The organism is Pseudomonas sp. Pseusp97, assembly GCF_047304025.1.
GTDB lineage: Bacteria > Pseudomonadota > Gammaproteobacteria > Pseudomonadales > Pseudomonadaceae > Pseudomonas.
Map to the genome: position 1 here is coordinate 1 of NZ_JBGLYK010000023.1, position 44,752 is coordinate 44,752.

General features: G+C 66.5%; 41 protein-coding genes and 1 riboswitch. Of the genes, 20 read left to right on the forward strand and 21 right to left on the reverse strand.

From position 1 onward, the window contains the following. Positions 1 to 63: 63 nt before the first annotated feature. The 8 genes from cmoB to ACCC94_RS07140 form a co-directional block, all read right to left on the reverse strand. Positions 64 to 1,032 carry a tRNA 5-methoxyuridine(34)/uridine 5-oxyacetic acid(34) synthase CmoB gene (gene cmoB / locus ACCC94_RS07105; RefSeq protein ID WP_413348604.1) on the reverse strand — a complete coding sequence of 323 codons (969 nt, stop codon included), beginning with the start codon at positions 1,030 to 1,032 and terminating at the stop codon, positions 64 to 66. Further along, positions 1,029 to 1,769: a carboxy-S-adenosyl-L-methionine synthase CmoA gene (gene cmoA, locus ACCC94_RS07110; RefSeq protein ID WP_413348605.1), complete on the reverse strand. Its 741-nt coding sequence runs from the start codon at positions 1,767 to 1,769 to the stop codon at positions 1,029 to 1,031. Before cmoA ends, cmoB begins: the two co-directional genes overlap by 4 nt. 113 nt (positions 1,770 to 1,882) lie before the next feature. Then, positions 1,883 to 2,455 carry a hypothetical protein gene (locus ACCC94_RS07115; protein WP_413348606.1) on the reverse strand — a complete coding sequence of 191 codons (573 nt, stop codon included), beginning with the start codon at positions 2,453 to 2,455 and terminating at the stop codon, positions 1,883 to 1,885. A gap of 86 nt (positions 2,456 to 2,541) precedes the next feature. Further along, on the reverse strand, positions 2,542 to 3,288 hold the full coding sequence (locus ACCC94_RS07120) for a substrate-binding periplasmic protein (protein ID WP_413348607.1): 747 nt from the start codon (positions 3,286 to 3,288) through the stop codon (positions 2,542 to 2,544). A gap of 1 nt (position 3,289) precedes the next feature. Then, positions 3,290 to 3,964, reverse strand: coding sequence for a lysoplasmalogenase (locus ACCC94_RS07125; protein WP_413348608.1), 675 nt, complete (start codon positions 3,962 to 3,964; stop codon positions 3,290 to 3,292). Between the two features lie 107 nt (positions 3,965 to 4,071). Beyond that, positions 4,072 to 4,467 (reverse strand): protease inhibitor I42 family protein, encoded by a 396-nt coding sequence (locus ACCC94_RS07130; RefSeq protein ID WP_413348609.1) that lies wholly within the window; start codon positions 4,465 to 4,467, stop codon positions 4,072 to 4,074. A 1,013-nt stretch (positions 4,468 to 5,480) separates the two neighbouring features. Then, on the reverse strand, positions 5,481 to 7,880 hold the full coding sequence (gene lon, locus ACCC94_RS07135) for an endopeptidase La (RefSeq protein WP_413348610.1): 2,400 nt from the start codon (positions 7,878 to 7,880) through the stop codon (positions 5,481 to 5,483). Positions 7,881 to 7,999: 119 nt separating this feature from the next. Then, positions 8,000 to 8,806 carry an AraC family transcriptional regulator gene (locus tag ACCC94_RS07140; RefSeq protein ID WP_413348611.1) on the reverse strand — a complete coding sequence of 269 codons (807 nt, stop codon included), beginning with the start codon at positions 8,804 to 8,806 and terminating at the stop codon, positions 8,000 to 8,002. Between the two features lie 84 nt (positions 8,807 to 8,890). Here ACCC94_RS07140 and ACCC94_RS07145 point away from each other — a divergent pair, with 84 nt between their 5' ends. Beyond that, complete coding sequence (locus ACCC94_RS07145) at positions 8,891 to 9,754, forward strand: ATP-binding protein (RefSeq protein WP_413348612.1); 864 nt, start codon at positions 8,891 to 8,893, stop codon at positions 9,752 to 9,754. A 4-nt stretch (positions 9,755 to 9,758) separates the two neighbouring features. On the opposite strand, the gene ACCC94_RS07150 is transcribed toward ACCC94_RS07145, so the two are convergent. Next, complete coding sequence (locus ACCC94_RS07150; RefSeq protein WP_413348613.1) at positions 9,759 to 11,807, reverse strand: TonB-dependent receptor; 2,049 nt, start codon at positions 11,805 to 11,807, stop codon at positions 9,759 to 9,761. Between the two features lie 250 nt (positions 11,808 to 12,057). On the opposite strand from ACCC94_RS07150, the gene ACCC94_RS07155 reads away from it, so the two are divergent. Further along, a complete protein-coding gene (locus ACCC94_RS07155) occupies positions 12,058 to 12,807 on the forward strand; it encodes an AraC family transcriptional regulator (RefSeq protein ID WP_413348614.1) in 750 nt (249 codons plus the stop codon). 775 nt (positions 12,808 to 13,582) lie between these two features. Beyond that, the gene (putP, locus tag ACCC94_RS07160; protein ID WP_413348615.1) at positions 13,583 to 15,100 is read left to right on the forward strand and encodes a sodium/proline symporter PutP; all 1,518 of its coding nucleotides are present in this window, start codon (positions 13,583 to 13,585) and stop codon (positions 15,098 to 15,100) included. A 383-nt stretch (positions 15,101 to 15,483) separates the two neighbouring features. Here the strand turns inward: putP and ACCC94_RS07165 are convergent, their stop codons facing one another. After that, a complete protein-coding gene (locus ACCC94_RS07165) occupies positions 15,484 to 16,680 on the reverse strand; it encodes a sugar transporter (protein ID WP_413348616.1) in 1,197 nt (398 codons plus the stop codon). Between the two features lie 158 nt (positions 16,681 to 16,838). Continuing rightward, on the reverse strand, positions 16,839 to 17,753 hold the full coding sequence (locus ACCC94_RS07170) for a LysR substrate-binding domain-containing protein (RefSeq protein WP_413348617.1): 915 nt from the start codon (positions 17,751 to 17,753) through the stop codon (positions 16,839 to 16,841). 139 nt (positions 17,754 to 17,892) lie between these two features. Here ACCC94_RS07170 and ACCC94_RS07175 point away from each other — a divergent pair, with 139 nt between their 5' ends. From ACCC94_RS07175 to ACCC94_RS07185, 3 genes are read left to right on the forward strand one after another with little or no spacing between them, the layout of a single operon-like run. Then, positions 17,893 to 18,531, forward strand: a complete 639-nt coding sequence (locus tag ACCC94_RS07175; RefSeq protein WP_413348618.1) for an FMN-dependent NADH-azoreductase — start codon at positions 17,893 to 17,895, stop codon at positions 18,529 to 18,531. Beyond that, complete coding sequence (locus ACCC94_RS07180) at positions 18,531 to 18,839, forward strand: DMT family transporter (RefSeq protein ID WP_413348641.1); 309 nt, start codon at positions 18,531 to 18,533, stop codon at positions 18,837 to 18,839. The genes ACCC94_RS07175 and ACCC94_RS07180 overlap by 1 nt, the downstream gene beginning before the upstream one ends. A gap of 38 nt (positions 18,840 to 18,877) precedes the next feature. Continuing rightward, entirely contained in the window at positions 18,878 to 19,099 is a 222-nt protein-coding gene (locus tag ACCC94_RS07185; RefSeq protein WP_024765559.1) for a VF530 family DNA-binding protein, read from the forward strand. Between the two features lie 204 nt (positions 19,100 to 19,303). On the opposite strand, the gene ACCC94_RS07190 is transcribed toward ACCC94_RS07185, so the two are convergent. Beyond that, on the reverse strand, positions 19,304 to 22,420 hold the full coding sequence (locus tag ACCC94_RS07190) for a transglycosylase domain-containing protein (RefSeq protein WP_413348619.1): 3,117 nt from the start codon (positions 22,418 to 22,420) through the stop codon (positions 19,304 to 19,306). A gap of 230 nt (positions 22,421 to 22,650) precedes the next feature. Here ACCC94_RS07190 and ACCC94_RS07195 point away from each other — a divergent pair, with 230 nt between their 5' ends. The 3 genes from ACCC94_RS07195 (at position 22,651) to ACCC94_RS07205 (ending at position 25,452) form a co-directional block, all read left to right on the forward strand. After that, positions 22,651 to 22,920, forward strand: coding sequence for a hypothetical protein (locus ACCC94_RS07195; RefSeq protein ID WP_413348620.1), 270 nt, complete (start codon positions 22,651 to 22,653; stop codon positions 22,918 to 22,920). A 149-nt stretch (positions 22,921 to 23,069) separates the two neighbouring features. Further along, positions 23,070 to 23,747: a class I SAM-dependent methyltransferase gene (locus ACCC94_RS07200; RefSeq protein ID WP_413348621.1), complete on the forward strand. Its 678-nt coding sequence runs from the start codon at positions 23,070 to 23,072 to the stop codon at positions 23,745 to 23,747. A gap of 325 nt (positions 23,748 to 24,072) precedes the next feature. Next, the gene (locus tag ACCC94_RS07205) at positions 24,073 to 25,452 is read left to right on the forward strand and encodes an amino acid permease (protein WP_413348622.1); all 1,380 of its coding nucleotides are present in this window, start codon (positions 24,073 to 24,075) and stop codon (positions 25,450 to 25,452) included. A gap of 59 nt (positions 25,453 to 25,511) precedes the next feature. On the opposite strand, the gene ACCC94_RS07210 is transcribed toward ACCC94_RS07205, so the two are convergent. From ACCC94_RS07210 to ACCC94_RS07225, 4 genes are all read right to left on the reverse strand, one after another. Further along, complete coding sequence (locus ACCC94_RS07210; RefSeq protein WP_413348623.1) at positions 25,512 to 25,886, reverse strand: 5-carboxymethyl-2-hydroxymuconate Delta-isomerase; 375 nt, start codon at positions 25,884 to 25,886, stop codon at positions 25,512 to 25,514. Between the two features lie 693 nt (positions 25,887 to 26,579). Beyond that, positions 26,580 to 28,487 carry a M48 family metallopeptidase gene (locus ACCC94_RS07215; RefSeq protein WP_413348624.1) on the reverse strand — a complete coding sequence of 636 codons (1,908 nt, stop codon included), beginning with the start codon at positions 28,485 to 28,487 and terminating at the stop codon, positions 26,580 to 26,582. A gap of 21 nt (positions 28,488 to 28,508) precedes the next feature. After that, a complete protein-coding gene (locus ACCC94_RS07220) occupies positions 28,509 to 29,105 on the reverse strand; it encodes a LemA family protein (RefSeq protein WP_413348625.1) in 597 nt (198 codons plus the stop codon). A gap of 230 nt (positions 29,106 to 29,335) precedes the next feature. Next, the gene (locus ACCC94_RS07225; protein WP_413348626.1) at positions 29,336 to 29,884 is read right to left on the reverse strand and encodes a cysteine hydrolase family protein; all 549 of its coding nucleotides are present in this window, start codon (positions 29,882 to 29,884) and stop codon (positions 29,336 to 29,338) included. A gap of 102 nt (positions 29,885 to 29,986) precedes the next feature. Here ACCC94_RS07225 and ACCC94_RS07230 point away from each other — a divergent pair, with 102 nt between their 5' ends. Further along, positions 29,987 to 30,985: a GlxA family transcriptional regulator gene (locus ACCC94_RS07230; protein ID WP_413348627.1), complete on the forward strand. Its 999-nt coding sequence runs from the start codon at positions 29,987 to 29,989 to the stop codon at positions 30,983 to 30,985. On the opposite strand, the gene ACCC94_RS07235 is transcribed toward ACCC94_RS07230, so the two are convergent. Continuing rightward, complete coding sequence (locus tag ACCC94_RS07235; protein WP_413348628.1) at positions 30,986 to 31,354, reverse strand: cupin domain-containing protein; 369 nt, start codon at positions 31,352 to 31,354, stop codon at positions 30,986 to 30,988. 171 nt (positions 31,355 to 31,525) lie between these two features. On the opposite strand from ACCC94_RS07235, the gene ACCC94_RS07240 reads away from it, so the two are divergent. The 9 genes from ACCC94_RS07240 to ACCC94_RS07280 all read left to right on the forward strand — a co-directional run bounded on the left by ACCC94_RS07240 (position 31,526) and on the right by ACCC94_RS07280 (position 39,883). After that, positions 31,526 to 31,945, forward strand: a complete 420-nt coding sequence (locus ACCC94_RS07240; protein WP_413348629.1) for a VOC family protein — start codon at positions 31,526 to 31,528, stop codon at positions 31,943 to 31,945. A gap of 71 nt (positions 31,946 to 32,016) precedes the next feature. Next, positions 32,017 to 32,224: riboswitch (cobalamin riboswitch) on the forward strand. 93 nt (positions 32,225 to 32,317) lie between these two features. Then, positions 32,318 to 34,273 (forward strand): TonB-dependent receptor plug domain-containing protein, encoded by a 1,956-nt coding sequence (locus ACCC94_RS07245; protein WP_413348630.1) that lies wholly within the window; start codon positions 32,318 to 32,320, stop codon positions 34,271 to 34,273. Continuing rightward, positions 34,273 to 34,974, forward strand: coding sequence for a (2Fe-2S) ferredoxin domain-containing protein (locus ACCC94_RS07250; protein ID WP_413348631.1), 702 nt, complete (start codon positions 34,273 to 34,275; stop codon positions 34,972 to 34,974). Before ACCC94_RS07245 ends, ACCC94_RS07250 begins: the two co-directional genes overlap by 1 nt. Before the next feature lie 119 nt (positions 34,975 to 35,093). Then, positions 35,094 to 36,089 (forward strand): ABC transporter substrate-binding protein, encoded by a 996-nt coding sequence (locus ACCC94_RS07255; protein ID WP_413348642.1) that lies wholly within the window; start codon positions 35,094 to 35,096, stop codon positions 36,087 to 36,089. Then, the gene (gene ddlA / locus ACCC94_RS07260; RefSeq protein ID WP_413348632.1) at positions 36,065 to 37,159 is read left to right on the forward strand and encodes a D-alanine--D-alanine ligase; all 1,095 of its coding nucleotides are present in this window, start codon (positions 36,065 to 36,067) and stop codon (positions 37,157 to 37,159) included. The genes ACCC94_RS07255 and ddlA overlap by 25 nt, the downstream gene beginning before the upstream one ends. Before the next feature lie 100 nt (positions 37,160 to 37,259). Next, entirely contained in the window at positions 37,260 to 38,084 is an 825-nt protein-coding gene (locus ACCC94_RS07265; RefSeq protein ID WP_413348633.1) for an aldo/keto reductase, read from the forward strand. A 90-nt stretch (positions 38,085 to 38,174) separates the two neighbouring features. Continuing rightward, positions 38,175 to 38,546 (forward strand): nuclear transport factor 2 family protein, encoded by a 372-nt coding sequence (locus tag ACCC94_RS07270; RefSeq protein ID WP_413348634.1) that lies wholly within the window; start codon positions 38,175 to 38,177, stop codon positions 38,544 to 38,546. 1 nt (position 38,547) lies between these two features. Next, complete coding sequence (locus ACCC94_RS07275) at positions 38,548 to 39,360, forward strand: class I SAM-dependent methyltransferase (protein ID WP_413348635.1); 813 nt, start codon at positions 38,548 to 38,550, stop codon at positions 39,358 to 39,360. Positions 39,361 to 39,427: 67 nt separating this feature from the next. After that, positions 39,428 to 39,883, forward strand: coding sequence for a DUF3237 domain-containing protein (locus ACCC94_RS07280; protein WP_413348637.1), 456 nt, complete (start codon positions 39,428 to 39,430; stop codon positions 39,881 to 39,883). Positions 39,884 to 40,284: 401 nt separating this feature from the next. Here the strand turns inward: ACCC94_RS07280 and ACCC94_RS07285 are convergent, their stop codons facing one another. Beyond that, on the reverse strand, positions 40,285 to 41,028 hold the full coding sequence (locus ACCC94_RS07285; RefSeq protein ID WP_413348638.1) for a TorF family putative porin: 744 nt from the start codon (positions 41,026 to 41,028) through the stop codon (positions 40,285 to 40,287). 152 nt (positions 41,029 to 41,180) lie between these two features. Continuing rightward, positions 41,181 to 42,938, reverse strand: a complete 1,758-nt coding sequence (locus ACCC94_RS07290; protein ID WP_413348639.1) for an amidohydrolase — start codon at positions 42,936 to 42,938, stop codon at positions 41,181 to 41,183. Between the two features lie 117 nt (positions 42,939 to 43,055). Here ACCC94_RS07290 and ACCC94_RS07295 point away from each other — a divergent pair, with 117 nt between their 5' ends. Further along, complete coding sequence (locus tag ACCC94_RS07295; RefSeq protein ID WP_413348644.1) at positions 43,056 to 43,964, forward strand: LysR substrate-binding domain-containing protein; 909 nt, start codon at positions 43,056 to 43,058, stop codon at positions 43,962 to 43,964. Here ACCC94_RS07295 and ACCC94_RS07300 read toward each other — a convergent pair. Both ACCC94_RS07300 and ACCC94_RS07305 read right to left on the reverse strand, forming a co-directional pair. Continuing rightward, complete coding sequence (locus ACCC94_RS07300; RefSeq protein WP_413348640.1) at positions 43,961 to 44,569, reverse strand: LysE family translocator; 609 nt, start codon at positions 44,567 to 44,569, stop codon at positions 43,961 to 43,963. The genes ACCC94_RS07295 and ACCC94_RS07300 overlap by 4 nt on opposite strands. 52 nt (positions 44,570 to 44,621) lie before the next feature. Beyond that, positions 44,622 to 44,752 (reverse strand): helix-turn-helix domain-containing protein (locus tag ACCC94_RS07305; RefSeq protein ID WP_413348645.1); only part of this gene is annotated, 131 nt, incomplete at its 5' end.

The following is a 44,752-nucleotide window of genomic DNA, read 5'->3' on the forward strand; positions in this document are numbered from 1 at the left end:
GCTCGCTCCTACAGGGAACCGTGCTTTTCGTAGGAGCGAGCTTGCTCGCGAACCCGGCACAAGCTAAGGCTTGCGCGCCACCAGCGTGGCGCGCAGCGGCGCCGGCAGGCCTTCGATGGTGCGGCTGTGGTCGTCCGGATCGAGGAAGTCCGGCAGCGACTGGTAGCGCATCCACTCCGTCGCCCGCTGTTCTTCCACCGAGGTACGGCTGATATCGACGCTGCGCACGTCGGTAAAGCCCGCGCGGCGCAGCCACAGTTCCAGCGCCGGCACGGACGGCAGGAACCACACGTTGCGCATCTGCGCGTAACGGTCCTCGGGCACCAACACGGTGTTCACGTCGCCTTCCACCACCAGGGTTTCCAGCACCAGTTCGCCGCCACGGCGCAGGCAGTCCTTGAGCGCCAGCAGGTGGTCGATGGGCGAACGACGGTGGTAGAGCACGCCCATGGAAAACACCGTGTCGAAGCCTTCCAGCTTCTCGGGCAGGTCTTCCAGGGCGAAGGGCAGGTGCCAGGCCGGCAGGTCCGGCAGGTAGCGCTTCATGGCGAGGAACTGGCAGAAGAACAGCCAGTTCGGGTCCACGCCCACCACGCTGCGCGCGCCGGCGCCGAGCATGCGCCACTGGTAGTAGCCATTGCCGCAGCCGACGTCGAGGATGCGCTTGCCGGCCAGCTCGATATGCGGCGAAACGCGGTCCCATTTCCAGTCCGAGCGCCATTCGGTGTCGATGTGTACGCCGAACAGATGGAACGGCCCCTTGCGCCACGGAATCAGCCCTTGAAGCGCGAGTTCGAGCTGCGCACGGGTGTCTTCGTCGCAGGTGCCTTCGAGGTTGAAGCGCTCGCGCAGCTCGACGGCGGTAGCTTGCAGCTCCGGCAGACGGTCCACCGCCGCCAGCCAGCGTTCGAGATCGCCATGGCCATCGTCGACCTTGCTGGCCAGTTGTTCGGGCAGCGCGGCGGCCCAGGATTCCAGCGGCGTGCCGGCCAGTTCAAGGCGCAGGCGGTCGAGGTCGAAGCGTTCGATCATGGCAGGGCAATCAGGGAAGCGAAGTTGAGGCACTGGAACCAGGGCACCACCTTGGAGAAACCGGCGGCCAGCAGGCGCTCGCGGTGGGTCTCGAGAGTGTCGGGGCGCATGACGTTCTCGATGGCGGTGCGTTTCTGGGCGATTTCCAGTTCGCTGTAGCCATTGGCGCGCTTGAAGTCGATGTGCAGGTCGGTGAGCAATTCGTGCTCCTGCTCATCGGCGAAGCGCAGTTTCTCCGAGAGGATCAGCGCACCGCCGGGTAGCAATGCGCTGCGCAGGCGGGTGAGCAGTTCCAGGCGTTGTTCGGGGGCGATGAACTGCAGGGTGAAGTTCAGTGCGATCAGCGAGCAGGGCTTGAGCTCCAGCTGGAGGATATCCGCCTCGATAAGTTCGACCGGCAGCAGTTCCTGGTGCATGGCGTCCTGGGCGCGCAGGTATTCGCCGCAGCGCTCGATCATCGGCGCGGAGTTGTCCACGCCGATGACGCGGCAGCCTTCGGTCTTCACATGGCGGCGCAGCGCCTGGGTCACGGCGCCCAGCGAGCAGCCGAGGTCGTAGAGCACGCTGTTCGGGGCGGCGAAACGCGCGCCGAGCACGCCGATGTTCTCGACGATGGTGGGGTAGCCCGGCACCGATCGCTTGATCATGTCCGGGAAGACGCGCACCACGTCCTCATTGAAGGTGAAGTCGGGAACCTGGGTTTGCGGCTGGGCGAAGATGCGGTCGGATTCGCTCACGCTGGATGGGGCCTCGTTACGCTGAACAGGCAACGGGGCGCGGCGCGCCCGGTTTGCCGGGGCGCGCATTGTAGCCGAGGCGCCGGGTGCGCCCAAGCTTCAGCCGATAAGGGTCACTTGAGCTGGTCGGAGAAGTATTCGCCGGCGCCCTGCAGTGGGCCCAGCGGGTTCTTCTTGTCTTCCATGCGGCGGATGTTCGGCTCGCCGTTGCTGGTCTTGTGCACCACCACGTCGTCGATCAGCACGAACACCGGTCGGAATGACCAGCCCTGCACCTGGCGGCGCTTGCGGAAGTTGAAGATGTCGGCCCAGAAACTGCCCACGCGCTGGCTGTCGGTCTTGTTGAAGTCGAAGGCGTAGCCGACGCAGCGGTCCTTGGCCTGCAGGCAGGTCACCAGGCCGTCGGGCAGGTAGTCGATGGGGATGTTGGGCTGCACGAAGAGCAATCGCACGTCGATGAACGACAGCATCTTGGCGTTGCCCTGCGACAGTGGATCGAAGCCCAGCGCGTAGAGCTGCGACTTGGTGGTCTTGCCAGGGTTGACCTGGTTGTAGCGGCTCTGTGCATCCTGGTAGTCCAGGAATGGTGACTGCACTTCCGCGCGTTCGCTGGGCAGCAGGCTGCCACAGGCAGAGAGCGTCAGGCAGGCTCCCAGCAACAACATCGAGCGAACTACTGCACGCATGGAGCTCCCCTTTTCCCAGTCTCTTATGATTGATCTATAGCCGATGACAGAGGGCTCTGCCGGACTTTTCTCACGCCGTCGCAGGACTAGTCAACGGCGATTCCGTAACCCTGCATCAGGGGTTTCCACTGGTCGTTGCGGCGCAGTTCGCGCAGGCCCTCATCGAGGTCCGCCAGGCGTTCCTGCACGCCTTCCAGGCGCGGGTTGAGCGCGACGTACATGGGGCGTTTGCCGGCCAGCTCGCCGGCCGCTCGAATGCGTTCCGACAGCCCATGGCGGTGCAGGTAGTGCTCGACGATCTGGCTGTCTTCGAGCAGTACGTTGATGCGTCCGAGCAGCAGCTTCTGGATGTTGCGCTCGAGTACCTTTTCGCCGCTGAGCACCTGCACCTGCTCGTGGTTGGCCAGGTGTTCGTCGCGCCAGCCGTCCAGTTCCTTGCCGTAGGAATAGCCCTGCGCCAGCCCGATGGACTGGCTGCTCAGCGAGGCCGGGCCTTTCCAGGTCCAGGGGTTGTCCTCGCGCACGTAGAAACGCATGGTCACCCAGCCGATGGGCTCCTCGCCGATCAGCAGTTCCTCGGACTCTTCGCTGTAGGCGCCGACCACGCCGTCCACCAGACCCTCGCGGGCCATCTGCAGGGCGCGCGGCCAGGGCAGGGGCTCGAAGCTCGGTGGTTGCGGGAGCACCTGGCCGAGGGCTTCGAGCAGATAGCCGGGCTTTTCCGGATCGTCCGGGCAGAGGTAGGGGCACCAGTCGTCGCCGGCCAGGCGCAGGGGCTCGGCGCTGGCCAGCGCCGAGCAGAGGAGCAGCAGCGGTGAAGCGATTCGCAGCATGTCAGGCCCGGGAAGTGGTGTGTCCTTCCGAGTATGGCAGAGCGATATGACGGGATGTGACGGAAGCGGCGATACCGAACTGGCCGAGCCAGTAGGTGAGCATGATGGCGTAGGAGGATGCGTCGAAGGCGGCGACGAAGCGGCTGATGCCGATCATCGAATCGGAGCTGACGAACAGCAGCGCGCCGATGGCGGCGCACACCCGGCTGGCATTGGCGATCGAAGGCACGCCCAGGCGAGCGATGGCGCGCCAGAGCATGGCGCTGATGGTCAGGCTGTACAGCGCAATCGGTAGCAGCAGCGGGCCGAGGCCGCGGCTGTAGAGCAGGGCGAATAGGCCGCCCCCCACGCCGCCTGCGAACAGCAGGCCGAGTGGGGCGAAGCGGCGGGTATCGCCCAGGTAGGCGGCGAGGTAGGCCAGGTGCGCCAGCAGGAAGGCGGCGAGGCCGGGCACGAAGGCGTTGATCGGCCATTCCAGAAGGGTGTCGCCGAGCATCGACAGCACCAGGCCGATGGCGACCCAGCGGCGGTAGCCGTCGGCCGGTGAGCCGAGAATCCACAACAGCATCGCCAGCACCGGCAGCGGCTTGCACAGCATGCGCAGGGCTGGAAGGTCGAAGGTGACGGCGAGCAGGTAGGCGGCACCGCCGATCAGTGCCAGGAGCGTCCAGCGCATGGGGTTCCCTCCCGAGGAAATGGACGCCCACTGTGCCGCAGCGCAGCGTCGGCCCACAGGCCGAAGGCGTCAGCGCGAGCGGCTTATGGCGCCTCGCAGGGGCACCTTTACTTGACGCTGATCGGGCAGACGAAGGTCTTTGCCGGCGGCACTTCGGCTTCCCAGGGCCGGCGGTAGGCCAGTTCCAGCTTGTCCTCGCCGGCAGCGGTCACGCGAAAACGCCAGGTGGATTCGCCGGCGCTGCCGACCAGACCTGCGTCCTCCGGGTTGCTGTAGACCTCCGGGCCGAGGGCGCGCAGCAGGCCGTTGGCGGCGTTGCGCATTTCCCAGCGGAAACCGGTGGTGGGGTTGCTCGGCAGGATCAGCACCAGCTCCTGGCCGGTGTGCAGCTTCAGCGGCTTGCAGTCGCTGGCGTCTTCCAGGGTGACCACGGGTTTGCTCTGCCCGGCGCAGCCGGCGAGCAGGGCCAGGGTGAGGGGCAGCAAGGGGCGGTACGACGGCATGACGGCTCCTGGGTGGGGACAGGTTGGGCCGCAGGATAGCGCAATCGATGTAGCAGTGGACGCACCTGCGATGCTTTTGGCTGGGGCGGTTTAGCGTCGCTTCGGCGTGCGCGCGTACATCTTGTTTCGCCCCCTCGGGCGACCCACTTTGGCAAACGCCCCAAAGTAGGCAAAGGTCTTGCCCCGGACATCCGGTTTTTCGCTTGGGGCGAAAAATACCCTCGTTGAAGCGGAGTTTCAGGGGCACGCTGCGAAGGGCCATCCCTGGCCCATCGCAGCTCTCGCGACATCCATGTCGCTCAACCCCTGAAACTCCAATTCAACGAGGCCTCCTGAACGGGGCAGTTCGGAGTGCGCTGGCGTTTATCTGGAAGCCTAGCTGAGCCAAAGCCAAAGCCAAAGCCAAAGCCGCGGATTGGGAGATTCGGCTCTTCGTAGAAGCGAGCTTGCTCGCGAACAGACCGTAGGGCGCATAACGCGCCAGCGTTATCCGCCGTTGTGGCATCGGCGTATAACCCGTTCCGGGTTATCCGCCCTACGCAAACACTGCCTCTCGCTTTTACTCTTGAGGTCTTCCAGGGAAATACCCGCACGCTCCGGAGTGCCCCTTTCAGGAGGCCGAAGGTGATCGGAGTTTCAGGGGTTGAGCGACATGGATGTCGCGAGAGCGTTGTCGGGCCAGGGATGGCCCGTCAACGCGGGCCCCTGGAACTCCGAAGAACCGAGGGTACTTTTCGCGAAGCGAAAAGCCGGATGTAGGGGCGAGCCTTTTGGTTACTTTTCGGCGTTTGGAAAAGTGACTCGCCCGAGGGGGCGAAACAAGAAGTTCGCGCGCTCGCCAAAGTGGCGCTGAAACTCCCAAGCCCAAGCCCAAGCCCAAGCCCAAGCCAGAGCATCGCGGAGAAGCTCCGCTCCTACAAAAGCAAAAGCCCAAACACCGGAGCCAGCCTGCAGGAGCGCCCCATGGGCGCGAATCGCGGGCGTGGCCCGCTCCTACAGGTTGGTTCAGGACATCAGGCTGGGAACAGCACCTTCGCCACATCGCCGAAGCGCCTGGCGAAATGCACCGTCAGGCCTTCCTTCAGGTACTCCGGCAGTTCCTCGAAGTCGCCGCGGTTGGGCTCGGGCAGGATCAGCTCGAAGATCTTCTGCCGGCGCGCCGCGATGACCTTCTCGCGCACCCCGCCAATGGGCAGTACCTGGCCGGTGAGGGTCAGCTCGCCGGTCATGGCCACGCCTTTCTTCGGCGCCTGGTTGCGCGCCAGGGACAGCAGGGCGCTGGCCATGGTCACGCCGGCGCTGGGGCCGTCCTTGGGCGTGGCGCCCTCGGGAACGTGCAGGTGGACGAAGGCCTGGTCGAAGAAGGTCGACTCGCCACCGTACTTCTTCAGGTTCGAGCTGATGTAGCTGTAGGCGATTTCCGCCGACTCCTTCATCACGTCGCCCAGCTGCCCGGTGAGCTTGAAGCCGCGATTCAGCGTATGGATGCGCGTCGCCTCGATGGGCAGGGTCGCGCCGCCCATGCTGGTCCAGGCCAGACCGGTGATCACGCCGACGCCGGAGAGTACCTGCTCGGCGCGGAACACCGGCATGCCGAGGAAGTCCTCCAGATCCTTGGCACCGATCTTCACCACCGAATCCGGGTCTTCCAGCAGCTTCATCACCGACTTGCGCACCAGCTTGCCGAGCACTTTCTCCAGTTGGCGCACGCCGGCCTCGCGGGCATAACCCTCGATCACCGCGCGCAAGGCGGCGTCGTTGATCGACAGGCGGTTCTTCGGTACACCGGCCTTTTCCAGCTGCTTGGGCCACAGGTGACGCTTGGCGATGGCGAGCTTTTCCTCGGCGATGTAGCCGGACAGGCGGATGACTTCCATGCGGTCCAGCAGCGGGCCGGGGATTGAATCCAGGGTATTGGCGGTGCAGACGAACAGCACCTTGGAAAGGTCCAGGCGCAGGTCCAGGTAGTGGTCGAGGAACTCCACGTTCTGCTCCGGATCCAGCGTCTCCAGCAACGCCGAGGCGGGGTCGCCCTGGTAGCTGCTGCCGAGCTTGTCGATCTCGTCGAGCATGATCACCGGGTTCATCACTTCCACGTCCTTCAGCGCCTGCACCAGCTTGCCGGGCAGGGCGCCGATGTAGGTGCGGCGGTGGCCCTTGATCTCGGCCTCGTCACGCATGCCGCCGACGCTGAAGCGGTAGAACGGCCGGCCCAGGCTCTCGGCGATGGACTTGCCGATGCTGGTCTTGCCCACGCCCGGCGGGCCCACCAGCAGCACGATGGAGCCGGCGATCTCGCCCTTGAAGGTGCCCACGGCGAGGAATTCGAGGATGCGGTCCTTGACGTCTTCCAGCCCGGAATGGTGCCGGTCGAGCACCTTGCGCGCGTGCTTGAGGTCGAGTTTGTCGACGCCCATCAGGCCCCACGGCACGGAGGTTGCCCAATCGAGGTAGTTGCGCGTGACGGCGTATTCCGGCGAGCCGGTTTCCAGGATCGACAGCTTGTTCAGCTCTTCGTCGATGCGCTTCTTCGCCTGGTCGGGCAGGGTCTTGCCTTCCAGGCGGGCGCGGAATTCGTCGGAGTCGGCGCTCTTGTCGTCCTTGGTGATGCCCAGTTCCTGCTGGATGATCTTCAGCTGTTCCTGCAGGAAGAACTCGCGCTGGCGCTCGCCGATCTTGCGGTTGACCTCGGCGGACAGCTCCTTCTGCAGGCGCGCGACTTCTACTTCCTTGCGCAGCAGCGGCAGCACCTTCTCCATGCGCTTGAGCATCGGCACGGTATCCAGCACACCCTGCAACTCGGAGCCGGGCGCGGTGGTCAGCGCGGCGGCGAAGTCGGTCAGCGGCGACGGATCGTTGGGGTTGAAGCGGTTGAGGTAGTTCTTCAGCTCTTCGCTGTACAGCGGGTTGAGCGGCAGCAGTTCCTTGATCGCATTGATCAGGGCCATGCCGTAGGCCTTCACCTCGTCGCTCGGGTCGCTGGGGGTATGCGGATACTCCACCTCCACCAGGAAGGGCGGGCGATGGCGCTTGATCCAGCCGCGGATGCGCACGCGCGACAGGCCCTGGGCGACGAACTGCAGCTTGCCGCCCTCGCGGCTGGCGTGGTGCACGCGAACCAGGGTGCCGTGCTCGGGCAGGCTGTCCGGGTCGAAGTGGCGCGGGTCTTCCGGCGGGTTCTCCATGAAGAACAGCGCCAGGCTGTGGTGTTCGGTCTTGGCGACCAGTTCCAGCGTCTCCGCCCACGGCTCCTCGTTGACGATCACCGGCAGCACCTGCGCCGGGAAGAACGGGCGGTTGTGGATCGGAATGACGTAGACCGTGGTCGGCAGGTTCTGCCCCGGCAACACCAGCCCGGTGTTGCTGACCTCTTCGGCGCTGGGGATATCGTGAATCTCGTCGTGGTCGCTCATGAGGCACCTGACTGATTGAACATGACAGTCTAGATGGGGAAACCCATGCGGGGTTTCAATCCCATTGCATGTAAGGATGTGTCTGAAGGATCTTTCGGCCGAGTGTGGACGAAACGAGCTTAGGAGCGGATTAGCGGGCGCGGCCGCAGGAAATCGCTGGGCGGTCGGCCGAACTGGCGGCTGAACATGGCGCTGAAGGCGCTGGGCGTGCTGTAGCCGACCTCCAGCGCCACGCTCAGCACGCTCTCGCCCATAGCCAGGAGCTCCAATGCGGCCAGCAGGCGTGCCTGTTGCCGCCATTGACCGAAGGTCAGCCCGGTTTCGGCGAAGAACCAGCGTTGCACCGTCTTGCTGTCGACATTCAGCCGGGCGGCCCAGTCGGCGAGGCTGGCGCTGTCGCTGGGCTGCGCCTGGATGGCCTGGCACAGCGCGCGTAGGCGCGGATGCGCGGGCAGCGGCAGGTGCAGCGGCAGCATGGGGTCTTCGCGCAGCTCATCGAGCATCAGGCCGAGTACACGGCCGTCGCGGGAATCCGGCCTGACCTCGCCGCTGATCGAAAGCGCCGCCAGGATCAGTTCCCGCAGCAGCGGCGACACCGCCAGCACGCAGCAGTCCGGCGGCAGGTGCGGGGCGCTGCCAGGCTCCACATACAGGGTGCGCACCTGCACCTCGCCGACCATGCGCGTCCAGTGCTCCACGCCGCCGGGTATCCACAGACCGCGGTTGTCCGGCACCACCCACTGGCCGCTGGCGCTGCCGACCACCAGCACGCCGCGCACGGCGTAGAGCAGTTGCGCGCGGTGATGGCTGTGCGCGGGCACCTGATGGCCGTCGGGGAAGTCCAGGGCGACCGCAGCTACCGGGCTGGCCGCCTGTTCGTCGCCGTGGTTTTCCGGCGGCGGAGCCGAGATGTCCTTTTTGCGCATGTGGATGCCTTTTTGTCGTTAGACGACCACTTTCCTCGATCGTTAGGCTGCTGAACAGTCCCCCTCTGTTTCGATGATCCCGCCATGACCGACATGTCTGCTATCGCTGAGCAACTGGCCCGAATCGCCCGGTTGCTCGAACAATCCCTGCCGGCGCGCCACGAACTGGCGCTGGAAGAGGTCGCCATCGCCCACCTCTGGGAATACCGCCAGGGCCAGCCGCGCCTGACGCCGGTGACCGACCCGGCGCTGATTGCCTTCGAAGACCTGCGCAACGTCGACCGGCAGAAGGCGCTGATCGAGCAGAACACTCGCCAGTTCGTCTCCGGCCGCCCGGCCAACAACGTGCTGCTGACCGGCGCGCGGGGCACCGGCAAGAGTTCGCTGGTGAAGGCCTGCCTGCACGCTTTCCATGCCGAAGGGCTGCGCCTGATCGAGGTGGACAAGGAGCACCTGGCCGACCTGCCGCAGATCATCGACCTGCTGCGCCCTCGCCAGGAGCGCTTCATCCTGTTCTGCGACGACCTGTCCTTCGAGGATGGCGAGACCGGCTACAAGGGCCTGAAAACCGTGCTCGACGGTTCGGTAGCCGGGCAGTCCGGCAACGTGCTGATCTATGCCACTTCCAACCGTCGCCACCTGCTGGCTGAGCGCGCCGAGGACAACCTGTCCTTCCAGCGCAGCGAAAGCGGCGAGTTGCACCCCGGCGAGGCGGTGGAAGAGAAGATCTCGCTCTCCGAGCGTTTCGGCCTGTGGATATCTTTCTATGCCTTCAGCCAGGAGCAGTACCTGGAGGCGGTCGCCCGCTGGCTGGAATCTCACGGCTTGGGCGGCATGCAGCAAAAGGAATGGGAGCAGGCGGCGATCCGCTGGGCGACCCATCGCGGGTCGCGGTCCGGGCGGATCGCCGCGCAGTTCGCCCGGGATTACGCCGGGCGTCAGCTGTAGAACATCAGAAAGCCACTTTCACCCCCGCCTGAATGCCGCGCCCGCCGGCCGGCACGCTGTCGCGCAGGATGGAGCTGGCGTAGCGCACGGTCTGGTTGGTCAGGTTCTCGCCCTTGACGAAGGCCAGCCAGCGGCTGTCGCCCAGGTCGAAGCGGTAGCCGACGCTGGCGCCCAGGGTGGTGTAGCCGTCGGTGCGCAGCTCGTTCTCCGGCACGCGGTTCTGGTCGGCGGCATATTCCACGCCGACCCGTGCCTGCCACTGCTGCAACTCCCAGAGCAGCGCGCTGTTCAGGCGCAGCGGGGCGATGCGCGGCAGGGCTTCGCCGGTGTCCTTGTTCTTGGCGCGGGTGTAGTCGCCGGAAAGCTCCAGGTCGAATCGGCCGTAGGGGCTGTCCAGCAGGTGGATGCGGTCCTGCGCCTCGACGCCGTAGAAGTCTGCCTTCACGCCGCTGTAGAGGTATTCGGGCAGCGCCTCGTCGTCGCCAGCGTCTACCACTGCGCCTTCCTCGTCGCGGTAACGCCCGCTGGCCAGCAGGCCGATGTAGTTGGAGAAGCGGCTGTAGAACACGCCGACGCTGCCCTTGTGGCGGCCGCTGTCGAAGCGCAGGGCGAGATCGGTGGAGACGGCCTTTTCCTTGCTAGCGTTGGCGTCCCCGACTTCGAAAGTGCCGGTGGCGGCGTGGGCGCCGTTGGCGTACAGCTCGTAGAAGGTCGGCGCGCGCTCGGTGTAGGCCAGGGTGCCGGCCAGCGACCAGATCGGCGTCAGCGTATAGACCGCGCCGGTGGACAGGCTGCCGGCGGTGAAGCTGCGCGAGTCGTCGTTCTCGGCGAAACGCTCATTGTCCTTGGCGTTGGGCTCGATGCGCGTGTGCTCGACGCGGCCGCCCAGGTTCAGTGCCAGGCGCTCGGTGGCCTGCCAGTTCTCCAGGAAGAACAGCGCGGCGCTGTCGGTCTCGGTGTGCGGCACGAAGGCTTCTTCGCCCAGCGCGGAGAAGCGGCTGTTGGCGACCTGCGCGCCGACCACGCCATCCAGCGGGCCGATGGGCTTGTGCCGCGCTTCGATACGGGCCTCGTAACCGTCGTTCTTGAAGGTGGTGCCGGTCTCGCCGCCCTCGATCTCCTTGTGCTGGTACTCGGTGTAGGCGGCGTCCAGCTTCACCGAACTGAAGGGGCCGTCGAGGTCGCGGATTTCCGAGGCGAAGGCGTAGCGGTCCTGCTGCATCTTCAGGCGCACGTCGTCCTCGGCGGGCGAGCCGTAGTTGCTGTCGTAGCCGCTGTAGGACAGGCCGGCATAGCCGTGATCCCAGTGGTAGCTGCCGCCGATGGCGCCGCTGTCCTGGCGGCCGTCGCTATTGTTCACGCGGTGCCTGGAGTCATCGCCGTCGATCTGCCGCTGGCGCGCCGAATGGGCGTAGCCGGGGATGCGCAGGTCGTTGAACTCGCGGGAGCCGGCGTCCAGGTGCAGGGCGAAGGTGCCGTCGCCGGCTTCCAGCGCGCCGGCGCTGCTGCGGGTGGTGTCCGAGCCGCCGTAGCGCAGCTCGCCCTGGCCGTGGATGCCGTCCACCGGTTCGCTGGGGATGCGGTTGTCGAAGCTGTTGACCACGCCGCCGATGGCGTTGCCGCCGTAGAGCAGGGCGGCCGGTCCGCGCACGACTTCAATGCGCTCGACCACGTTGGGGTCTTCCGGCACGGCGTGGTCATAGGACAGCGAGGAGGCGTCCAGCGCGCCCACGCCATTGCGCAGCAGGCGGATGCGGTCGCCGTCCATGCCACGGATCACCGGGCGGCTGGCGCCGGGGCCGAACCAGGTGGAGGACACGCCGGGCGTGCCGTTGAGGGTTTCGCCCAGGCTGCCTTTCTGCCGCAGGGTCAGCTCGTCGCCCTGGAGGACGCTGCTGGGGGCGGCGGGGGAGGCATCACCCAGCGGGTTGGCAGTGATCACCTGGGGTTCCAGTTCGGTGGGGGCGGCGTCGGCCAGCGAGGGCGCGCCGGCACACAGGGCGAGGCCCAGCGGGGCTAGACGCCAGCGCGGACGGGGAAGGGATGGGGGCATGACGAACTCCTGGTTTTTCTTCTGGCAAAGCGAACCCCTCCCTCGTGATCAGGGATGCGCCGGGCGGCGGGGAAGGGGAAATGGGGATGTGTTATTTGTTATAACATAACATAGCTATCGGTTAGCAAGAATTTCCGGCTTAGATGTTTTGGTGCTTGTTGATCTGCACAGTTGCGCCTGGTTGCACCTATCGGCTGGGCAGCTGTGTGAAATTTCCGTACCATGCTCAAAATTTGATCAGTCCAGCGCCATGTTCGATACCCGTCTCGCCACGCTGTCCGACCAGCCCGATCAGCACGCCCATGATCATCACCAGTTGGTGCTGTCCCTGAGCGGCCGCGCGGAATTCGAGATCGGCGGCGCCGGCGGCGAGGTCTGCCGGATGCGCGCCTGCCTGGTGCCGGGGGATGTCGACCACGAGTTCGCCGGGCTCGGCGACAACCGGATGCTGATCCTCGATCTGAACGAGGCCGGCACTGGCGAGCAGGACCGCGAACTGCTGGCGCGGCTGTTCGAGGTGCCGCGCTACCCGACCCTGGATGCGGATTTCCAGCACCTGCTCAGCTACGCCGGCGCGGAGATCGCCCGCTACGGCGATGATCCGCTGCTCGCCCGCGCCCTGGGTGGCGTGCTGCTGCGCGCGCTGCACCTGCGCCTGTTCGGCGAGGACCGCGCGCCGCGCAACGGCCCGCTGGACCTGGAACGGCTGGACGGCTACATCGCCGATCACCTGTCCCGACGTATCACCGTCGCCGAACTGGCGCAGGTTGCCTGCCTGAGCCCCAGTCACTTCCATGCGCAATTCAAGGACCGTGTCGGCCTCACGCCACACCAGTACCTGTTGCGCCAGCGTCTCGACCGCGCCGCGCGCCTGCTGCGGGAAACCGACCTGCCGCTGGTCGGCGTGGCGGGGGAATGCGGGTTCTCCAGCCAGAGCGCGCTGACCACCGCGATGCGCCGTTACCTGGGGTTGACCCCGGGGAGCCTGCGTCGTAGCTGAAGGCGCCGACTCGCACGTGCTGGATTGCTGATCGACCGGTCAGTTGTCGACCTTCGGGAGCCGGAGTCTTTTGCAAGAACTCCAGAGCTTTCTGCAAGAATTAAACGGGGTGCAACCCATAGAGTCCGCCCACTGTGTTGCAGGTGCAACCCGGTCATACCAAGAACAACAGCCAGCTCGATACGCGGGAGGGGCAGCATGCCCATCACCGGTTCAGACTTCGCCTGTCGCGCGCCTTCATTCGGCCGCGCCACTTCATCCACGGCCCGGCCCGCAGCGCCCGCCCGTGGTCCCGCGCCGTTCGCCCTCGGACCAGCGGCGCCATCCGCCTCCCTGCTTTCTGTACAATCCGCGCCCTCGCGCGCCGGCCTGCCCCTGCCGCATCTCCATGCGCGCGCCAATACAGTTTCGAATCGCTCCGGCCAGCCATGCCGCCCGTCCACGGGGTGGCGCGTGTTGCATTGCCTGAGTACTGGCGCCTGTTCCGGCGCCTGAAGGATCGCCGGGCACCGCCCGGGAACGCCCCGCACCTCGCCTACCGGCGAAGGCGGGACGGAGGTCGCCGTGGTGAGACGGTGGCTGCAGGAAGACGCCAGCAAGGACGGGGCGTGCCTGCGTCGGGATGCGTAGCGGTTCGGTGCCGGTTTGGTGCCACGCGCAACCCGGTTTGCCTGTGAGCAAGCGCTAACCGGTCGGCGTCAACCACGCCGGCTGCCAGTCAAGGGTCCGCGATACCCCGCGTACCCGGATAAAAACAAGCTGTAGGGGAGTCCCCATGAGCGTCAACACGCCAACACTGATCACCTTCGTGATCTACATCGCGGCCATGGTTCTGATCGGCCTGGCCGCCTATCGTTCGACCAACAACTTCTCCGACTACATCCTCGGTGGCCGCAGCCTCGGCAGCTTCGTCACCGCGCTGTCGGCGGGGGCCTCGGACATGAGCGGCTGGCTGCTGATGGGCCTGCCGGGCGCCATCTACCTGTCGGGCATCTCGGAAAGCTGGATCGCCATCGGCCTGATCTGCGGCGCCTACCTGAACTGGCTGTTCGTCGCCGGTCGCCTGCGCGTGCACACCGAGCACAACGGCAACGCGCTGACGCTGCCGGACTACTTCAGCACCCGCTTCGAGGACAACAGCCGCATCCTGCGTGTCATCTCCGCGCTGGTGATCCTGGTGTTCTTCACCATCTACTGCGCCTCCGGCATCGTCGCCGGCGCCCGCCTGTTCGAAAGCACCTTCGGCATGTCCTACGAGACCGCCCTGTGGGCCGGTGCCGCCGCGACCATCGCCTACACCTTCGTCGGTGGCTTCCTGGCGGTGAGCTGGACCGACACCGTGCAGGCCTCGCTGATGATCTTCGCGCTGATCCTCACCCCGGTGATCGTGCTGTTCGCCACCGGTGGCGTGGAACCCACCTTCGCCGCCATCGAGCTGAAGGACGCGGCCAACTTCGACATGTTCAAGGGCGCTTCCTTCGTCGGCGTGCTGTCGCTGATGGCCTGGGGCCTGGGCTACTTCGGCCAGCCGCACATCCTGGCGCGCTTCATGGCCGCCGATTCGGTCAAGTCGATCCCGGCTGCCCGCCGCATCTCCATGACCTGGATGATCCTCTGCCTGGGCGGCGCCGTGGCCGTCGGCTTCTTCGGCATCGCCTATTTCCAGGCGCATCCGGAGCAGGCTGGCGCCGTGGGCGAGAACCACGAGCGCATCTTCATCGAACTGGCGAAGATCCTCTTCAACCCGTGGATCGCCGGCGTGCTGCTGTCCGCCATCCTCGCCGCGGTGATGAGCACCCTGAGCTGCCAGCTGCTGGTGTGCTCCTCGGCGCTGACCGAAGACTTCTACAAGGCCTTCCTGCGCAAGAACGCCAGCCAGCTGGAACTGGTGTGGGTCGGCCGCGCCATGGTGCTGCTGGTCGCGCTGGTGTCCATCGCCCTGGCCGCCAACCCGGACAACCGTGTCCTGGGCCTGGTGTCCTACGCCTGGGCCGGCTTCGGCGCCGCCTTCGGTCCGCTGGTGCTGTTCTCCGTGCTGTGGAAGGGCATGACCCGCAACGGCGCGCTGGCCGGCATCATCGTCGGCGCGGTCACCGTGATCGTCTGGAAGCAGTTCGGCTGGCTCGGCCTGTACGAGATCATCCCGGGCTTCATCCTCTCCAGCGTTTCCATCGTGGTCTTCAGCCTGATCGGTTCCGCACCGTCCAAGGCGATGGTCCAGCGTTTCGAGGCCGCCGAGGCCGAGTACGCCGAAGCCACTCAGCCGGCCGGCATTGCCGTGACCAGTCGCTGATTCTCAGCTGAGAGAAAAAGGCCGCGCTCCCGGAAGGGGCGCGGCCTTTTCGTTGGTGCATGGCGGTTGGTGCGTGGGATCGGAAGATAGCGGACGGAGTCCGCTCCTACACGCGGTCCGCTTTCTTTTGAGCGATCCTCTCCTTCTGAAAGTCCGTGCCTGGGATTGCCCTCTCCCTAACCCTCTCCCTGAAGGGAGAGGGGACCGTATGGTGCAGGTTGGGACCAAGGCGTCAGCCGGCACGGACAGCTCCCTCTCCCTTCAGGGAGAGGAGACCGTATGGTGCAGGTTGAGGCCAAGGCGTCAGGCGGCACGGACAGCCCCCTCTCCCTTCAGGGAGAGGGCGGGGGGAGAGGGCTGCCCCGAGCGCAGGACTCTCCATATCAGCGCGACGCGTGCCCGCCACTGAGCGCCGCCGCATAGCGCCAGCAGGCGAACAGGCACAGCAGCAGGCCGACCACCGCCAGTGCGCCGCCGACGTAGCCGATCCACTCCAGCCCCATGCCCACCGCCACACGGCTGCCCAGCAGTGCGCCGCCGCCGATGCCGACGTTGTACAGGCCGGAGAACATCGCCATGGCCACGTCGGTGGCGTCATGGGCCAGTTGCAGCACCTTGGCCTGCAGCGCCAGGCCGAAGCAGAGGATCGCCGCGCCCCAGAACAGGCTCAGGCCCAGCAGTGCCGTGGGCGAATGGGCCAGTGGCATCAGCAGCAGGAGCGTGCTGCCGAGTACAGCGATGGCGATGCACGGGAAGGCGCGCGGAAAGCGCTCGCTGTAGCGACTGAAGAGGATCGAGCCGAACATCCCGGCGCCGCCGAACAGCAGCAGGAGCAGGGTGGTCTGCCGGCTGTCCAGCGCGGCGACTTCCCGCGCGAACGGCTCGATATAGCTGTAGGCGGTGAACTGCGCGGTGATCACCAGCACGGTGAGCACGTACATCGACACCAGCGCCGGACGGCGCAACAGCAGCGGCAGGCTGCGCAGCGAACCGGAGTTCTGGCTCGGCAGCAGCGGGAGCGCGCGGGCCAGCCAGAGCACCACCACCACCGAGACGCCGGCGATGGTGAGGAAGGTCGTGCGCCAGCCCAGCGCCTCGCCGAGCATGCGCCCCAGCGGGATGCCCAGCACCATCGCCAGGATGGTCCCGGTGGCCAGCAGGCCGAGGGCTTTCGCCTGCTGGCCGGGCGGTGCGACGCGCACCGCGAGCGACGCGGTGATCGACCAGAACACCGCGTGGGCGAAGGCGATGCCGAAGCGGCTGATCATCAGCACCGTGAAGTTCCAGGCGAAGCCCGAGAGCACATGGCTGACGATGAACAGGCAGAAGATCACCACCAGCAGGCGGCGGCGTTCCATGTTGCGGGTCAGCTGCATCAGCGGCAGCGAGGCCAGCGACACCACCCAGGCATACAGCGTGAGCATCAGCCCGGTCTGTTCCGGACGCATGGCGAAGCTCGCGCCGATGTCGCTGAGCAGGCCCACCGGAACGAACTCGGTGGTGTTGAAGATGAAGGCGGCGATGGCCAGGGCGATGACGTTGAGCCAACTGCCGGAGCGGGTTTCTTGCGCGGTGGTCATGGGAATCCTGAGGTGAAGTGGGGCTCAGGCCGTGCCTTGGGATCACGCGCGGGCGTGTCGCGGGCAAAGAAGAATTGTTGTTGCGGCGGGCTTGATTCTACCCACGGCTTGCCCATCGCGCACGGCGAAGCGGCGCCTGCGCGGGCGCAGCGGCAGGCTCAGGCGGCATTGTCGATCAGCGGGTCAGCGGCTTGTGCCGCTTCCTCGGCCAGCCAGTCGAGGAACACGCGCACCGGCGGATGGCGCTCGCGGCCCGGGACGCAGAGCGCGGTGTAGCGGGCGCCGGGCACATTGATGTCAGGGCGGTAGGGCACCAGCAGGCCCTTCTCCACGCTCTCGGACACCAGCAACGAGCTGGCCAGCACCAACCCCTGGCCGGCGATGGCCGCCTGCAGGGCGTAGAACTCCTCGTCGTATTCGCGCTGCACCGCCTGGGCCAGCAGGCATTCCTCGCCGGCCACCTGGCACCAGGCCTTCCAGCCGCGCTCGTAGAGCTCGGAGTTGTGCCAGCGCACGCTGATCATTTCCGGCACTTGCACATCGGCGGTAGCCACCAGCGCTGGCGCGCCATAGACGGCGAAGCGCTCTGCCAGCAGGAACTGGCTGTGCATGCGCGGGTAGTCGCCGAAGCCGTAGCGGATCGCCAGGTCGACGCTGGCGTCCTGCTGCAGGTCGAGCAGCTCGCACTGGCTGTCCAGGCGCAGGCGGATGTGCGGGTAGCGCGCGTAGAAACGGCCCAGACGCGGCACCAGCCAGAGCGCGGCGAAGGCCGGCGTGGTGGAGATCGTCAGGCTGCTGGCGCTGCGCTGCGGGCGCAGGCTGTCCACCGATTGCGACACCTCCAGCAGCGCGCCATGCAGGCTGCGGAACAGTCGCTCGCCGGCTTCAGTCAGGCGCACCTGGCGCGGCAGGCGCTCGAACAGCGGCAGGCCCAGCCATTCCTCCAGTGCGCGTACCTGGTGGGACACCGCCGTGGGTGTCACCGCCAGTTCCTGGGCGGCGGCCTTGAAACTCAATTGGCGCGCGGCGGACTCGAAAGTGCGCAGGGCGGGAAGCGGCAGGTTGGCGAACATGGCGTACTCCATGGATGAGCTGGGCTCATCTGGAAGGAAATCCCCTCAGTTGTCCGGCCACACGGCGAAAATTAGCTTAGGCGGCAACAGGAGGCCATTCAGGTGCTCCGCAGTGTACACCTTCAGCAAGGAATGATAGATGAACAGGATTCTTGCCATCCACGCCAGTCCCCGTGCCGACCGCTCGCATTCCCGCCGCCTGGCCGAGGGTTTTCTCGCCGCGCTGCCGCCAGCAGCCATCACCCGCCGCGAAGTCGGCCGAGCCGATCTGCCCCACGTCAGCGAAGGTTTCATTGCCGCCGCCTTCCATCCGGAGCCGGACAATCGCCCGGCCGAGCTGCAGGCCGAACTGCAGCTCAGCGAAACGCTGGTGGACGAGTTGCTCGCCCACGACCTGCTGGTGATCTCCACGCCCATGTACAACTTCAGCGTGCCCAGCGGGTTGAAGGCCTGGGTCGACCAGATCGTCCGCGTCGGCCGCACCTTCGACCTGCACCTGAAGGACGGCGAGGCGGAATACGAACCGCTGCTCAAGGGGCGCAAGGCGCTGATCGTCACCAGCCGCGGCGGCGCCGGCATGGGGCCGGGCGGCGAGCTGGAGTGGATGAACCACGCCGACGCCTGGTTGCGCGTGGCGCTGGGTTTCCTTGGCATCGAGGATGTGCGGGTGATTGCTGCCGAGGGTGAGGAGGGCAATCCCGAAGCCTTCCGCGCGTCCTACCAACAGGCCGAAAAGGCCCTGGCCGACCTCGCCGAGAGCGAGGGGGCGCGTGCGTGATGGCCTGGGCAATGCTGATGGTGGCCGCGGTGTTCGAGGTGATGTTCGCGGTGTCGATGAAGTACGCCGAGGGCTTCACCCGACCGCTGCCGACCCTGGTGACGGTGGTCGCGGTGATCGGCGGGATCTTCTTCCTCACCCTGGCGATGCGCCAGTTGCCGGTGAGCATCGCCTATCCGATCTGGACGGCCGTCGGCACGCTGGGCACGGTGTTCTTCGGCTTCGTGCTGCTGGGCGAGGCGCTGACGCTGACCAAGCTGGCGTCGGTCGCCCTGATCGTGGCCGGCGTGGCCGGGTTGCGGGCCTGATGCTAAGGTGCCGCGCATTCTCCAACACGGCACCGAAGATGAACGACAAACCGAAGAACCCGCTGCATGGCGTGACCCTGGAAGCCATCCTCAACCAGCTGGTGGCGCAGTACGGCTGGGACGGGCTGGCCAAGCGCATCGACGTGCGCTGCTTCAAGAACGACCCGAGCATCAAGTCCAGCCTGACCTTCCTGCGCCGCACGCCGTGGGCGCGGGAGCAGGTCGAGGCGTTGTACGTGAAGAGCGTGCAGGGGAAGTAAAGGCTTTCGTAGGAGCGGACTCCGTCCGCGATAGGCCCGCTTCGCGCCGGAGACCATCGCGGACGGAGTCCGCTCCTACGGTGCATCCTCTTCGGATGGAGCCAGCCGGCGCGCGCGGAGCTCTTGGTCGGAGCGAGCTTGCTCGCGAACCTCGCCGGGCACCAAGGCATCAGGCGGTTCGCGAGCAAGCTCGCTCCTACAGGCTCAGCGCCAACTTACCCGCAGGTTATCCAGCCGCTCCTGGCAGCCGGTGCTGATGCCCGGTTCCAAGTAGCTGGTCAGCAGCGGCGCCATGCCCTTGAGCACCTGCACCGGCAGCGCCGAGGTGAACTTGAAGCCATCCGATTCGCTGCCCGCCACGTAAGCGGTCAGCGTGCCGAAGTGACGCGGACCGATGTAGAAGACGAAGGTCGCCGTGCGGTTCATCGCCTTCGAACTCTTCACCCAGCCGCTGCGGGTGACGCTCTCGATGCGGTTGTCGCCGGTGCCGGTCTTGCCGCCCATCACCAGCGCGCTGCCGTCGGCCAGTTTGAAGGTGCCGGACAGACGCCGCGCCGTACCCGCATCCACCACCTGCGATAGCGCGGTACGCAAGGCCTGGGCAACCTCCGAACGCATCACCTGGCGCCCATTGTTGGATTCCGGCCCAAGGGTGACTTCATAGGGCGTGGCGGCGGCGAAGTGCAGGCTGTCGATGCGCAGGGTCGGCAGGCGCACGCCATCGTTGAGGATGATGCCCATCAGTTCCGCCAGCGCCGCAGGGCGGTCACCGGAGCTGCCCAGCGCGGTGGCCAGCGACGGCACCAGGTGGTCGAACGGATAGCCCAGGCGCTTCCACTGTTCGTGCAGGTCGAGGAAGGCCTCCACCTCCAGCATGATGCGGATGCGCTTGTCGCGGGCGTACTTGTGCCGCGACTTGAACAGCCAGCCGTAGACTTCCTTGCGCTCGGCGCTGCTGGCGGCCACGGCGTCGGCGAAGGTTGCCGCCGGCTGGCGTTGCAGATAGCCCAGCAGCCACAGTTCCAGCGGGTGCACGCGGGCCACGTAGCCCTGGTCGTTGAGGTTGAAGGCGCCCGGCCCGTAGCGCGTGTAAAGGTCTTCGATGCGCTTGTCGGTGAGCTTGTCGCCGGCGTACTTGCCCTGCTTCAGGCGGTCCTGAAGGAAGGCGGCGAAGGTCGGGACATCCGCCTGCGGTTGCAGGTAGCGGTGGATTGCCGCCAGCCGCACCGGCCAGGCGCGCAGGCCGTCGAGGAAGGTGCTCAGGCGCTCGTCGTTGTCCTTGCCCTTGTACTTCTGCCAGAAACGCAGCAGGTAGACCTGGCTTTCCTTGTCGACGAAGCGGTCGAGGTAGTCCTGCCGGCGCGGGTCCTTGTCGTCGGCCAGCACGGCGACCTTGCTGCCCTCGTTGGCGTAGATGTCATGGCGCACCAGGTCGCGCAGCAGACGCACGAAGGGCAGGTTGATCGACTCGCGCAGGGCGTCCTGCAGGGTCGGGATGCGGCCGTTGTCTTCCTTGCGGAAGTTGCTGAAGGTGTGGATGCCGCCGCCGGTGAAGAAGCTCTCGTACGGGCTGGCGGAGTACTTGCGCTGCAGGGCGGCGGCGAGCATGTCCGGCAGGTTGCGGTCCTTGGCGGCGATCAGGTAGTCGATGGACCAGCGGGTGAGGAAGTCCAGCGGCTCCACCGGCACCTTCTTCAGTTCGGCGACGGATAGCGGCGCGTATTGCTGGTGCAGGTCGGCGATGGTCTCCAGGTAAGTGGAGAGCACGCGCAGCTTCGCGGTGGAGCCCAGTTCCAGCTTGCTGCCCTCGTTGATGTCGAAGGGCTGCTCGGTGCTGTCGGTCTGCACCCGCACGCGGTTGCCGCTGGGAGTGCGCTCGAACAGGGTGAAGCTGTAGCGCACGTCTTTGGTCTTGTCCTTGGATAGCAGGTGCTCGCCGAACAGGCCGATCTGCTCGGCGAATTCCGGGTCGGACAGATGCCGCAGGTAGCCGGTGACCTGCTCCTGCAATTCATGCTGCAGGGTGGTGGTGAAACTCATGTCGAAGCGGTCGAGGTCGTACAGCGGCACGTCGAGCATGCCGGCCAGGCGCGTGCGCGCAAGGCCGATGCCCTTGTTGTTTTCCAGCGGGGTGAAGCTCGGTTCGCTGCGCGGATCGCGGAATACCAGTTTCTGCTTGAGCGCAGCGTCGCGCAGCTCGGGGGCGATCACATTGTTCTGCGCCAGCAGGCGCAGGTAGCTGTCGGTCAGCACGGCGAGCTGGTCGCGGCCGCGCGCCAGGTACCAGGACGGCCGGCGGTGGGCGATCATCAGCGACACCACCTGGCGTAACGCCTTGCCTTGCGCGGCCAGTTCCGCGCCTGAACCGGGCGGTGAGTTGAGCAGCTTGTTGACCTGCTGGTAGTCGGCGCCGTACCAGATCCACAGGCCGTCCGGCAGGCCGCTGACTTCGCCGTAGCCCGGCTGCGCCGAGAGCGGCACGGAGTTGAGATAGGTGAGGGCGACGTTGCGCCGTGCAGCCAGGTTTTCCGGTCCGTTCTGGTAGGTGCGCACGCTGGCCGACGCCATCTGCCGCAGCTTGTCGGTGATGGAGTTGGTGCGGCCGTCCTCGGAGTGGCGGTACTTCTCGATCTGCGTCGCCAGGGTACTGCCGCCGGGCGCGTGGTTGCCCAGGCCGACCAGCTTGCCGACCTGCGCCACCGAGGCCTGGGTGAAGCGGCTCCAGTCGATGGCCGGGTTCAGGTAGGGGCGCTCGGGGTCGAGCAGGTCGCGGTTCTCGATGAACAGCAGGCTGTTGACGATGGCCGGCGAGATGCTCTCGAAGTTGGCGTAGAGGCGCTGCGGGTAGCGGAAGTTGTAGATCGGCAGGCCGCGGCAGTCGGCGATGTCGACGCCGGCCTGGGCCTTCTCCGGGTAGGGCGGGAACAGGCCGTGGCTGGAGTACTGCATCAGCGGGTCGGAGAAGCGCGCCTGGCTCAGGGTGACGAAATTGCGCTCGTGCAGGCGGCCGAGGAAGCTCGGCAACTGCTGGTAGCCCAGGCGCCGGTCGAAGGGGCCGCCCTGTGGATACACCACGTTGCCGGTGCCGCCTTGTTCCAGGCTCCAGGTCAGCCCGGTAGCGTAGCGTGCCAGTTCGCGCGCCTGCAGCTTGGAGGTGCGCGCTTCATAGAGCAGCGCCGCGCCCATGGCGGCCAGCAGCGGCAGGAGAAAAAGGAAGAGGATGAGGAAGCGGTGGTGATGCACTTTCTGTGGGGAAAGGCCGGGCCCCAGACTTCCCGGTTGACCTGCCACTTGCGTACCGGAATGCTTCGAGTTGCCCATCTTCACGCCCCGCCCATGCTTGTACGACAGCCCAGAAAACGGACTCCGCCCAGGTGATGGCCGGCACCTCCCTGGCGCCGCGAAAGCCGCTTCCCCCGCGGCTTTCCTAACTTCCAGCGTAGTCGGCGGCGGAAAAACTGCGCGCCGCCCGGCACCGTTCACGGCCCTGCGGATTGATTTGCCGACGGCCAGCAGGTGCAATGTACTGACTTCGACAGGAACCCTTGCCCATGCGTTCGCCTTTTCTGCCTTGTAGCCTGCCCCGTCTGCTGCCCCTGGCCGCGCTGCTGCTGGCGTCCCTGAGCGCGCAGGCGGCGCCGATGCCGTTCTACCGCTGGCAGAGCAAGCTCGACGGCGCCTATACCTGCCAGCAGACTTCACCGGGCGAGGGTTGGCAGAGGATCAGCGGGCCGTTCCGCGATGCCGGCTGCCGCGAAGCGCTGCCGCAGACCCCGCCGCCCAAGGGATTGGCGGTGCCCAAGCCTTGGAAGGGAGCGTAGGCCGTCAGATCCCTGAAGAGGCCCATTTTCTCCTGGTAAGTCCGTGCCTGGGATTCCCTCTCCCTAACCCTGGCTGCGCGCCCCGGCGCGATATTTCCGGTACGAGCGGATTCATCCGCGATCGCTTCACCCCACGCACGGAGCAGACGATGACCGACCAGGACGCCCGCATCCGCCAGAGCTGGCAAACCAACGCCGATGCCTGGACCCGTACCGTGCGCGAGCAGCGCATCGAGAGCCGCCGGCTGGTGACTGACGCGGCGATCCTCGGCGCCATCGACGAAGGCCCGGCGCGGCGCGTGCTCGATGTCGGCTGCGGCGAAGGCTGGCTGTGTCGCGCGCTGGCGCAGCGGGGTAGCGAATGCGTCGGGGTGGATGCCTCGGCGCCCCTGATCGATTCGGCTCAGGCAGCGGGCGGCGGACGCTTCGAGGTGATGGACTACGCGGTGCTGATCGAGTCCGGTAGCCGCCTGGGCCAGTTCGACGTGCTGGTGTGCAACTTCGCCCTGCTCGACGAAAACATCGCCCCCTTGCTCGCCGCCCTGCGCGAACGGCTCGACCGCGGTGGGCGCCTGCTGATCCAGACCGTGCACCCCTGGACCGCCTGCGGCGACGAGCCCTATGTGGACGGCTGGCGCCTGGAAACCTTCGCCGCCTTCGGGGCGGAGTTCAGCGCGCCGATGCCCTGGTTCTTCCGCACGCTGGAGTCCTGGCTGGCGCTGCTGAGCGCCACTGGCTGGCAACTGCGGCAGCTGCGCGAACCGCGCCATCCGCACACCGGCCAGCCCTGCTCGCTGTTGCTGGAACTGCAGTCGCGGGTGAGTTGAGCCGCTCTACCGCAGCCCTCGCCAAGTGACGAAGTGTGGCTATCCGCCGCTATTCCTTTGGTCACATTGCACCTTGGTGGTGCAGACGTTTCCCACACACTTGTGTAACACTCGCCCGCGACCTCAGCCGTGGTCCTCCCGCAATGCCCACGTCCGCTTCACAAGAGCGGGCAGCCTCTTCCGGTGTGCCGTCCTGGAACTGCCAGACGCTTCTCCCTTCGTGCCGACCGGCGCGGTGGCGAAGCCTTTCCGGCGCTTCCGCATCCCGACTGCACTCAGAGTCCGCAGCTGATTACTCCCAAGAACAAAATGAGGTTGCATCACCATGTCGTCCCACGATCTCCAAAGGGATCTCAACGAGCGGCACATCCGTCTCATGGCCCTCGGCGCCTGCATTGGCGTCGGCCTGTTCCTCGGCTCCGCCAAGGCCATCCAGATGGCCGGCCCGGCCATCATGCTGTCCTACATCATCGGCGGTCTCGCCATCCTCGTGATCATGCGCGCCCTCGGCGAGATGGCCGTGCACAATCCCGTGGCCGGTTCCTTCGCCCGCTACGCGCAGGACTACCTCGGCCCGCTGGCCGGCTACCTGACCGGCTGGAACTACTGGTTCCTCTGGCTGGTGACCTGCGTCGCGGAGATCACCGCGGTGGCCATTTACATGGGCATCTGGTTCCCCGACGTGCCGCGCTGGATCTGGGCGCTGGCCGCCCTGGCGAGCATGGGCACCATCAACCTGATCGCGGTGCGCGCCTTCGGTGAATTCGAATTCTGGTTCGCGCTGATCAAGATCGTCACCATCGTCGCCATGATCCTGGTGGGCGCCGGCATGATCTTCTTCGGTTTCGGCAACGGCGGCATCGCCACCGGCATCTCCAACCTCTGGAGCAACGGCGGCTTCATGCCCCATGGCATCACCGGCGTGCTGATGTCGCTGCAGATGGTGATGTTCGCCTACCTGGGCGTGGAGATGATCGGCCTCACCGCCGGCGAAGCGAAGAATCCGCAGAAGACCATCCCCGGCGCGATCAACTCGGTATTCTGGCGCATCCTGCTGTTCTATGTGGGCGCGCTGTTCGTGATCATGTCCATCTACCCGTGGAACGAGATCGGCACCCAGGGCAGCCCCTTCGTGATGACCTTCGAGCGCATGGGCATCAAGACCGCCGCCGGCATCATCAACTTCGTGGTGATCACCGCCGCGCTGTCGTCCTGCAACGGCGGCATCTTCAGCACCGGCCGCATGCTCTACAGCCTCGCCCAGCATGGCCAGGCCCCGGCCGTGTTCGCCAAGACCTCCAGGGGCGGCGTGCCGCGCAATGCGCTGCTGCTGTCGATCTTCGCGCTGCTGCTGGGAGTGCTGCTGAACTATCTGGTGCCTGAGAAGGTGTTCACCTGGGTGACCTCCATCGCCACCTTCGGTGCGATCTGGACCTGGGCGATGATCCTGCTGGCTCAGCTGAAGTTCCGCCGTGGCCTCTCCGCTGCCGAAGCCGGCAAGCTGCAGTTCAGGATGTGGCTGTACCCGGTCAGCTCCTACCTCGCCATGGCCTTCCTGGTGCTGGTGGTGGTGCTGATGGCCTTCTTCGAGGACACCCGCATCGCGCTGTACATCGGCCCGGCGTTCCTGGTGCTGCTGACGGTGCTGTACTACGCGCTGAACCTTGCGCCCAAGGAGCAGGGCAGTGTCGCCAGCCGTGCCTGATAAGCGGTCGAGTGAATGAAAAAAGGGCCTCTTCGGAGGCCTTTTTTTATTGTGTCGAATCAGGCGCTGGGCAGGCTGCCGGCCATGCGGGTCAGGCTGCGGTCGAACTCGGTGATCTCCAGCTGCAGGCCGATAGGGCGCTTTTCGATGAGCGTGGCGAGGGTCTGCTCGGCGGTGGCGAACAGGGTGTCGACGATGCGCTGGCGAAGCTCCTCCGGACGGCCGGGGGCGATGCGGATCTGGATATTGATGAAGGCTTCGTTCTTCGTGTTGGCACCTACCCGGTATTCCTCGATGACACGGGCGAAGGTGCGCAGGCCGTTGATGGGGAACACGCCCAGGGCTTGGGCTGCTTCGTGGAGTTTCCGGGGCAGGCCGAGTGGCTGGAGGTCATCGGTGAGGTTGGCGGTGTAGTCGATGGTGATGTGGGGCATGGGGAGTATCCGGCATCAGTGATGCCAGCCATCCTAGGGAGCAGGACTCGTTGGGGATATGCGGGTGACTACGTATTCGATGGCGCTGAACTGTGGGACGGGCGGGGCACCTAGCCCATGCCCGCGATCCGTCGGCAGGGCCGACGTGTTGCTTCAGCCTGGGTATTTAAGCGCCGCTGCGGCGTGCGCGCGGACTTCCTGTTTCGCCCCCTCGGGCGAGTCACTTTTCCAAACGCCGAAAAGTAACCAAAAGGCTTGCCCCGGACATCCGGTTTTTCGCCTAGGCGAAAAATACCCTCGTTGAAGCGGAGTTTCAGGGGCACGCCGCGAAGGGCCATCCCTGGCCCATCGCGGCTCTCGCGACATTCATGTCGCTCAACCCCTGAAACTCCGCTTCAACGAGGCCTCCTGAACGGGGCAGTCGGAGTGCGCTGATATTTCTCTAGAAGACCTTAAGAGCCAGAGCATTGGCTCTTCGTAGGAGCGAGCTTGCTCGCGAACCGCACGGCACGGAATGTCCCTGTAGGAGCGGACCTTGTCCGCGAAATCCATCGCGGATGAATCCGCTTCTACAGGAAGCGCCCTTGCCTCGTGCCTGTGACGTTCGTAGGGCGCATAACGCGCCAGCGTTATCCGCCGCGGTGGCATCGGCGGATAACCCGTTCCGGGTTATGCGCTCTACGAGATATAGCGTCAGCCCGCCAGCAACGGCGGCATCGGGCAATCCAGGATATCCGCCACCGCCCGCATCAGTTCCGCCTCGCCGGTGCTGATGCGCCCGTCGTGCTCGATGCAGCGCGCCAGTGCCTTGAGGAGTTGCGGCTTCTGCAGGGGGCGCAGTTGCTCCAGCTTCTTCAGCGCACCTTCCAGATCCCGCAGGCTGCCTTCCGCCGGCAAGGGGCGAGGCGGGAAGGGCAGGCTACTCCAGGCATCGGCGAACGCCTGCGCGGTTTCCACCTCGCTGGTGTCACCGACGCGGGCGAGGAAGGCCAACAGCGTCGCGGACTCTTCGGCAAGCTCGGCCAGCGCCACGTTGCCGATCTTCCCGCTGGCCGGCCGCAGGTTGCGTTCGACGATGCGCAGCAGGGTCCACTCCAGCAGCTTCACCTTGCCGTCCAGCTTGATCAGCAGCGCCATGTTCTCGCGCAGCGCGAGGAAGGCCTTGGCATCCAGTTGCTTGAGCGCCGGCATGGACAGGTCCAGCAGCGGCAGGCGCTGGCCGGGGTCGAGCCGCAGCAGCGATTCCTCCAGCAGATCCAGCTGCAGCGCCAGGCTCAGGTTCAGGCGCTGCTTGATCGCTTCCAGCTGGCGCGCGCGTAGCATGGGCTCGCTGTCCAGCAGCAGGCCGTAGATCAGCGCTTCGGCGCCTTCGCTGTCATGGGCGGCGCGCTGCAGGCGCTCGTCCAGGCGTTGCAGGGTGCTGCGCGCTTCCAGCAGGTGGGCGGCGGTCGGCGCGCCTACGGCAGCCACGGCCACCTCCACGGCGCTGGGCTGGTAAGGCTGGCCGGTGACGGCGGCGGTCCAGGCGTCCTTGTTCATCAGAGCCACGTCCAGGCGCGGCTCGAATTTCGGGTAGCGGCCGTCCCAGCCAGGGTCGACGCGGCGGATGCGGTCGTTCAGCGGCGGATGGGTGTCGAACCAACTGCTGCCCACGCCGTCGCCGAAGTACATATGACTGAACTCGGCCGCGCGCGGTGCGCTGAGCAGGGCGCCCAGCGGGTTGCTGCCGATCTTCTTCAGCGCACCGGCGATGGTCGAGGGATCGCGGGTGAACTGTACCGCCGAGGCGTCGGCCAGGTACTCGCGCTGGCGGCTCACCGAAGCCTTGATCAGATGGCCGAAAAAGGTCCCGACGTAGCCCAGCACATAGAGCACCACGCCGGCGCCGATCACCAGCAGCACCACGCTGCCGCCGCCGTTCTTGTCGTTGCTGCTGCGGGTGCTGATGCGCACGCCGCTGCTGGTCTCGCTCCAGCCGCGCAGCAGCATGCCGCCGATCAGGCCGAGCAGGAGCATGCCGTGGAGCAGGGCGGTCAGCCGTGTGTTGAGGAGCATGTCGCCGTGATGGATATGGCTGAATTCGTGGGCGATCACGCCCTGCAGCTCGTTGCGCTCGAGCTGCTCGATGGCGCCGCGGGTAATGCCGATCACTGCATCGCGCGGAGTCAGGCCGGCGGCGAAGGCGTTGATCGAGCTGTCCTCCAGCACGTACACCGGCGGCACCGGCGAGCCGGAGGCCAGGGCCATTTCCTCGACGACATTGAGCAGGCGGCGCTCATCGGCATTGCTGGCGCTGAGGTTGAGCAGGCGACCGCCCAGGCTCTCGGCCACCACCTTGCCGCCGGCACTCAGTTGCACCTGCTTGTACAGCGCGCCGAGGACGACCACGCCGATGATCACCGCGGCCACCGACAGGTACAGCTCCGGGTCGGACAGCGAGGCGCGCGAGGTCAGGTGCAGCGCCGGCTCGCCCAGGTGCCGCCAGAGCCAGCCCAGGGCGAAGCTGGTGATGGTGACCAGGCAGACCACTGCGACGGTCAGCAGCAGGACCAGGCGCCCGGTCTGCTTGCGGGCGCGGTCCTGGTGTTCGAAGAAGTTCATCGCGCGTCCTGCGCCGAGGATTTAGAAGGCGACTTTCGGCGCGGCCTGGATGGCCTTGCTGTCCTCGAACTCCAGCAGGCTGGCGTCCTTGCTGTGGCCATAGGTGGTGGCCAGGAAGTTGGCGGGGAACGACTGGCGGTAGGTGTTGTACTCCATCACCGCGTCGTTGTAGGCCTGACGCGCGAAGGCCACCTTGTTCTCGGTGCTCGACAGCTCCTCGCTGACCTGCTGCAGGTTCTGCGAGGCCTTGAGGTCCGGGTAGGCTTCCAGGGTCACGTTCAGGCGGCCCATGGCGCCGCCCAGGGCGTTCTCGGCAGCTGCCAGTTGCGCCATGCGGCCGGCATCGCCGGGTTGCTCGGAAGCGGCCTTCAGACCGGCGACTGCAGCATTACGCGCGGCGATCACTGCTTCCAGGGTTTCGCGCTCGTGCTTGAGGTAGGCCTTGGCGGTTTCCACCAGGTTGGGGATCAGGTCGTAGCGGCGCTTGAGCTGCACTTCGATCTGCGCGAAGGCGTTCTGGTAGCGGTTGCGCAGCGCCACCAGGCGGTTGAACACGCTGATCAGCAGGAAGATCACGCCAGCGATGATGGCGAGGATGATGATCGAAGAAACGCTCATGGGATGTCCTTATCGGCAGGCGAATGTGGCCCGATGATAGCGGAAAGCCAATGAAACGGATCTCCCCATTTCCCGGAAATGCAGGGCTGACCGCTGTTGTAGGAGCGAGGGGGACGCCATCGTTATTGCTCGCGAATCCGCCTGGCACCTTCGGCATCAAGCGGTTCGCGAGCAAGCTCGCTCCTACAGGTACTGCCCAGCGTCAGATTTCCTGGTGGGAGCGCCCCGAATCAGCGATCGAGGTACTCGGCGGTGGACACCACTTCGGCGTAGGCGAAAGCCAGGGACGCCATGTAGGAGGCGTGCACCTGGGCTGCCGAGACCTTCACGCCGTTGAACTCCAGATCCAGGGTGGCGCAGGCATCGTGCAGCACAGTCACCGGGTAGCCGAAGTCGGCGGCGGCGCGCACCGCGCCGTCCACGCACATGTGGCTCATGTGCCCGACCACCACCAGTGACTCCACGCCGTGCTGATCGAGGATGGCCTTCAGGTCGGTATCGCGGAAGGAGTTGACGAAGTGCTTGAGCACCACCGGCTCGCCGGGCAGATTGGCGACCTTGCCGTGGATCTTCGCGCCGTCGCTGCCGGGAGCGAAGAACGGGGCGTCGGCGCTTTCGAATTCGTGGCGAACGTGCACCACCAGGTCGCCGCGCTCGCGGAACGCGGCCAGCACCTTGGCAGCCTGGTCGGCGGCGGCTTCGATGCCCACCAGCGGCCACTTGCCGGAAGGGAAGTAGTCGTTCTGGATATCCACTAGGATGAGCGCTTGCTTGGCCATTTCAGGTTCCTTGCTTGAGTGGTGAGGAAGTGGAGCCAGTATGGTTCGCCGCGCGCCGCGCGGGGATCAGGCGGAACGACAATAACCGGGGGAAAACTGACAATGGCTGTGGAACGGAGCGTCGTCGAGATCGGGTTGCTGCTCTATCCCGGCGTGCAGACGGCGGCGCTGCATGGGCTCACCGACCTGTTCGCGGTGGCCGAGCGCATCGCTGGCGAAGAAGCTGCGCAGCAACTGCCGGCGCTGCGCGTCAGCCATTGGTCCGGTGAGGATGGCGGCGAGCCCCGGCGCGTGTTCGACACCCATCCCGGCGCGGATAGCCGGCTGGTCGCCGTGCTGGTGCCGCCATCGTTGTTCGGCCTGCCCGACGCCGCGCCGCTGCGCAACCTCACCGACTGGCTCGCCCAGCGCCACGGCGAGGGCGCCATCGTCGGCTCGGTGTGCATCGGCGGCCTGCTGGTGGCCGAGGCCGGTCTGCTCGACGGGCGCAGCGCCACCGCCCACTGGAGTGGCGCCGAGGCATTCGCCAGGCGCTTCCCGCGCGTGCGCCTGGAAGCGCACAAACCCATGGTGGACGACGGCGACCTGATCACCTCCGCCGGGCTGATGGCCTGGTCCGACCTCGGGCTACGCATCGTCGACCGCCTGCTCGGGCCGAGCATCGCCAACCGCACCGCGCGCTTCCTGGTGGTGGAGCACAGCGACAGCGCCCAGCAATGCGGCAGCAACTTCGCGCCGTTGCTGGGGCATGGCGACGCCGCGATCCTCAAGGTGCAGCACTGGCTGCAGGGCAATGGTGCGGTGGATGTCAGCCTCGCCGCCATGGCCGCGCAGGCCGGCTTAGAAGAGCGCACCTTCCTGCGGCGCTTCCGTGCTGCCACCGGGCTGAAGCCCACCGAGTACTGCCAGCACCTGCGGGTGGGCAAGGCGCGCGAACTGCTGGAGTTCACCAACGGCACGGTGGACCACATCGCCTACACGGTCGGCTACCTCGATCCGGGCTCGTTCCGCAGCACCTTCCGCAAGATCACCGGCATGGCGCCGAGCGACTACCGCAAACGCTTCGGGGCCAAGGCGGGCGAAGCCTCAGCCAGGGGCTGATCACACCCAGCGATCATTCTCCGCCGTGCGCTCGCCACCCTGGTCGCCGGTGTTCAGCACGCCGCGCGGTTCGATCAGCATCACCTGCACCTCGTGCTCGGCATAGGGTTTGTGCTCCACGCCACGGGGCACCACGTAGAGTTCGCCGGCGCGCAGGGTCAGCGGGCCGTCGCGGAAGTCGATGCGCAGCTCGCCGGCCAGCACGATGAAGGTCTCGTCGGTGTCGGCGTGGCTGTGCCAGACGAAGTCGCCGTGCAGCTTCACTACCTTGAACTGGTAGTCGTTCATCTCGGCAATCACCCGCGGTTGCCAGGTTTCAGTGATGCGGCCGAGCTTGTCCTGCAGGTTGATCGGTTGGCGCTGGGTCACGGTGGTTTTCTCCTCGGTATCGGTCTGCCCAAACTACTGCCGGCCCTTGGAGCGGTCTTGCAGGAACTTGCGCTTCGGTGTCGCTGTTACTGCTGGTCGCCGCGCCAAAGCCAGCGGTAATGGCGCGCGACTATGCTCAGAGCACCGCGCCCGATTCTGCCGGAGATCGTCATGTCCACTCTCATTCGCCCCAGCGTCATCCCCTGCCTGCGCTACCGCGATGCGCCCCGGGCCATCGACTGGCTGTGCGCCACCTTCGGCTTCCAGCGTCAGCTGGTGGTCGCCGACGAGCACGGCGGCATCGCCCACGCGCAGCTGGCACTGGCCGACGGCAGCGGGCTGGTGATGCTCGGTTCGCTGCACGACAACGAATACGGCCGGCTGATGCGCCAGCCCGACGAGATCGGCGGCTGCACCCAGAGCATCTACGTGGTGGTGAAGGACGCCGAGGTGCTGTATCGCGCGGCGGTGGACGGCGGCGCGCAGATCGTCATCGACATCAAGGACGAGGATTACGGCGGGCAGGGCTTCACCTGCCGTGATCCGGAAGGGCACATTTGGAGTTTCGGCACTTACGATCCCTGGCACTGACTATCGCGCGCAGGTCCGTCCGCAACATCCTGCCCAACCCCCGCGCTTGACGCTGTCGTCCGGCCGGTGTTCAGATTCGCCCCGTTTCAGGTGCCCCCCGCCGCCGTGCGTGGGGTGAAACGGGAAGCCGGTGCGTCGCCCTCATGCGATCAGTCCGGCGCTGCCCCCGCAACGGTAAGCGAGCGGAGCATCCACCAGGCCACTGTGCTCAGGCATGGGAAGGCGGATGTTCCATGACCCTCGCAAGCCCGGAGACCGGCCTGGAACCTGTTTGGCAAACCCGCGGTGGGCGGGCGTGAGCCGGTTCCCGGGGCGCGCTCGTTCCGGGTGTCGCTGCGCCGCCTGCGAAATTTCTATTTCGAGGCGATCACCTTGCAACCTTCTTCGTTCCTGAACCGGCGTGCCCTGCGCTGGCCTCCCGTTCTCTCCCTTTGCGCCCTCAGCTCGCAGCTCACTGCGGCGCCGCTCGACCTGGCCGACGAGATCGTCAGCGCGCCCTCGGTCGAATCCACCACCGTGGCCGACATGGCCCGCTACGGCAGCAAGCTGGAGGTCATCGACCGCCAGCAGATCGAACGTGCGGGCCCCAGCGCCGACATCACCCGCGTGCTGCAGATGTACGTGCCCGGCCTGTTCGTCGCGCCGAAGAACGGCCCGTTCGACTACGGCACCTACTCGCTGCTGGGTGGGCGCAACGACGACACGCTGATCCTGCTGGACGGCGTACGCCTGAACAATCGCCTCTACGGCGGCATCTACATCGACACCCTGCCGACCACCGCGGTGGAGCGCATCGAAGTGCTCAAGGGCGGCCAGGGCCTGCTGTTCGGCACCCAGGCGGTCTCCGGGGTGATCAACATCGTCACCCGCAGCGCGCGCAGCCGCGAGGCCGCCGGCGAGGTGAACCTCGGCCTGGACACCTTCAAGGGCCGCAGCGGCGATGCCCGCGCGGAGAAGATCGTGCACAACGGCCTGGGCGACCTCGGCCTGATGGCCTACGTCAGCCACAACCGCTCCGACGGCTACCAGCCGTACCGCGACCGCGACATGACCGACACGGTGAGCGACAAGCGCCGCTCCTACGACGTCAACGTGTTCGGCGCCAAGGCCGTCCAGGCCATCGGAGACGCCTCGCGGCTGGAGCTGTTCTACCAGTACGCCGACGCCGAGCTGGATTTCGCCCGGCCGACCTCCAACCACCACACCAGCAACAACCGCGTCCAGCAGATCGCCACGGCGACCTTTCAGCAGAGCGTCGGCGACGACTTCAGCTGGTTCGCCAAGACCCACATCAACGACTGGGACACCCGCTACGACCGCGTCTACAACCTGCAGGGCGGCGGCACCCAGGTGCTCAACCACAACGACTACTGGGGCTTCACCGACTGGGGCGCGCAGCTCGAAGGCAAGGCCCGGCTGGCGGGCGGCCACGAACTGGTCTTCGGCAACGACAACCAGTGGTACGAGGGTCAGGACGATGTGCTGATCATCGACAACGACAAGGCCGAATCCCACGCGCTCTACGCCCAGCTGCGGCCGAACATCGAGGCACTGCCCGACTGGCACCCGAGCCTGGGCGTGCGCCGCGAGGAAATTGCCGGCGGCGAAGGTGCCACCGTGTGGATGCTCACCTCGCTCTACGACCTCACCCAGCAGCTCAAACTGCGCGGCCAGTTCGGCACCGCCTTCAAGCTGCCTACCGCCGAGCAACTGTTCGTCAACGAACCGGGCGATGAAGTTGGCAACCGCGATCTCAAGCCCGAGCGCAGCCGCAACGCCGAGGTGGGCCTGGACTACAACGGCGAGCTGTTCGACCAGCCATGGAGCGGCAGCGTCACCCTGTTCCGCCGCGAGATCACCGACCTCATCACCCTGGCGGGCGACCAGTGGGTGAACGGCAACGGCGAGATCACCGTGCGCGGCGTGGAGGCTAACGGCCAGTGGCCGCTCGGCCGGCACTGGCAAGTCTGGGCCGACGCTACGCGCAACCTGGTGGACAGCCGCGAAGGCGTGACGGTGAACAACATCCCGCACTTCTTCGCCCGCGTGCGCCTGGGCTATGAAGACAGCCTGTGGGGCGCCGGCCTGGCCACACGCTACGTCGGCTCCATTGTCAGCGCCCAGGACGACGACTACGGCCACTACACGGTGCTCGACGGCGATGCCTATCGCTACCTCGACGCGGCCCGCGCGCATCGCCTGAGCCTGCTGCTGGAGAACCTGCTGGACCGAGACTACGCCACCGGCCGCACCAGCAACGGCATCCGCCAGGTGGACAACCTCGGCCGGCCGCGCACCGCCGAGCTGCGCTACACCTTCAGTTTCTGATGAAGGCCATCCTGCTGGTCGGCCCGTTGGCCGGAGCCCAGGGCGAGCGTCTGCTGCGCGAGGTGTCGGCGCGTCTTGTCGGTGTCGAATGCATCGACACCGGCGAGGGCTTCGATTCGCTCTGGGGGCGGGTGCGCGAGCTGTTGGCCGAGGAACGCGAGCTGCTGCTCGTCGACCTCGAACCGAGTACCGACGGCGCCTATCTCGATTGGCTGCGCGCTGAGCTGGCCGCGCTTCATGAGGAGCATCCGCAGGCGCCGCCGCCAAAGGTCACCGCCTCGGCTCTTGGCCGGCGCGGATTGGATACGGCGGCGGTGCTGGCGGCGCTTGGCGACCCGGCGCAACAGCTGGATTGCCAGGGCGTCGGCGAGGTGCCGGCGCAGCCGGACTGGTCGGCGCCGCCGCCGCACCGGCATCACCTGTTCCTCTGTACCGGACCGCGCTGCGTGCGGCGTGGTGCTCTGCCGCTGTGGAAGACCCTGCGCCGCGAGCTGATCCGCCTCGATCTCTACGAGAGTGCCGAGGGCGCCCTGCTGACCCGCACCGGCTGCCAGTTCCCCTGCAATCGCGGGCCGCTGCTGACGGTCTATCCCGCGCGCGTCTGGTATGGCCTGCGCAGTGACGAGCAGGTGTGCCGGGTAGTGGTGGAGCATCTGCGTGATGGCGTGCCGGTGGCGGAACTGAGGGTGGACGAGCCATGACGCGCATGCTTTTCGTAGGAGCGAGCTTGCTCGCGAACCCACCCGGACACCCCCGGCATCAAGCGGTTCGCGAGCAAGCTTGCTCCTACAGGTCGATCCTGGCGCTCGGTTTGGCGTTGATGCTGTGCGGAGCCGCGGCCTCTGCCCAGGACTACCGCAACTGCGCCCAAATCTGGCAGCTCGACCACCCGCCGCAGCGCATCCTCGCCCTCAACCAGCACGCCGCCGATCTCCTGCTGGCACTGGGGGCCGGGGAACGCCTGGTCGGCGTGGCCTACATCGATGACGACATCGACCTGACGAAAGCCAGCTACCGCGGCGTTCCGCTGCTGTCGCGCCAGTATCCGTCGGCCGAAGCGGTCTACGCGCAGCGCCCGGACCTGGTGGTGGCTGGCTTCGCCTCGGCCTTCCGGCTGGGCCATCTGTCCCGCGAGGAACTGGCCGGCCATGGCATCTCCAGCTACCTGTTGGATGCCGGTTGCGGGGGCTGGCAGGACGACCTGTTCGCCGCTGTCGAGACGGACCTGAAGGCTTTGGGCGATCTGCTTGGTGAGCAGGAGCGAGCGCAGGAGCTGATCCGCCGGCAACGCGCCGAACTGGCTGAAGCGCGCCGCTACGTCACCGGGAACAAACCGCTGAACGTCTTCTACCTCGACAGCGCCAGCAACGGCCTGGAGAGCCAGGGCCGGCGCGGCGTGGTCACCCAGTTGCTACACGCCGCCGGCGCGCGCAACCTGTTCGAGGACGTCGATCTGGCGGGCTTCACCGCCAACCGCGAACAACTGTTGGCGCGCGACCCGGATGTGATCCTGCTGGCCGATGCGCTGTGGTCCACGGCCGAGCAGAAGATCCGAACCCTGCGTGCCGACCCGGTGCTCTCGCGCCTGCGCGCCGTGCGCGAAGGGCGCTTCGTGGCCTTGCCCTTCACCCACCTGTTCCCCGGCGTGCACAGCGGCCGGTCCGCGCGCGAGTTGGCGCAGGCATTGAGCCGATTCCAGGAAGGGAGTGTCCGTCTGTTCGCCAGCCACTGTTTCTACCCAAGCGCAGGAGGCCGTGTTAGAAAGCGCCCATCGATCATTCGGAGGCTGTCATGGGCAAGTTGCGCGTTGGGGTGATTTTCGGCGGGCGTTCGGCGGAGCACGAGGTGTCCCTGCAATCGGCGAAGAACATCGTCGACGCACTGGACCGCGAGCGTTTCGAACCGGTGCTGATCGGTATCGACAAGGAAGGCCGCTGGCACCTCAACGATGCCTCCGACTACCTGCTCAACCAGGAAAACCCGGCGCTGATCGCCCTCAACCGCTCCAACCGCGAGCTGGCCGTGGTGCCGGGCAAGGCCGAGCAGCAACTGGTGGAAACCGGCAGCCGCCAACTGCTCGACCACGTCGACGTGATCTTCCCCATCGTCCACGGCACCCAGGGCGAAGATGGTTGCCTGCAGGGCCTGCTGCGCATGGCCGACATTCCCTTCGTCGGCTCCGACGTGCTGGGCTCCGCCATCTGCATGGACAAGGACGTGAGCAAGCGCCTGCTGCGCGATGCCGGCATCGCCATCACGCCCTTCATCACCCTGACCCGCGCCAGCGCCGCGCGCACGCCTTTCGCCGAGGCGCAGCGCAAGCTCGGCCTGCCGCTGTTCATCAAGCCGGCGAACATGGGTTCCTCGGTGGGTGTGAGCAAGGTCGAGGACGAGGCCGCCTACGACGAAGCCGTGCGCCTGGCGCTGGCCTTCGACGACAAGGTGCTGGTGGAGGCCGCCGTGAACGGCCGCGAGATCGAGTGCGCGGTGCTGGGCAACGACCAGCCGATCGCCAGTGGCTGCGGCGAGATCGTCGTGGGCAGCGGCTTCTACTCCTACGACAGCAAGTACATCGATGAGGGTGCGGCCAAGGTCGTGGTGCCGGCGGACATCCCCGCCGAGGCCAGCGAGCTTATCCGCCAGCTTGCCGTGGACGCCTTCCTTGCCCTGGAATGTTCGGGGCTGGCGCGGGTCGACGTGTTTCTCACGCCGAGCGGCGAGGTGCTGATCAACGAGCTGAACTCGCTGCCCGGCTTCACCCGCATCAGCATGTATCCCAAGCTCTGGCAGGCTGCGGGAATGACCTACAGCGAGCTGGTCAGCCGGCTGATCGACCTCGCCATCGAGCGCCACGCCGCGCGCCGGAAGCTGCAGACCAACCGCTGATCCGCTCGCAGGCCCGGCCTTCTGCGCTACCCTGACATCCCGCCGCCCGAATCCGGGCGGCCGGCCCCGTGTCCCCATCAAGCGCAACAAGGAGCACGAGATGAACACTGTAGTATTCGCCGACGGCACCGCCGTTCCCGCCATCGGCCAGGGCACCTGGCACATGGGTGAGGACAGCTTCCAGCGCAAGCGCGAGATCGCCGCCCTGCGCGAAGGGATAGAACGCGGTCTGACCCTGATCGACACCGCCGAGATGTATGCCGAGGGCGGCGCGGAAGAGGTCGTCGGCGAGGCGCTGGCCGGCCTGCGCGACCAGGTCTTCCTGGTCAGCAAGGTCTACCCGCACAACGCCAGCCGGCGCGGCATCCCCGAAGCCTGCGAGCGCAGCCTCAGGCGCCTGGGCACCGACTGCCTGGACCTCTACCTGCTGCACTGGCGCGGCCAGTATCCGCTGGAGGAAACCGTCGAGGCCTTCGAACGCCTGCGCGAGCAGGGCAAGATCAAGCGCTGGGGCGTGTCGAACTTCGACCTCGACGATATGCAGGAACTGAACGAGCCGGCCTGCGCCACCAACCAGGTGCAGTACAGCCTGGAAGAGCGCGGCATCGAGTGGGACCTGCTGCCCTGGTGCCAGGAACAGCGCATGCCGCTGATGGCCTACTGCCCGGTGGGGCAGGGTGGCAAGCTGCTGCGCCACCCGGTGCTGGCGGAAATCGCGGGCCGCCACGACGCCACACCTGCCCGCGTCGCGCTGGCCTGGCTGATCCAGCAGCCGGGCGTGATCGCCATTCCCAAGGCGGTGGAGCCGCTGCACATCCGCGACAACGCCGCCGCGCTGCAATTGCGCCTGACGCCCGAGGACCTTGAAGCCCTCGACGCCGCGTTCCCGCCGCCGACCCGCAAGCGGCATCTGGCGGTAGTCTGAAGCAGGACTCCCGGTCGTCGCTCGCCAGGGCGCGACCGGGGTGCGGTGCTAGCCTTGCCCCATTGGTCACCGGCCGGGAGGGCTGCAGCGATGAGCAACTACACGGCGGACAGCGCCGCCATCAACCGCGTGCTGACGGACTATGTCGAGGGCATGACCTTCGGCGACGAGGCGCGCCTGCGTCTGGCCTTCCATCCGTCCTGCAAGATCATCGGCAACTACCACGGCGCGCTGGAGTGGGCGTCGCTGGACGAATTCATCGGCGCGATCAAGGCCGAGTCGCCACCTGCGGAAGGTGCGCCGCCGCCCTGGGAGCTGAAGTCGCTGGATATCACCGGCGACAGCGCGGTGGCCAAGGTCACCGACGAGTTCCTTGGCATGCACTTCACCGACTACCTGGCCCTGCTGCGCCTCGGCAACGGCTGGCAGATCGTCAACAAGCTCTACTACCTGCACGAATGACGTGGAACGCATCACCCTGCGCGGCACGCCGGAAACCCTGCTGATCACCCTGTACGCCAAGGCGAAGGAGAGCGAGCTGCCCGACAGCCTGTTGCGCGACCATTTCTCGCGGCAGGCCGTGGAGCAGATCGACTACGACTTCGCCCGCCTGCACATCGGCCGCGCCGAGCAGGTGGGCATCGCCCTGCGCGCCAGGCTGTTCGACGACTGGGTGCGCGACTTCCTCGCGCGTCATCCCGCCTGCGTGGTCCTGCAGCTGGGCTGTGGGCTGGACAGCCGGGTGTTTCGCATCGATCCGCCCTCCACCGTGCAATGGTTCGAGGTGGACTTCCCGCAGGTGATCGCCCTGCGCGTGCGCCTGTACCCTGCGCGGGAGAACTGCCATCTGCTGGCGACGCCGCTGACCGCGCCGGACTGGTGGCGGGAAGTACCGAGGGGACGGCCGGTGCTGATTCTCTCCGAAGGCGTACTGCCCTATGTCGAGGCCGACAAGGTCCCCTGGCTGCTGCGCGCACTGGTCGAGCACTGCGGAGAGGGTGAGCTGGTGCTCGATGGTTACAGCCGCCTGGGCATCCGCCTGTTGCAGTGGAACCCGATGATCCGCCGCACCGGCGCCGTGCTGCACTGGGGCATCGATGAGCCGCAGGAGCTGGAGCAGCAGGTGCCGGCGCTGCGCTTCGTCGATGCCATCGCCGCCTACGACCGGGGACAGATCGCCCGGTTGTCGCTGGGCATGCGCCTGCTCTACGAGATCACCCTGGCCATTCCGGCGATGCGCCGCATGGGACGCCTGTTGCGGTATCGGTTCGGCTAGAACGGGCCGATTCTGCCGCCGGCTGCTTTACTCATCCCTCTATGGCGATCTTGCGCAGGAGCCGGTGATGAAGCTCGAGCCGTTGATGGAGATGAACGTGAAGGCCAGCGTACCGCTGGAAATCGGCCGTGTGCCGCAGGGGCAGCGGCTGATTTCGGCGGCCGGCGGCGGGACCTTCAAGGGGCAGCGCCTGAGCGGCGAGGTGCTGCCCGGCGGCGGCGACTGGATCCTGGTGGACAGCGACGGCGGCTGGCACCTGGAAGTGCGCCTGGTGCTGCGCACCGACGACGGCGCGCGCATCCTGATGCAGCACAATGGGCTGCTGGTGGCCAATCCGAAGATCATCCACGCGGTCTCGCGCGGCGACAGCACCGAGTTCGGCGATACCTACTTCATGATCCAGCCGCGCTTCGAGGTCGGCGACGACCGCTACCGCTGGCTCAATCATCAGCTGGCGGTGGGCGAGGGAAGGCTGGGGCCGGGGTGGGTGGAGTACCGCATCTTCTCTCTGAGCAATGGCTGACTTGGCTGTTCTTCCTGGGCCTCGCCGAGCAGCCTGCGGCAGACCGCTTCTATCGCCTTACCTACCGCTATAAGCCTCTGTTCGCGAGCAAGCTCGCTCCTACAGCTTCGCCTTGCCTTCCGAGCTCTTGTAGGAGCGAGCTTGCTCGCGAACCGGCGTGACATATCGCTTACCCTGTAGGAGCAGTTGTCTTTCTCTGAAAGTTCGTGCCTGGGATTTTCCCTTTCCCTGAAGGGAGAGGGGACTGTCTGGTGCAGGTTGAGGCCGAAGTGTCAGCCGGCACGGACAGCTCCCTCTCCCTTCAGGGAGAGGGCTGGGGAGAGGGCAAGCCCGCGCAACGATATTTCAGATAGGAGCGCCTCGGCGATGTGTGGCGCGTGAGGCGCGTCCCGCTTCAAGAGCTAGAAACTCCTGCTGACGCTCGCCACCACGGTCGCTGTGCACACGTCGCCAAAGCCGAACTGAGTGCGGCATTCGTTCTGCGACAGGTCGGTGTCGATGTAGCTCACCGCCCAGTCGAAGCCCAGCAGCTCGTGGCTCAGCCTGGCTTCCCATTCATGGTAGGTGTCGCGGGTATCGCCGCTGCCGGAGAGGTAGAGCGGGTCCTTGGCGTCGTTGCGGCCATAGCGCACGCGCAGTTTGAATTCGGCCGGCAGCTCGGCGTTGTAGGCCAGGTAGGTGTAGAGGTTGGCCTGGTTTTCGCCGAAGTAGGTCGGGTAGTCGTTGCCGTAATAGGCCGCCACTTCGAAGCCGTAGGCATGGAGGATGGCGTAGGTGTCGCTCTGGTTGAACTGGCTTTCCTTCGGGTAGCTGTACTTGAGATAGCCCAGGTCCAGGGCGATGTCCTCGCTGGCCTGCCAGTACCATCCCGCGTAGTAGTCCATCTCCTGGCGCGTCTTGTAGTCGTAGCCGTAGTCGACGTTGGAGGTCCACGCGCCCAGGTAGGCGCCCGAGACATGCTGCAGCGTCAGCCCGAGCTGCGCCGCCGGGTCATTCTGCGTCTGCGAGATGCCACGTGTGCGGTAGTCGCTGACCAGGGCGGTATCGATCTGCAGGGCGAAGTCCTGGTTCAGTTCGATGGCCAGGGCACTGGTGAGGGGCGCGCAGGCGAGCAGCGCGCCGATGAGCCATTGCGGGCGGTTCATGAGGATGTCCCTTTGTTGTGATTGTCTGTGGGGCAGTCGAAAAATCCCGCGCAGCGCCGACCCTCCCGGTCGACTCGGGAAGCGGCGGCAAGGGTTGGGCTGGCGGGCAGGGCGCCGGGGATGTTCGGACCCCGGCGCAGGAGCCCGGCTCCTTACAGAGCCGGCACGTCGTCGGCGCGGTAGACTTCGCGGCCTTCGAACAGGGTGCGCAGTACGCGGGCTTCTTCCAGTTGCTGGTCGGGCACGCTGAACACGTCGCGGTCGAGCACCACCATGTCGGCCTGCTGGCCGGGGGTGAGGCTACCGATCCTGTCGCCCAGGCCGATGGTCTGCGCGGCGTTGCGGGTATAGGCGTAGAACATGGTCTGGCGATCCACGCGTTCGGCGGCGTTGAGCACACCTTCCTCACCCTGGCGGGTGACGGCCTGGTAGATGGCCTTGAGCGGGTCGGGCGTGGATACCGGCCAGTCGCTGGCGCCGGCGATGGTGGCGCCGTTGTCCAGCAGCGACTTGGCCGGGTACATGTAGCGGTAGGCCTCGTCAGCGATGTAGGGCTTCACCAGCTCCACGGTGTAGGGCTCGGCGGTGGCCCAGTCGAGCTGCATCGAGGCGATCACGCCCAGCTGCTTGAAGCGCGGGAAGTCCTTGGGGTTGACCAGTTGCAGGTGCGTGATCGAGTGAGTCACGCCGCTCTGCCGGTCCTTGCGTGCCTGGGCGACGCCATTGAGCGATTCACGCACCGCGCGGTCACCGATGGCATGGATGTGCACCAGCCAGCCACGGGAGTCGGCGGCGCTGACCAGCTCGCCGAAATGCTTCGGATCGATCAGCAGTTCACCGGGCTTGTGGCTGTTCCTGTAGTTCTCCAGCAGCGCGGCGGACTGCGCCGGGAATTCGATCACACCGTCGGCGAAGACCTTGATACCCGGCAGCGTCAGGTTGGGAATGCCCTGGAACTGCTGGCGCACCTTCTCGATCACTTCCAGGTCGGCCGGGGTGCTCTTCGGATTGACCACCTGCAACGCCGCGACATGCGCGGTCAGTTGGCCGTCGCGGGCGAGGTCGCGGTACACCGGCAGCACGCCGAGGGTCTTCTCGGTGGGCTTGATGTTGAACACCGCCTCGCCCGGCGCGCCGTTGGCGGCCGGGTCCATCCAGGCGGTGATGCCCAGGCTGTTGTTGTACTTCACCGCGGCGCGGCCGGCGCGGTCCATGGTTTCGCTGCTGGCGACCGGCATGGCGGCGGCGACCAGGTCGAAGCCGGAATCGACCGTGAAGCCGGTGGGGTTGAAGTCCTTGTCGTGGGCGACGTTCTGCTGTTCCAGAGCGCTCAGTCCGCGCAAGCGCCTGGCATCCAGTCCGGCGCGCTTGAGCATGGCGGCGTTGGCCCAGGCCGTATGGTGGTCGCTGCCGATCAGGATCACCGGCACCTTCTCCCACTCGCCGTGGTTCAGGCGCTTGGCCAGGCCGTCGGCCTGAGACCAGTAGCTGGAGTTCATGCCGTTCATCACCACGACCTCGCCGTTCTTCGCCTTGCCGCTGTCACGGTCCTGCTTGAGGCGTGCGACGAAGGCGTCGAGGTCCATCTCCTCGTCCTGCAGGCTGGCGGAAATCAGCTCCAGGCCGCCGAAGATGGAGTGCGAGTGACTGTCGATGAAACCGGGCATCAGCACCTTGCCGCCCAGGTCGACCTGCTTGCTACCGGTACCGGCGAGCTTGCGGATGTCCTCGTTGGAGCCCACCTGCAGCACCTTGCCGCCGGCGACCGCCACGGCCTGCTGCAGCGGTTGGCCGGGTTCGGCGGTGAACACCTTGGCGTTGTACAGGATCAGGTCCGCGGTCTGTGCCTGTGCTTCAAAAGTGCCGAGTGCGATGGCGAGCGCCAGCGCGCCCTTGAGCATGCCGTGCATGACTTCCCCTTGCTTTCGTTGGATTATTGTTGGTCTGCAGCGCAGGCTACTGGCGGACCGAATCGCGCGGAAGTTGCCGCCAGGCATAACACTTGTGAAGGATTGGCACGAATGACGATGGACAGATTCAACAGCCTGGCAATGTTCGTCGCCAGTGCCGAGACCGGCAGTTTCAGCCGCGCGGCCGAGCAACTGGGCAAGACGCCCTCGGCGGTGACCAAGGCGGTCGGCCAGCTGGAAATCGAAGTCGGCGCGCGGCTGTTCGAGCGCACCACGCGCAGCATGTCGCTGACCGAAGCCGGCCAGCTCTATCTCGACGGCGCCCGCGAGGTGCTGGCGCGGATGCGCGAGACCACCGAGGAAATCGCCCAGCTGCAGCACAGCCTGCGCGGGGTGTTGCGCATCACCGGGCCGCTGATCGTCGGCCCGGTGTTCCTCGACCAGGCCTGCGCCGAATTCCTCGACCTGCACCCGGATGTGCGCCTGCAGGTGGACCTCTCCGACAGCTATGTCGACCTGCTCGACGGTCGCTACGACCTCGCCCTGCGCATGGGCAACAGCGACCTGCCGGGGCTGATCGCCCAACCCCTGGCCCAGAGCCGCCTGGCGCTATGCGCGTCGCCGGCCTACCTGGCCAGGCGCGGCACGCCACTGCACCCCGGCGAGATCGTCGACCACGATTGCCTGATCTACCGCCACCCGGCGCTGGACGACCGCTGGTGGTTCGACGTGGAGGGCGAGCGCTTTTCCACACCGCGCAACGGTCGCCTGAACAGCGATAACCAGGCCGTGCTGCTCACCGCCTGCCTCGCCGGCCATGGGCTGCTGCCATGCCCGCGCTGGAGCGTGCTGGAGCACCTGCGCAGCGGGCGGCTGGTGACGGTGCTGGACGACTACTTCTTCGAACCGGACACTTTCGGTGCGCAGATCCTTGCGGTGTATCCGAGCAACCGCCGGGCGACCCGCAAGATCCACGCGTTCATCGAACATTTGCGCGAGTCCCTGCGGCGCGACGGCATCCGCTAGAGCAGCGCCCCGGCCCAGGCCGACACCAGCAGCAGGATTGCCATCAGCTGGTTGAGCCGCTGCATCTGCCGGGGTGAAAGCAGACGCTGGCTGCCGATGCCCAGCCCGGCCCAGACCGCCGTGCAGGGAATCGACACGAGGAAGAACAGCAGCGACAGCAGCTGCACGCGGTCGAGTCGATCCACTCCGTGGCCGGCATAAACGCTGATCACCGCCAGCGCCATCATCCAGGTCTTGGGGTTAACCAGCTGCAACGCGGCGGCGCCGAGCGCTCCGAGACGCGAGGCGTCGGTGTCGCGCTCCAGGTGCGCTGGCGGGCTGCGGAAAATCTGCCATGCCAGCCAGCTCAACCAGAGTACGCCGACCACGCTCATTGCCTGCTGCACGCGCGGAGCGCTGGACAGCACTTCGCCCAGGCCGCTGCCCACCGCCAGCACCAGTGCCGCCGCGGCTGCGCAGCCACCGAACATGATCGGCAGTGCGGCGCCCCAGCCGAAGCGGGCGCTGTTGCTGAAGATCAACAGATTGGTCGGCCCCGGCGTGATCGAGGCGACGAAGGCGAAGAGGATGAAGGGCAGCCATTGGCCGAGCTGCGACAGGTGCATGGCGGGAACTCCGGTGAATCCGTGGGAGTTCATCTTCGCCAGCGCGGCGGGCTCAGTCTGGAAGCTTTGAGCAGCGGTTGCGGTAGTAGGCGGGCGTCACGCCATAGGCGCGGCGGAACCAGCGGCCGAGGTGGCTCTGGTCGGCGAAACCGAGGTCGGCGGCGATGTCCGCCGGCGCCAGGC

Coding starts and splice junctions, on each gene's coding strand:
- ACCC94_RS07285 (WP_413348638.1), bottom strand. CDS start 41,028: ATGAACCGCCCGCAATGGCTCATCGGCGCGCTGCTCGCCTGCGCGCCC.
- ACCC94_RS07215 (WP_413348624.1), bottom strand. CDS start 28,487: ATGAACTTCTTCGAACACCAGGACCGCGCCCGCAAGCAGACCGGGCGC.
- putP (WP_413348615.1), top strand. CDS start 13,583: ATGAGCGTCAACACGCCAACACTGATCACCTTCGTGATCTACATCGCG.
- ACCC94_RS07155 (WP_413348614.1), top strand. CDS start 12,058: ATGTTCGATACCCGTCTCGCCACGCTGTCCGACCAGCCCGATCAGCAC.
- ACCC94_RS07230 (WP_413348627.1), top strand. CDS start 29,987: ATGGCTGTGGAACGGAGCGTCGTCGAGATCGGGTTGCTGCTCTATCCC.
- ACCC94_RS07280 (WP_413348637.1), top strand. CDS start 39,428: ATGAAGCTCGAGCCGTTGATGGAGATGAACGTGAAGGCCAGCGTACCG.
- cmoB (WP_413348604.1), bottom strand. CDS start 1,032: ATGATCGAACGCTTCGACCTCGACCGCCTGCGCCTTGAACTGGCCGGC.
- ACCC94_RS07180 (WP_413348641.1), top strand. CDS start 18,531: ATGGCCTGGGCAATGCTGATGGTGGCCGCGGTGTTCGAGGTGATGTTC.
- ACCC94_RS07290 (WP_413348639.1), bottom strand. CDS start 42,938: ATGCACGGCATGCTCAAGGGCGCGCTGGCGCTCGCCATCGCACTCGGC.
- ACCC94_RS07125 (WP_413348608.1), bottom strand. CDS start 3,964: ATGCGCTGGACGCTCCTGGCACTGATCGGCGGTGCCGCCTACCTGCTC.
- ACCC94_RS07270 (WP_413348634.1), top strand. CDS start 38,175: ATGAGCAACTACACGGCGGACAGCGCCGCCATCAACCGCGTGCTGACG.
- ACCC94_RS07225 (WP_413348626.1), bottom strand. CDS start 29,884: ATGGCCAAGCAAGCGCTCATCCTAGTGGATATCCAGAACGACTACTTC.
- ACCC94_RS07190 (WP_413348619.1), bottom strand. CDS start 22,420: ATGGGCAACTCGAAGCATTCCGGTACGCAAGTGGCAGGTCAACCGGGA.
- ACCC94_RS07120 (WP_413348607.1), bottom strand. CDS start 3,288: ATGCTGCGAATCGCTTCACCGCTGCTGCTCCTCTGCTCGGCGCTGGCC.
- ACCC94_RS07265 (WP_413348633.1), top strand. CDS start 37,260: ATGAACACTGTAGTATTCGCCGACGGCACCGCCGTTCCCGCCATCGGC.
- ACCC94_RS07115 (WP_413348606.1), bottom strand. CDS start 2,455: ATGCGTGCAGTAGTTCGCTCGATGTTGTTGCTGGGAGCCTGCCTGACG.
- ddlA (WP_413348632.1), top strand. CDS start 36,065: ATGGGCAAGTTGCGCGTTGGGGTGATTTTCGGCGGGCGTTCGGCGGAG.
- ACCC94_RS07220 (WP_413348625.1), bottom strand. CDS start 29,105: ATGAGCGTTTCTTCGATCATCATCCTCGCCATCATCGCTGGCGTGATC.
- ACCC94_RS07140 (WP_413348611.1), bottom strand. CDS start 8,806: ATGCGCAAAAAGGACATCTCGGCTCCGCCGCCGGAAAACCACGGCGAC.
- ACCC94_RS07200 (WP_413348621.1), top strand. CDS start 23,070: ATGACCGACCAGGACGCCCGCATCCGCCAGAGCTGGCAAACCAACGCC.
- ACCC94_RS07145 (WP_413348612.1), top strand. CDS start 8,891: ATGACCGACATGTCTGCTATCGCTGAGCAACTGGCCCGAATCGCCCGG.
- ACCC94_RS07255 (WP_413348642.1), top strand. CDS start 35,094: ATGCTGTGCGGAGCCGCGGCCTCTGCCCAGGACTACCGCAACTGCGCC.
- ACCC94_RS07195 (WP_413348620.1), top strand. CDS start 22,651: ATGCGTTCGCCTTTTCTGCCTTGTAGCCTGCCCCGTCTGCTGCCCCTG.
- ACCC94_RS07210 (WP_413348623.1), bottom strand. CDS start 25,886: ATGCCCCACATCACCATCGACTACACCGCCAACCTCACCGATGACCTC.
- ACCC94_RS07175 (WP_413348618.1), top strand. CDS start 17,893: ATGAACAGGATTCTTGCCATCCACGCCAGTCCCCGTGCCGACCGCTCG.
- ACCC94_RS07150 (WP_413348613.1), bottom strand. CDS start 11,807: ATGCCCCCATCCCTTCCCCGTCCGCGCTGGCGTCTAGCCCCGCTGGGC.
- ACCC94_RS07295 (WP_413348644.1), top strand. CDS start 43,056: ATGGACAGATTCAACAGCCTGGCAATGTTCGTCGCCAGTGCCGAGACC.
- lon (WP_413348610.1), bottom strand. CDS start 7,880: ATGAGCGACCACGACGAGATTCACGATATCCCCAGCGCCGAAGAGGTC.
- ACCC94_RS07165 (WP_413348616.1), bottom strand. CDS start 16,680: ATGACCACCGCGCAAGAAACCCGCTCCGGCAGTTGGCTCAACGTCATC.
- ACCC94_RS07250 (WP_413348631.1), top strand. CDS start 34,273: ATGAAGGCCATCCTGCTGGTCGGCCCGTTGGCCGGAGCCCAGGGCGAG.
- ACCC94_RS07205 (WP_413348622.1), top strand. CDS start 24,073: ATGTCGTCCCACGATCTCCAAAGGGATCTCAACGAGCGGCACATCCGT.
- ACCC94_RS07130 (WP_413348609.1), bottom strand. CDS start 4,467: ATGCCGTCGTACCGCCCCTTGCTGCCCCTCACCCTGGCCCTGCTCGCC.
- ACCC94_RS07300 (WP_413348640.1), bottom strand. CDS start 44,569: ATGCACCTGTCGCAGCTCGGCCAATGGCTGCCCTTCATCCTCTTCGCC.
- ACCC94_RS07185 (WP_024765559.1), top strand. CDS start 18,878: ATGAACGACAAACCGAAGAACCCGCTGCATGGCGTGACCCTGGAAGCC.
- ACCC94_RS07170 (WP_413348617.1), bottom strand. CDS start 17,753: ATGTTCGCCAACCTGCCGCTTCCCGCCCTGCGCACTTTCGAGTCCGCC.
- ACCC94_RS07240 (WP_413348629.1), top strand. CDS start 31,526: ATGTCCACTCTCATTCGCCCCAGCGTCATCCCCTGCCTGCGCTACCGC.